Source organism: Clostridiaceae bacterium, from assembly GCA_012840395.1.
Taxonomy (GTDB): domain Bacteria; phylum Bacillota; class Clostridia; order Acetivibrionales; family DULL01; genus DULL01.
Genome location: DULL01000028.1, coordinates 1 through 44998 on the forward strand (window position 1 = coordinate 1; position 44998 = coordinate 44998).

General features: G+C 35.3%; 45 protein-coding genes and 1 other annotated feature. Of the genes, 4 read left to right on the forward strand and 41 right to left on the reverse strand.

Going from position 1 to position 44998, the window contains the following annotated elements; genetic code table 11:
• The 32 genes from GXX20_03150 to GXX20_03305 all read right to left on the reverse strand — a co-directional run.
• Nucleotides 1-406, reverse strand: a 406-nt coding sequence (locus GXX20_03150) for a hypothetical protein (GenBank protein HHW30662.1), incomplete at its 3' end; no start/stop codon positions are given.
• A 432-nt stretch (nt 407-838) separates the two neighbouring features.
• Nucleotides 839-1894, reverse strand: coding sequence for a hypothetical protein (locus tag GXX20_03155; GenBank protein ID HHW30663.1), 1056 nt, complete (start codon nt 1892-1894; stop codon nt 839-841).
• 804 nt (nt 1895-2698) lie between these two features.
• Nucleotides 2699-3250, reverse strand: coding sequence for a hypothetical protein (locus GXX20_03160; GenBank protein ID HHW30664.1), 552 nt, complete (start codon nt 3248-3250; stop codon nt 2699-2701).
• A 253-nt stretch (nt 3251-3503) separates the two neighbouring features.
• On the reverse strand, nt 3504-3734 hold the full coding sequence (locus tag GXX20_03165) for a hypothetical protein (GenBank protein ID HHW30665.1): 231 nt from the start codon (nt 3732-3734) through the stop codon (nt 3504-3506).
• A 116-nt stretch (nt 3735-3850) separates the two neighbouring features.
• Nucleotides 3851-4672, reverse strand: coding sequence for a DUF3626 domain-containing protein (locus GXX20_03170; GenBank protein HHW30666.1), 822 nt, complete (start codon nt 4670-4672; stop codon nt 3851-3853).
• Between the two features lie 92 nt (nt 4673-4764).
• Nucleotides 4765-4998 (reverse strand): GNAT family N-acetyltransferase, encoded by a 234-nt coding sequence (locus GXX20_03175; GenBank protein HHW30667.1) that lies wholly within the window; start codon nt 4996-4998, stop codon nt 4765-4767.
• Nucleotides 4999-5274: 276 nt separating this feature from the next.
• Nucleotides 5275-5739 (reverse strand): hypothetical protein, encoded by a 465-nt coding sequence (locus tag GXX20_03180; protein ID HHW30668.1) that lies wholly within the window; start codon nt 5737-5739, stop codon nt 5275-5277.
• Nucleotides 5675-5920 (reverse strand): hypothetical protein, encoded by a 246-nt coding sequence (locus GXX20_03185; protein ID HHW30669.1) that lies wholly within the window; start codon nt 5918-5920, stop codon nt 5675-5677. The genes GXX20_03180 and GXX20_03185 overlap by 65 nt, the downstream gene beginning before the upstream one ends.
• A 464-nt stretch (nt 5921-6384) precedes the next feature.
• Nucleotides 6385-6858 (reverse strand): GNAT family N-acetyltransferase, encoded by a 474-nt coding sequence (locus tag GXX20_03190; GenBank protein ID HHW30670.1) that lies wholly within the window; start codon nt 6856-6858, stop codon nt 6385-6387.
• 122 nt (nt 6859-6980) lie between these two features.
• Nucleotides 6981-7124, reverse strand: coding sequence for a hypothetical protein (locus GXX20_03195; GenBank protein HHW30671.1), 144 nt, complete (start codon nt 7122-7124; stop codon nt 6981-6983).
• A gap of 40 nt (nt 7125-7164) precedes the next feature.
• Complete coding sequence (locus GXX20_03200; protein HHW30672.1) at nt 7165-7311, reverse strand: hypothetical protein; 147 nt, start codon at nt 7309-7311, stop codon at nt 7165-7167.
• A 238-nt stretch (nt 7312-7549) separates the two neighbouring features.
• Nucleotides 7550-8653, reverse strand: coding sequence for an RtcB family protein (locus GXX20_03205; GenBank protein ID HHW30673.1), 1104 nt, complete (start codon nt 8651-8653; stop codon nt 7550-7552).
• Between the two features lie 122 nt (nt 8654-8775).
• Nucleotides 8776-9330 (reverse strand): NUDIX hydrolase, encoded by a 555-nt coding sequence (locus GXX20_03210; GenBank protein ID HHW30674.1) that lies wholly within the window; start codon nt 9328-9330, stop codon nt 8776-8778.
• Nucleotides 9331-9520: 190 nt separating this feature from the next.
• Entirely contained in the window at nt 9521-10174 is a 654-nt protein-coding gene (locus GXX20_03215; protein ID HHW30675.1) for a CBS domain-containing protein, read from the reverse strand.
• Nucleotides 10175-10178: 4 nt separating this feature from the next.
• Nucleotides 10179-10883, reverse strand: coding sequence for an ABC transporter ATP-binding protein (locus GXX20_03220; protein HHW30676.1), 705 nt, complete (start codon nt 10881-10883; stop codon nt 10179-10181).
• A complete protein-coding gene (locus tag GXX20_03225; GenBank protein HHW30677.1) occupies nt 10876-11664 on the reverse strand; it encodes an ABC transporter ATP-binding protein in 789 nt (262 codons plus the stop codon). The genes GXX20_03220 and GXX20_03225 overlap by 8 nt, the downstream gene beginning before the upstream one ends.
• A 3-nt stretch (nt 11665-11667) precedes the next feature.
• Nucleotides 11668-12636, reverse strand: a complete 969-nt coding sequence (locus tag GXX20_03230) for a branched-chain amino acid ABC transporter permease (protein ID HHW30678.1) — start codon at nt 12634-12636, stop codon at nt 11668-11670.
• A gap of 3 nt (nt 12637-12639) precedes the next feature.
• Nucleotides 12640-13524 carry a branched-chain amino acid ABC transporter permease gene (locus GXX20_03235; GenBank protein HHW30679.1) on the reverse strand — a complete coding sequence of 295 codons (885 nt, stop codon included), beginning with the start codon at nt 13522-13524 and terminating at the stop codon, nt 12640-12642.
• A 570-nt stretch (nt 13525-14094) separates the two neighbouring features.
• Nucleotides 14095-15252 (reverse strand): ABC transporter substrate-binding protein, encoded by a 1158-nt coding sequence (locus tag GXX20_03240; GenBank protein ID HHW30680.1) that lies wholly within the window; start codon nt 15250-15252, stop codon nt 14095-14097.
• 210 nt (nt 15253-15462) lie between these two features.
• Nucleotides 15463-15726, reverse strand: a binding site (T-box leader).
• Nucleotides 15727-15957: 231 nt separating this feature from the next.
• Nucleotides 15958-17265: an MFS transporter gene (locus GXX20_03245; GenBank protein ID HHW30681.1), complete on the reverse strand. Its 1308-nt coding sequence runs from the start codon at nt 17263-17265 to the stop codon at nt 15958-15960.
• A 356-nt stretch (nt 17266-17621) separates the two neighbouring features.
• Nucleotides 17622-18581, reverse strand: a complete 960-nt coding sequence (locus GXX20_03250; GenBank protein ID HHW30682.1) for a hypothetical protein — start codon at nt 18579-18581, stop codon at nt 17622-17624.
• A 73-nt stretch (nt 18582-18654) separates the two neighbouring features.
• Entirely contained in the window at nt 18655-19806 is a 1152-nt protein-coding gene (locus tag GXX20_03255) for an amidohydrolase family protein (GenBank protein ID HHW30683.1), read from the reverse strand.
• 44 nt (nt 19807-19850) lie between these two features.
• A complete protein-coding gene (locus GXX20_03260; protein ID HHW30684.1) occupies nt 19851-20837 on the reverse strand; it encodes a sugar ABC transporter substrate-binding protein in 987 nt (328 codons plus the stop codon).
• A gap of 42 nt (nt 20838-20879) precedes the next feature.
• Complete coding sequence (locus tag GXX20_03265) at nt 20880-22358, reverse strand: sugar ABC transporter ATP-binding protein (GenBank protein HHW30685.1); 1479 nt, start codon at nt 22356-22358, stop codon at nt 20880-20882.
• A gap of 12 nt (nt 22359-22370) precedes the next feature.
• Complete coding sequence (locus GXX20_03270) at nt 22371-23363, reverse strand: ABC transporter permease (GenBank protein ID HHW30686.1); 993 nt, start codon at nt 23361-23363, stop codon at nt 22371-22373.
• Between the two features lie 157 nt (nt 23364-23520).
• Nucleotides 23521-24747 carry an ROK family protein gene (locus tag GXX20_03275; protein HHW30687.1) on the reverse strand — a complete coding sequence of 409 codons (1227 nt, stop codon included), beginning with the start codon at nt 24745-24747 and terminating at the stop codon, nt 23521-23523.
• Nucleotides 24748-24920: 173 nt separating this feature from the next.
• Nucleotides 24921-26360: a hypothetical protein gene (locus GXX20_03280; GenBank protein HHW30688.1), complete on the reverse strand. Its 1440-nt coding sequence runs from the start codon at nt 26358-26360 to the stop codon at nt 24921-24923.
• Between the two features lie 48 nt (nt 26361-26408).
• On the reverse strand, nt 26409-27506 hold the full coding sequence (locus GXX20_03285) for a hypothetical protein (protein ID HHW30689.1): 1098 nt from the start codon (nt 27504-27506) through the stop codon (nt 26409-26411).
• A gap of 180 nt (nt 27507-27686) precedes the next feature.
• The gene (locus GXX20_03290; GenBank protein HHW30690.1) at nt 27687-27836 is read right to left on the reverse strand and encodes a FeoB-associated Cys-rich membrane protein; all 150 of its coding nucleotides are present in this window, start codon (nt 27834-27836) and stop codon (nt 27687-27689) included.
• Between the two features lie 99 nt (nt 27837-27935).
• On the reverse strand, nt 27936-29975 hold the full coding sequence (feoB, locus tag GXX20_03295; GenBank protein ID HHW30691.1) for a ferrous iron transport protein B: 2040 nt from the start codon (nt 29973-29975) through the stop codon (nt 27936-27938).
• A gap of 46 nt (nt 29976-30021) precedes the next feature.
• Entirely contained in the window at nt 30022-30267 is a 246-nt protein-coding gene (locus tag GXX20_03300; GenBank protein ID HHW30692.1) for a hypothetical protein, read from the reverse strand.
• A 200-nt stretch (nt 30268-30467) separates the two neighbouring features.
• Entirely contained in the window at nt 30468-30863 is a 396-nt protein-coding gene (locus tag GXX20_03305; GenBank protein ID HHW30693.1) for a metal-dependent transcriptional regulator, read from the reverse strand.
• A 227-nt stretch (nt 30864-31090) separates the two neighbouring features.
• Here GXX20_03305 and GXX20_03310 point away from each other — a divergent pair, with 227 nt between their 5' ends.
• Nucleotides 31091-31654 (forward strand): acetylglutamate kinase, encoded by a 564-nt coding sequence (locus GXX20_03310; GenBank protein ID HHW30694.1) that lies wholly within the window; start codon nt 31091-31093, stop codon nt 31652-31654.
• Between the two features lie 74 nt (nt 31655-31728).
• On the opposite strand, the gene GXX20_03315 is transcribed toward GXX20_03310, so the two are convergent.
• From GXX20_03315 to GXX20_03330, 4 genes are all read right to left on the reverse strand, one after another.
• Nucleotides 31729-32469: a hypothetical protein gene (locus GXX20_03315; GenBank protein HHW30695.1), complete on the reverse strand. Its 741-nt coding sequence runs from the start codon at nt 32467-32469 to the stop codon at nt 31729-31731.
• 286 nt (nt 32470-32755) lie between these two features.
• Nucleotides 32756-33934, reverse strand: a complete 1179-nt coding sequence (locus GXX20_03320; GenBank protein ID HHW30696.1) for an iron-containing alcohol dehydrogenase — start codon at nt 33932-33934, stop codon at nt 32756-32758.
• A 110-nt stretch (nt 33935-34044) separates the two neighbouring features.
• Complete coding sequence (locus tag GXX20_03325) at nt 34045-34545, reverse strand: nitroreductase family protein (protein ID HHW30697.1); 501 nt, start codon at nt 34543-34545, stop codon at nt 34045-34047.
• Between the two features lie 225 nt (nt 34546-34770).
• A complete protein-coding gene (locus GXX20_03330; GenBank protein HHW30698.1) occupies nt 34771-35754 on the reverse strand; it encodes a DUF4846 domain-containing protein in 984 nt (327 codons plus the stop codon).
• Between the two features lie 309 nt (nt 35755-36063).
• Here GXX20_03330 and GXX20_03335 point away from each other — a divergent pair, with 309 nt between their 5' ends.
• The 3 genes from GXX20_03335 to cadA all read left to right on the forward strand — a co-directional run bounded on the left by GXX20_03335 (nt 36064) and on the right by cadA (nt 38706).
• The gene (locus tag GXX20_03335; GenBank protein HHW30699.1) at nt 36064-36435 is read left to right on the forward strand and encodes a helix-turn-helix transcriptional regulator; all 372 of its coding nucleotides are present in this window, start codon (nt 36064-36066) and stop codon (nt 36433-36435) included.
• Nucleotides 36436-36516: 81 nt separating this feature from the next.
• Entirely contained in the window at nt 36517-36738 is a 222-nt protein-coding gene (locus GXX20_03340; protein ID HHW30700.1) for a heavy metal transporter, read from the forward strand.
• Between the two features lie 90 nt (nt 36739-36828).
• Nucleotides 36829-38706, forward strand: coding sequence for a cadmium-translocating P-type ATPase (gene cadA / locus GXX20_03345; protein ID HHW30701.1), 1878 nt, complete (start codon nt 36829-36831; stop codon nt 38704-38706).
• Nucleotides 38707-38801: 95 nt separating this feature from the next.
• Here the strand turns inward: cadA and GXX20_03350 are convergent, their stop codons facing one another.
• The 5 genes from GXX20_03350 to GXX20_03370 form a co-directional block, all read right to left on the reverse strand.
• Entirely contained in the window at nt 38802-39242 is a 441-nt protein-coding gene (locus GXX20_03350) for a hypothetical protein (GenBank protein HHW30702.1), read from the reverse strand.
• A gap of 216 nt (nt 39243-39458) precedes the next feature.
• On the reverse strand, nt 39459-43970 hold the full coding sequence (locus tag GXX20_03355; protein ID HHW30703.1) for a hypothetical protein: 4512 nt from the start codon (nt 43968-43970) through the stop codon (nt 39459-39461).
• A gap of 162 nt (nt 43971-44132) precedes the next feature.
• Nucleotides 44133-44441 carry a type II toxin-antitoxin system RelE/ParE family toxin gene (locus GXX20_03360; GenBank protein HHW30704.1) on the reverse strand — a complete coding sequence of 103 codons (309 nt, stop codon included), beginning with the start codon at nt 44439-44441 and terminating at the stop codon, nt 44133-44135.
• On the reverse strand, nt 44431-44718 hold the full coding sequence (locus tag GXX20_03365; protein ID HHW30705.1) for a type II toxin-antitoxin system Phd/YefM family antitoxin: 288 nt from the start codon (nt 44716-44718) through the stop codon (nt 44431-44433). Before GXX20_03365 ends, GXX20_03360 begins: the two co-directional genes overlap by 11 nt.
• A gap of 74 nt (nt 44719-44792) precedes the next feature.
• Nucleotides 44793-44998: helix-turn-helix domain-containing protein (locus GXX20_03370; GenBank protein HHW30706.1), on the reverse strand; the 206-nt coding region annotated here is incomplete at its 5' end.

The window sequence follows — 44998 nt, forward strand, 5'->3', positions numbered from 1 at the left end:
AATCTTTAACCGATTTCTTTACATCTGGATTTTTCCCATTCTTCTTCAAAGAATCTTCTATTAATGAATCATAGTTGGTTGTCCAATAAGTTTTTATAGGAAGTTTTGCTAAAATCTCATGATTCTCGTTAATATTATTACATGATACGAAATTATTTCTTATTAGTTCTGCCATAGGTTGTTTTGAACCATCTTTATTATAAATATACTGTGCTAAAGCCACTAAATCTGTTTCTTTATTAACATCCAATCCAATTCTTTTTGCAGGATTTCTTAATAATTCCTTCCAATCAACATACCCTGATGCGACCGATAACCCAGCACCAGCAAAAATAGCAGCACAACCTTCTTTTATACATTTAATATAATCATCAATAAAAGAATCTATTTCCAATGAAAACTCCATTAAACCACCCCAACCTTATAACTTAAAAATATTTTGATTTTAAGTAACATAACTCAAGTTCTAATAGTATTTAAAGTAACTATATAAATTATCTTACTCTGCTTATTTATAAAATTACAACTCTACTTATAATGGTATACCATTTTTTACAAGTGTCAACCTTTTTTAAATAGTTTATAGTTTTATCTCTAAATTCTTTATTTTATTGGGGTCAAGCCTAATTTCTTGCTCCTTAACCTTTAAGACTTTATAAACAAAAACATTGTACCAATGTAATCCTTATATCTTTTCTCTAGGGTTATCTAAAAGTTCTTTAATTGTATTATAATAAATTTCAAAATAACAGGAGTTTATCAGAGTAAAATAGATATATAGAAAAGAATAACAACAAAGGAGTAAATAGAATCTATTTGATATGATTCTTACAAAAAATTAGTATCTTAATGGAACTTTAGACTTTTTTATATATATTTTACCTTGTTTTTTATTAGAATCATCAAATGTTGTATTGTATCCTTGACTGTCTAAAAATAGTTTAAGTCCATTTCTAGCAATATCAATATTATTTTTCGGTCCAATTGTTATTCCATCAATTGGCAAACCTTTTTCATCTTTCTCTAACTCGCTTTCAAATCTAACTTCTATATATGGAATAAATGCGCCATTCGACGTTCGATATTTTATCACGTCTAATTTGCTATTTACATTAAATATAATTCTATACTCCTCATCTTGAAAAAAAATTGGATTTTTAAATAATTGTACCTGCGTTGATAAAACGTTTATAGCCGTTGAGATTATTGAATAAAAAGTATATTCTAACTTCTTATAATTTTTCTCTGTCTTATCTATATTCACACACTTGCCTAGATAATCATAATATTTATTATATGTATTTTCAATAAAGTCTAATATGTCTACAAGAATATTTTCTTGCTCTTTCTTTTCATATATTACTTTTCCAGGTAACATAATTACTGTTTTGTACTGGTCTTTCCTTGTAATCATATATTTAATAGTCTGTGAATTTTTATCTTTTTTATTACCAATAACGAACACTTTTTCATCCCACATCCTTTTGGGTATTTTTTCTAAATTAAAATCTATATTATATCCATCAAATTTAGAATAATTCCCCCATAAATTTACAGAATCTTTATTTAAAGATGAACTAAATATGAAACTTCTTTCTATAAATGATTTCAATACCTTCATAATTGTTTTCAATTTTTCTTGACTCAAATATTTATAATTACGTCTATTGGAAATCTCTTTTATTAAACTTATAGCATATACGAATTCTGTTCTATCATTTAAAAAGTCACTTTTAGTAACCCATAAAGTATTACTTTTGATTATATTTTCTAGCGATTTAATATCCGTATAGTGATAAATATTTCCTTTCATATAATTATCTAAATCAATATATTTTAGTCTCCATTTTTCACAATTTACACTCATATTAAGGCTTAGTTCTTCAGCATCCATTTTTTAATATCCTCCTTGTATATGTTATTAATACACAATTCGCCATAATACAGGAGTTTCCTTCATATTGTTAAAATAATATCTATATTCCTTTACCAGTAGAAGTTTTTATCTCTTATGCCTTCACTTTCCCCTTATCCCTTATTCCTGTCTTCTGTGTAAACATCAAATAAACTCTTTCCATTGCAAATAAAGTCGTTCCGCTGAAAATAAAGATGTTCCTTCGGAACAGGTTCAAGGGGCAAGGTATAAGGAATTAAGTTATGTATCCTTTTTATAAATCAATCCTTTGTAATCCACTTATCATGCAGATTACAAAGGATTTTATCTTTCTCTCCTTATCCCTTTTCCCTTACCCCTTCTCCCCACCACGGAACATCTTTATTTACTTTTTTCTCTTCCATTTTTCCCATTTAATTCTATTCAACTATCCATTTTAAGGAACATCTTTATTTTCATCCATTTTATCCCATCCATCAACCATGCGGGTTTGCGGACTTGGCCAGGGAATGAGTTTATTTTATAATCACATCATGTGTAAACATCAAATAAACTCTTTCCATTGCAAATAAAGTCATTCCCTAACTTCATCGTACTGTAAACCTTGAAACATAAGGATTACATGGCTGTATATGATATCAGGAATTATCCTACATCTACTGCGGAATATAGTGTTCTAAAATAGTTTGCCGCATTTGAACGTTCTTATAACGCTCACTGAAATATTCTGAAGAATATCTGCCGTATATATGTAGTTATAGTTGACTGTACTAACACCTATTTTATCCGGTAACCTTGTCTCTTTTATGAATGGTAGTCATATGTTTGTTTTATTAACCTTACTGCTTCATCTACCTGTGAACTATCATAAATGATTATTTCTATCCACTCTTTTCCATTGTAGTGGTGGTTGGGAAGTTTTTTAATATTAAGGATTGAAGATGATAGCAATAACCCATCAGTTCTTATATGTATTCTGATTTTCTGCTCTTTTACTAATAAAGTAATTAAGCAGAAATTCACTTTATTCGCAAGCCTATAATCGGGCATATTTGTGGCAAAATGTTCTAAACAAAACTGGGCACACTTCTTTATAAGCGTTTGAAGCAGTAGTTTATTATTTTCATTTAGTTTCAAATATTTCTCTTGGACTTTCGGTGCTGTAAATGTCCCTAAGTTATAAACTTGAGATTTTTTATAATATTCAGTAACAGTATGTGCATTATGTGAATCAAAATTAAACTTAGAAATATCGCTTTTTAGTGTATTTGGAAATAGAAAATGGAAATAATTGGGTATCATAGGTAATAAAACAATAATAAATCCCTTCCATGAAAAACCAAAAGAATATTCCATGTTAGTCCTCACCTCTCAAAATAGGGTCAGTTAAGTCAAATGAAAATTGAAAGCCTCGGACTCATGGCTATCAAAAGTATCAATGCAAACTATGTAAGCGGCAATTTGCACCTTCATCTCCCACAACCCCTAGAAAGTTAAAAGAATATCCCAAATGTCCTAAGCAGGTATTTTGCATGGATATGTTTGGAGTATAATTTAAATTGTTTATATCGCATTATATAAAGAATACGAACAAAATAAATATATGATATTATTCTGATACTTTCCCATCGCCATAATCTATAATAATTTTTTTGCAATCATCACAACAGTATGCTTCAACACTTGAACCGTTTAAAAAAGAAAACTCAGACAGAATAATCGCTTCTTTACTAAATTGAGCAGTTACAAAAAACTTTCCTTTTTTAGGTTTCCAACTAATTTCATGTTGACTCTGAATTACTCCATATCTCATCTCTTTACCACAATAAGGACATATCATAAAGTTCATCTCCTAGATATAATATTTTTGTTCACTTAATTCCACTAATGTACATAAAATCATTATATATAAATTGCGAATCAAGCAAACCTCACATATATTCATAATAAACTTCTTTAACCAAAATAAGCAACAGTATGCCATATCTGCTTTATGTACTGAAAAAGTTGTTCTTTATTACCTAGATTAGCCCATTTTTCAGGATATAGGTCAATATCACGAGATGCTTGACCAATAAGAAACGCATTAACAACACCTTGGCCATTTCCAAAAATACTATCTATTCTTTGCGCTAACAGCTGTATTTTTGGTCCTCTGAAAAGTTCACCAATGGAATGAATGTTTAACCGTCTTTCGGGAATCCAGTTTAGTTCTATATTATATTTTTGACACATAATTTCTGCCTGAGTTGCAAAGGATGTGTCCTGGAAAGATTGATCCATGTAAAAGCAGTCAACATCATCTTTTAGAAAAATATCACCATGTATGTGAACCTCAATACAATAATCTAAATTTCTTCCTATATATTTCGGTTTACTACAAGGATTTAGTAAAACTGCTAATGCTTCCTGTTCTGAAGCAATACCCTGATTTAACATTCGACAATTACTTTTTACATCTTTAAATAGATTTGCTAAAACAGCAGCAAAAGTATCGCATGTGCAAAGTGTATCAGGATTAGTTGAACTATCCCCATAGGCAAAGGTACAATGATGGATTAAGTCTTGTTTCAAAGTAAAAAAACATGAACCGAAACGTGCTGAAGCGCCATCAATATATTGGAAAATATTTAAGGCACCATATTTAGGACGGTCTATTGATTCGGGAGGGTAAGCGTCAAAAAATATTCGTTGTTCCCATAAAAATCTATCTCCACCGATAAATGCAGATTTCCCGCCAAATAAAAGATTAATAAGGTTAACAAATCCATATGTAATGTATTTCTTCGTTCATTCTTTCAACTTTTCCATTGTTATTAAGGAACCACTTTTATTGATTGGTATTGTCGTTTCTAATTGTAAATAATACTTTATAATTTCCTAATTAATTTCACATACTTACCATACTCATCTTCTCCTTCAAAGATTACATTTGCGAAACCTTTTTTCTCATACAGATGCCTTGCAATCAGGTTGTCTATGTCAACTCCGATGGACATTTCTTCGTAGTTAAGCCGCTTCGCGTAATCAATTAAATAATCTATAATAATGCCACCTATAAAATTCAAATACTTTTTCATCTGCAGATTTTTCATACAAATCATCAGCTATAAGTTAAAAACTTTACGCGATAAACGGGTTGGGTTATTATATATAAAAACCCCCCGGAATCTCTCGCAAAAGTGACTCCGAAGGGTTATAACCATTCGTGTAGGACTTCTATGATCCCTATGCTGCTCACACATAAGTGCTTAAGCATACTCACTTTTCAGATATTTTTACGTATACTTTCCATACTGTCAACACTTGTTTGATTCTTACTTAATCCATTTATGTCCTTTAGGGTATACTATTTTCATAGCAATTATAAATTACGTATATTACCTGGATAATTTATATATGTACATAATTATTTCTGAACCACCTGGAGTATCACTATATTTAGCAATCCACACGCTATCTGAAGAAACATATAGTCTCCACATTGTTTTGTTCTCATATTCATTATAAATGGTATACTGATATTCAACATCTTTACCAAGGAAACTGTAAACATCCGAAAATAATGTTGATTCTTCAGGAATTTCTTCTTTTACATATTTAGGAGAACTGTATTCAACGGTATACCCCGTGGATTCAATTTTGAACAAATTCTCCTTGATAGTATATTTTGAACCTTTCATTTGCTTATTCACAGAGTCTTTTGTTGCAGATGATAATGGCGATAGATAACTTACCTCTTTAAATGTATATAAACCAAAAAAGTCCTGCTCATTCACTCTACTGCAGCCTGATAGAAAAACCAACAAAAACAGTACGGTTGTTAACATCAATATTTTTCTCATAAACACGTCTCCCCATTACTCCACATAATTCTGTCAATCCGTACTTTTTAACTGTATATTTTACAGTTAATGTTGCATAATAATTGGTTCTTTTCAGAGGTACTCTTACCGATCTTTTTTTCAAAGCCAGTTTAGGTATTATCGACTGACAAATTGGCTGATTGTTCCAGAAAACAATCAATATTTCATCTGGAAATGCACTATAGTCGAATATTAACTTTTTCCATATTTAAATTTAATAAGTTGATATAATACAAATGGTACTAATCCTAAGAGAAACGCATAGTTCTTATCAATAAAACTGCTTGCAATAAACTTTTTTTCACTATCACTAAAAGTCCATTTAATAGGTACTTTTTCCGGTAAAATAGGTGTTAGAAAAAGCATTATAATTAATGGTATTACTAAAATTAATATTTCCATAAAAAATCTTTTATTGAACTTCATTTTTAAATCCTTTCCCTTATTAATTCATAATGTTCTACCTATTCATGCCATACACTCTTATTTTACAACATATTATCTATGAAAGTACATTCATTCTTAAGCCATACTATTTTCAAACACCCTGGAATTAGGTTAAAAAATTCTCAAACTTTACATAGCAAAGTTTATTAATGATAAGAAACTATAAACTTATTAATGCTATCCCAACTTTTTAAGTTTTTTTCTCATTTTGTAATTAGTTAATAATTGTCCTTTTCGCTCTACAATTTGCTTTCTAATAACCTCATAACCTTTCTTTTCAAAAAAAGGTTTAGCTGTAATCGACACATTCACAGTTAACTCAATAATACCGGATAAAACCGCTTCATTTTCAATAATGCCGGTTAATGCGCTAGCAATGCCATGCCTTTGATAGTCCTTATGAACATAAAGCATATCATAATATCCTTCATATGCCAATGATGCAAAACCTATGATAGTCCCATCTTGTTCAGCTACAATTGTAAAATTTTCTGATAATCTATGATTCCATGCTGCTTTATCGATATTTTGTGGTGCCCATGCATCAACTTCCGCAGGGGAGTAATCTCTCAAGTTAATAGTATGAACAGTATTATAGAACAATTCAATAATTTCAGAAATATCATTTGGTAAATACTTTCGAATATACATTCTTTACTCCTTTTTTTCTAAAAAATGACAAGCAATTATTCCAGGTCCTGAATATTCATTTTATCCAATTCATTGTTTCTTTTCATTTTTCCCCCGCATAGCCATAATACATATGTGCTATTTTAGATATTCCATGGGTCTATATGGGCTAAGTCATAATGTCTTGAGTAATTAAGTGCAGAAAACTTACACCTGTCTCTGAAATCCTTTACTCCATCAACATCAATTGACATCAATATATCTTTTTCACCCCACCTACCAATCACTAACCCCTGTTCCTTAAAATGCAGGATCAGTTGGTGGATATTAAATTATTCTTAATGCAGCTCTTCCACATTCAAGCATATTAATATAAATTAATGATTCATCTGCTATCAATTCTGCCTGTGAAACAACTTTATACTTTTTATATTTTTCAATTTCACTTCTTAACATTTCATCCGGGAAAATCATATCTTCTACTTTCTATCGTTATCATTTTAATCAAATTCTTTCTCTAGTATAATAGCCAATTCATGAGCCCTATTAATTCAACTCTCTGCCCAATAATTACTTTGTGAAGGTTTTATGTTATTATCTTATGTTATTATCTATAGAAGAAACTAATAATGATTAGTATTGTAACCCTAAACAAATCTAAGACAAAAAATAAAGGTATTTAAAGTATTCATAAGAATTTATGATAAAATCCCTACTCAGCGGCTTTAAAATTATAAAGCGGCTTTATTATATCAACTATTTCAACAGTATCTTGAATATTATTAATGATTTCATCCATAGGTTTGTAGGCGAGAGCACATTCATCTAAAGTTGACCTGTTAACAGTGGTTGTATAAATACCTTCCATGGTTTTTCTAAATTCTTCAAGGCTGATGGTTTCTTTAGCTTTTCTCCTGCTCATCAGCCTTCCTGCTCCGTGGGGAGCAGAGTAATTCCAGTCTTTGTTTCCCTTTCCAATGCAAATGAGGCTTCCATCCCTCATGTTTATGGGTATTAATACTCTTTCGCCCTTTCGGGCAGAAATAGCACCTTTCCTCAAAATCATGCTGTCCAAATCAATATAGTTGTGTATTGTTGTAAATTGTTCTTCAATTTCAAGTTCCATTCTGTTTATAATCTCCTCAACAATTGCTTTACGATTAAATACAGCATACTGCTGGATTATTTTCATATCATGCAGGTAGTTGTTATAACTTTTTCCCTGTACATAGGCTAATTGTTTACTGATTTTAACTGTACCCGCTAGTTCCTTATAAGCCAGTTCCTGATAATATTCTGCAGCCTGCTTTCCTAAATGCCTGCTACCGGAATGGACAACAAGATATAATGTGCCGTCATTGCTCTTGTTGACTTCTATAAAATGATTTCCGCCTCCCAGAGTACCAACACTCAGTCTTGCTCTTTCAAGATTTACATATTTTTTACAGGCCAGACTTTCAAAATCTATATTCTCAGTATATTTATGCTGTTTTTTTCTAATATCAAATCCTGAAGGAATATTATTATAGATAACTTTATCCAGTTTTTCAAAATTAATATCTTTCTGCTTCAGCTTTATTGTTTCCATGCCACAGCCTATATCTACACCAACCAGATTAGGCACAATCTTATCAGATATTGTCATAGTTGTGCCGATGGTACATCCTGCTCCGGCATGGGCATCAGGCATTATCCTGATAACACTATCCTCAACAAACTCCTGATTGCATAATTCCATAATTTGGGCCATAGCTTCACTCTCAAGATTATCGGTGAATACTTTGGCTGTATTATATTTCCCTTTTACCTCAATCATATTTTCACCTAATTCTGTTTATTTCAAGTATTTCCGGTTTTCATGGCAGTTTGGAAGGATAGAGTATGCAGAAATTAGCATTGATTTCTTTCTGAAAATGATTAATATTCATATGGCCATACCTATCCAATATTTATTTTTCCGTTCTCAATCATTTCTTTTACCGCAAACACTGCAGCAATGGTCTTGCTGTCCCTAATCTTACCTTCAAAAATCATATCTATTATTTCCCTTATAGAAAACTTCTTTATCTCAACATATTCATCTTCGTCCAGATTTTGTTTGCCTGATTCCAGTCCAACTGCCGCATAGATCCGGATGGCTTCATCACTGAATCCCACCGCGCTATATATTTTACATACAGGAATCAGTTTTTTTGCTTTATAGCCTGTCTCTTCCTCCAATTCCCTGGCAGCACATACCATTGGATCCTCTCCTTTTTCAAGCTTGCCCGCAGGTATCTCCAATATATTCCCATCCTCAATGCATCTATATTGTTCCACCAAAATAATATTGCCTTCGTTATCTATAGGCACTACTGCGGTCGCACCGCTATGAAGCAATACATCCCATTTTGCTTCTTTACCGTTAGGAAACCTTATAGTATCTTCAGCTACAGTAAAAATTTTACCCTCATAAATAATTCTTCTATCAATTCTTTTTGCTGTTTGGTTCATTATTCTATTCTCCTTTAATGCTGATATATAAACACAAAAAAACATTACACATAAAATTCGACTCTCTAGAAAGGAAGAGAGCCGTAGAATAGGAATTAATTACATGCTTTCATAATATTAATTATTCATTCAATTTAAATTTTATGTTCTAGTTAATGAATATTTCATGTTTTGTTTAGTTGATTTCGATTTATATTTTCTTATTATTATTCTGTAATTTATATATTATCTTAAAGCCCTGTTCTTCAATGGATTTCTCAATTTCCTGAGTATTTAAGGAATTAATTCCTACTACAATCGCGCTCTTGCCGCTGGCTCCCCTATAAACTGCTACATTGGTAATATTGGCACCGAACTTTCCGATAATACTGGTTAGGTTGGACATAATACCCGGTTCATCAACCGCTTCAATTGTCAGCCTGGTACCTGGTTCACGAAAACCAAGTAGTTCAATAAATGAATCAAAAATGTCACTTTCTGTAATAATACCTACCAGTTTATCATTTTCAACCACCGGTAAAAAGCCAACGCCATTATCCCTCATCAAAATGGCTGCTTCTTCCAATAGGGCATTTGGTGATATTGTGATAGGATTCTTTGTCATTATCATGCTTATTTTTGTTTTTGATAACAAATAGGTAATCTCACCCATGCTGAATGAAGTAGCCTGTGAAGGTGAGGCCTTTAAAATATCCTCCTTTGATACTACACCAACGAGTTTCCCCTTCTTCATTACGGGCAGACGTTTAACCCCATGTTCTTTCATGATTTCATGGGCATCAAGTATAGTCTGATCAGGAGAGATGGTGAATGGATTTGTAGTCATCTTATACTTTACAAACATAATCCTAACCCCCTAAATATGCTTTTTTGATTTCTTCACTTTTAATAAGGTCTTCTCCTTTTCCGGAAAGCACTATTGAACCGGTTTCCAGAACATACGCACGATGAGCAATTTGCAATGCCATACTTGCATTTTGTTCAACCAATAGAATTGTAGTTCCTGCCTGGTTTATATCTTTTATTATATTAAAAATTTCATGAACCAGCAATGGTGCCAGTCCCATAGATGGCTCATCCAGAAAAAGAATTTTAGGGCGGCTCATAAGGGCTCTTCCTATAGCAAGCATCTGCTGTTCTCCACCGGACAATGTCCCTGCTGCCTGTTTTTTTCTCTCAGCAAGAATAGGGAACCATTCATAAACCTTCTTCAAGTCCCTGGCTATACCTTCTTTGTCACGTCTGAGATATGCTCCTAATTCAAGATTTTCAAGTACTGTCATTGAAGAAAAAACACGCCGTCCTTCCGGAGCATGGGATATACCCATCTTTACTCTTTCCTGTGCAGATGTATTAGTAATATCAGCACCATCCAGCAAAATTTCTCCGCTTGTAGGTTTTTTAAGCCCTGATATGGTGCGGAGAGTTGTTGTTTTGCCAGCGCCGTTTGCACCGATTAAGGTAACAATTTCTCCGTCATTTACCGTAAGAGAAATACCTTTGAGGGCGTGAATAACTCCAAAATGCACATTAATATTTCTTATCTCAAGCATTGTTAATTTCCTCCCCCAAATAAGCTTCTATTACACGTTTATTTGTTTTTATCTCCTCTGGAGTCCCGCTGGCAATCAGCATGCCATAATCCAGAACATATATCCTTTCGCAAATTTTCATAACAAGCGACATATCATGCTCTATAAGAAGTATTGTCAGTTTAAATTCACTTCGGATCCATTCAATAAGTTCTGTCAAGCTGGCGGTTTCCGCCGGATTCATTCCTGCTGCCGGTTCATCCAACAACAGAATGCTGGGATTAGTTGCAAGAGCACGGGCTATTTCAAGCTGCCGTTGCTCACCATAAGGAAGGTTCTTAGCATACTCATCCTTTTTATCCTGAAGTTTTAATATTCTAAGAAGTTCCATACATTTCTCGAACAGTTCCTTTTCTTCCTTATTATAGGAAGATGTGTGTATTATACTTGGCATAAAACCGTATTTAACATTCTTATGCATAGCAATTCGTACGTTATCAAGAACCGTCAAATCCCTAAACAGGCGTATATTCTGAAAAGTCCTGGCAATTCCGGCTTTACAAATTGTATATGGTTTTAATCCTTGTATCTCCCTCTCATTTCCATTTATATTGAGAGTAATAGTGCCGGAAGTTGGAGCATAAATTCCGGTCAAAAGGTTAAATACAGTTGTCTTCCCAGCTCCGTTCGGACCGATTAACCCAACCAGTTCTCCATGCTGCAATTCAAAACTTACATTAGAAACAGCAGTTAAGCCTCCAAAGGATTTAGTTAATTTTTTTACACTTAAAATACTATTCATATCCTAAGCCCTCCGTTCCTTTGTCCCAAAATATTTACCCAATTTACTGAACATAGCAGCGGAAATCTCCTTAGATCCCATTAAGCCTTGAGGGCGGAAAATCATAATTATAATTAAAAGTACAGAATACAAAATCATACGTATTTCAGGAAATGACTGCAGGTAAGTTGAAATAATGGCAAGAACTATTGACGCCAATATGGAACCTGATATGCTTCCCAAACCTCCAAACACAACTATAACCAATACATCGATAGATTTAAGGAATCCAAATAAATCAGGTTTCAGGAAGTAAAAATATGAAGCGTAAAGCGCTCCAGCAATTCCTGCGCAAAAAGCTCCAAATGTAAAAGCTAATACTTTATATTTTGTTGAGTTAATTCCCATTGCTTCTGCTGCAATCTCATCCTCACGAATAGAGATACAAGCTCTGCCATGAGAAGATTTCAGGAAATTAGAGATAGCAAGAATTGTTCCTGCAGTAAAAACAAACAGCCATGGCCAGTTCACCATTCGAGGAACACCATTTAATCCTGCAGCCCCATTGGTTATTTTCAGATTAAGAAATACTATACGTATTATTTCTGACATACCTATAGTCGCTATAGCCAGATAATCTCCTCTTAAACGCAATGTGGGCAAACCTACTACGCAACCTAAAATAGCTGCTGCAACTGCGCCTGCAAACAAACCTATAATAAATCCGGTAATAGTTGGCATCCTCAAGGTAATAATAGCACAAGTATATGCTCCAACGGACATGAAACCTGCATGTCCCAGTGAAAACTGACCGGTAAAACCGGTAATCAGGTTAAGGCTGACAGATAGGATGATATTTATACAAATCATAGTAAGAGTATTTTGTAAATAAGCATTAATTATATTAGTTGAAATCAGAATTTGGACAATAACGAAAGTTAGTGCAAGGGAAAGCAGCCTTTTTACTCCTTGTTTTTCTAAAATCTTTTTCACTCTTTACACCTTCTCTCTAGTATTTTTGCCAAGTAAACCAGTGGGTTTAACAATTAGTACAAGAATAAGAATTGCAAATACTACTGCATCTCTGATCATAGATTGTCCATAACCCGAAACAAACACTTCTACCGCACCAATAAAGAATCCGCCGATCATAGCTCCGGGAATTATTCCTATACCTCCAAAAACTGCTGCAATAAATGCCTTTAGTCCTGGGAGAATACCCATCAATGGATTAATTGAATTGTAATATACACCCACCAGCACACCTGCAGCACCAGCCAGAGCTGATCCCAGTGCAAAAGTAAATGAAATGGTGGTATCAACATTAATACCCATTAATTCTGCCGCATCCCTATCCAGTGAAACGGCACGCATTGCTTTCCCTAACCTCGTTTTTTTAACGATAAACTGCAGAAGTCCCATAAGAATGAGAGTTACTACCACTATGAGAATTTGCTGCATTGTAATGATAATATCTCCAAACTTAAAGGTTTTAGTCAATATACCTGTCATTGGCGGGTAGGAACGTACTTGCGCTTTAACGAAAAACATAGTTCCGTACTCCAAAAACATTGAAACTCCTATTGCTGTAATAAGTGCTGCTATCCTTGTTGCATTTCTTAAAGGCTTATAGGCTATCTTTTCAATTGCTACACCCAGCAATGTACATATAACCATGGCAATCAGCAGAGATGGTAAAAATCCGAGATGAAAATAAGTCATGCAAAAATAACCAATATATGCCCCTATCATATATATGTCACAATGGGCAAAATTTATAAGCTTTATTATTCCATATACCATGGTATATCCTAAAGCAATAAGAGCATAGATACTGCCTAAAGATATGCCATTAATGATTTGTTGTAACAGCTGTTCCAAGTGCCTCCCCCTCTTTCAATCGCCAGTTTAATTTTGATAATATATAAAGCAATAAATAACCAGATAATATTAATAAGACAATATTATACAATAGCTATTATTATTAAATAAGTAGCTGCTTATGTCAACTTACATTTATCTATTCTACATAATTTCTATATAATAATCTATATTTAATACCGATAACTCTTACTAAATATATTATATATTATACATTAAACTTGTCTCATTAGTTTGATGATTTTTCTGTAAATTTTTAGTAAGTACAAAATTTAAACATACGACAAGCAAACTCGCTTCGCCCGGGGATTCAGTGAAGGTCTTACAACCCCCCCACTGAACAAGGTTGCTATTATTATTAGCATCAATTAAGCTCCCGCTTATAGAAGCGAGAGACTTCTTGATACCTGCTTGATTTCTGCATAAATATATAATAAGTAGGGACTAAAAACCGCCCCTACTTATAATGCCGGCATTCCAGCATATCCATTCTCCATGTTTACTTTATTAGAGGTTAAAAATTTATAACACAACTGTAGGAAAATTATCTTAATTAACAGTTAAACTAAATTAATCTCCTGCTCTTATAGTTGAAACCTGAACACCGTCTTTTAATTCAATAACAACTAATTTCTTAACAGCATTGTGCTTTTCATCTATGCTGAAGGAACCTGTAACACCTGAGAAATTAGTAGTTGCTTCAAAAGCTTTCTTTAATGCTTCACCGGTTAATGCCTCAGCACGGCGGATACCATCAGCAACAAACATTGCTGCATCATAACCCAGAGCGTTGAAAGCATCAGGCTCTTTATTATATTTAGCTTTAAAATCTTGAATAAACTTTTCTACAGCAGGATCCTTGTCAAGTGAAGAATAGTGGTTGGAGAAATAAACATTATTTAATGCCTGTGCTCCGGCAAGCTCAAGCAATACGGGTGAATCAAAGCCGTCAGCACCAAGTATGGGAACGTTAATACCCTGTTGACGCGCCTGTTTGATTATCAATCCGGCTTCATTATAGTATCCGGGAATGAAAATAACATCAAAATCCTGGCCTTTAATCTTTGTAAGAATTGCATTGAAGTCAGTATCCTTGGCAACATATGCTTCCTTTGCTACAATTGTACCACCGCCGGCTTCAAAAGTTTCCTGGAAATTTTCAGCCAAACCTTTACCGTAGTCACTGGAACTGTCCATGATAATAACTGCTTTTTTGGCAGAAAGGTTATTAAGAGCAAAATTAGCCATTGCAGTTCCCTGGTAGGAATCACTGAAGCAGATACGGAATGCGTATTCCTTAAGTCCTGAAGCATCATAAGTAACATCGTCAGCTGTTGCGGATCCTGATACTACAGGGATTTTATATTGATTTGCCACCGGTATGGTAGCCTTAAAAGCACCTGTTGTTGCAGGCCCGATACAAGCAATAACTTTGTCCTGGGTCATTAATTTTGTGGCAAGAGTTGTTGCTTCAGCAGGTTCTGATTTGTTGTCGTACTCAACAAGTTCAATTTTTTTGCCATTAATGCCACCCTGGGCATTAATTTGTTCAACTGCCAGTTTAATGCCTTCTACAGAGCCCTGGCCATAAGTCGCATTATCACCTGAAAGCTCATAGTTAACGCCTATCTTAATTACATTCGCATCAGATCCTTTACTCTGTGAGCAACCGGCGAAAATTGCGACAGTTAAAAAAACCATCAGTGCAATACTTATAATTTTCTTCATTTCGACCACTCCTTAAATAATTATTTAATATAGTATATATATGGTATTCCAGAAATGCTGGAATTTTTTATACCTTAAACCTTTAAAGAGTTACTAAAATATAGTTTAAACATAATTACATATTTAAATGTAATTTAAATGTATTTAAATAGAGTTTTAAATATATTCACAAATTTATATACGTATAAAATAAAAAAGCCTTGTCTCCAATAAAGAGGCAAAACTACATCGTTTCACGGTACCACTCTTGTTTGCTGCCAAAAGACAGCCTCATGCGACATCTCCGAGCTTGCGCTCTTTTAATGTCTAACGCTATATCGGTCGTCAACCGGTCAAAGCCTACACAAACATATTTGTTCTTCAGCCGACTGCTCATAGGCGAGTTCACATATACAATAATCACTTATTTCTCAGCATACAATAAGCTCTCTGAAGATATTGATATACGCTACTTTTCCCAATCATCGCTATATAGTATTTTTTGAATATATTATAACTTTCTATTGCATTTGTCAATTGATTTTTTAACTATTTGATAAATTTATAAATCGCAAACCCGCCAAAATCAATCAAATTCCTGCTATATCCCATTATAGCTTTTTGATTTTCTCACAGAATTGCATTCAACCCATCCATTCTAATATAGTCAGGAAATACTCACCCAAAAAATTATTGTCTGTAAGCTTAGTTTTATATAATTTAATGCTACCGGGTTATAAAGTAATCTTTCTTATCTCTCTGTGAACATCTCATTATATACAAAAGCAAAGCCAATATTACTGTAGACAGAATTACATAAATAAGGAGAATTCCTTGATAGCTTCCTGTCAAGTCATAACTAAAATTTACTGTTGGATTACCTAGTGATATACCTATTGTAGACATTGCCAGGAAATTTCCTATAACAGCGCGATAGGTCCTTGATCCAAAAAGTTCAAGTACCATAAGTGGTATTGTAACGGTTTCCATGGACACTGAAAAGCCAAAAATTACAGCATACAGTATTGCCATTACTTTATTCTGAACCAGGGCCAAAATCAAAATACCGCAAATATGACTGCAGAAACAGACTATAAGTGTAATTTTTAATCCAAAACGGTCAAAAATAATTCCCAGGACAACCTTTGCAATTGCAAGTGAAAAGAAAAACACACTGGTTGCAAAAGCGGCAAATTTAGGATCCAGACCTCTGTCTATCATGTGAGAAGGAGCTAATGCATAAACCGGGCTATTTAAAAATCCTGTGAAAAACACGCAAATAGCTGTTAGATAAAAATATGGCTTTCTTAAAGACTCATCCAGGGTAAAACCTTCCCAGCCGGTTCTTTTCATGTTATCAGGTTGTTCTTTCCCGCTGCCAAAAGGTAAAAGTCCCATATCTGCAGGATAATTGCGGATGGCTAAAATAAGAGGTATTGAGCAGATCATGTAGCACACCGAAGTAAAAAAATAAGACTGCCGCCAGCCAAAATTCTGAATCCAGTCTGCAACAATCATGCTGAAGAGGCTTCCTCCAAGCCCACTACCCGCCAATATAACACCCATAATAGTACCTTTACGTTCTACAAACCAGCGCTCCACAATAATGGACACAACCGCTGTAGTACAAAAAGCAGAGCCAGCTCCATAAAGAGCTCCACATATGTAAAATACTGCCAGGCTCTGTGCTCTTGAGAAAATAAAAAAAGCAGTAGTAAGTAGCCCATAACCTATTCCAACCATTTTTCTCACTTCAAGTTTACGTACAAAAAAACCAATTAGAAAATTAAAAGCTGCGGTAAATAGAAACCGGAAAGTAAAAACAACTGAAAATGCACCTCTACTAAAACCCATTTCTTTTGTTACTGGCGTAATATAAAGGCCACTGGGAGAATTTCCTAATCCCAGGCCTACAAACACCATAATAAAGCAAGCTCCGGCAACAATCCATCCATAAAAGAATCTTTGCCTATTAACAGCAATTTTTTCATTTAGATTTGTGTTTTCTAAGTTAGTATTTTGTGAAACCTTCATATCATTAATTCCTTCCAAAATATTTATGTTGATAGAAGCAGTATTAAGTATTATTAATTTGATTCTTTGTACAAGATACATGATTTTTTAAGCCATGTAATTACTAAATAACATAAGTTTCGTTATTTAATACATTAATTCATTATATCATGAAATTTTAAACTTGAAAAAATTTATAAAAAAATGATTATAAAATAATCCTGCACATATAAGTGTTTTACTTACATATGCAGGATTCATCTGGATTATCCCAAGAATAATGAAATCTTCCTCTTCCAGAAGGAGGCTGAATTAAGGCAAATCACGTTTGCACCGGTATGATTCCGGGCTCTAAACCCCTGGCAAAGCGGGTTTGCTTAATATGCTACTGTTTCCCAGAAGTCAAAAGGAGCTGCAAGTTCCTGACTTACATAAACCTGTGTATCAAGAAGCTGTAGTATTGAACTTGGCACAAGAGGAGTAACAGGTCCATGCAGAATCAATCTTGATACCATTCTCTGCCAGGATGTAAATGTACCATTTGTGAGCAGTGCATGAAGTTCGATTCTTTCCCTGGATCTGACAACATCTGCCGGTCCTATTGTTGCTGCCTTGGGAGGTACTGCAGTAATATACCCTGACTGTCCGAAAATACCATGCAAGGAATTTTGAGCAATTGTCAATGGATGCAGAGTTACAATTTTTGCATCCTGTTTAAGGTATTCATTTATATCCTCCGTCAAGAACTCGTCAACAGGATCAACAAAGGCAATATGCCCGGCCCATCCGGGACTTGAATAGCAGACATCCGCTCCTCCCTCACCAACTTCTGTTATGAGTTTGGAATAGTCTTTAAAGTTTTCGTTTGTAGGATAATAAACATTTTCTAAAGGCATGCGGAGTTCCGGATCAATTTTGTATACAAAATATTTGAGCATTGAACGGGCAAAACCTGCGCGATATGTTATGGGAGCAATATTGCCATCTTCATCTGCCCACTCGTCCATAGCAAATATATATACATTTCTGCAATTGATCCTATGATAATTTATCAGCTCAGCAACAGGCCAGTATGTCTCAGGCTCAGGATTCCCAAGAATCAGAGTAATCTTTTTATCTTTTTCGTCTGATTCTTTAATTCTGGTGAAAATGTCTCCAATAATTATTGGATGCGGATTTAGCACAACCTTAATTTTGAAATTTGGATTAGGATGTTTCTCAAGGTCCGTCCCACTGATTTTTCTTAATCTTTCACAGACTTCCTTGTCTTTAAAAGGAACAAAATCTGCCGGTGTAAATTTAAAATCAGTAGCTGGGTCAAGAATAATCTCTTTCATTTCTTCTACCCCCATTTCAATAGTTTTATTATAGTTTAATGGTCTTTTAATGGTTCTAAATCAGGATGATAAACTAAATAATAATCTCCCCTGATAAAATAACTTTCTTTACGTTCATAAGATGGTCCACAATAATCAGGTCAGCCTTATTCCCTGCTGCTATCTCCCCATATCCGGACATATTTAGTAATTTTGCGGGATTATATGATGCAAACCTGAAAACATCGCAAAGGCTTGATCCTGTATGCTTGAACATATTGCGGCAGGCAATATTCAGTGTTAATTTTGAACCTGCAATTTCACCTGCAAAATCAAAATTAATATCATCAACATCTTCATATCCTTCAGGAACAGGCCCCTCTGAAACAAAGGCGTCAGAAATAAGTATTATTCTGTCCTTTCCTTTTATTTTCAGGACAAGCCTCAGCATATATGGGTCAACATGGATACCTCTGCTGTCACAAATTAATTCTGCATAAATATCATCATTGAAATTTACAGTTTCATCTACGCAAACGCCTCTGCATTCCGGATATTTGGGAAGATCACCGGTAGCATTTGTATGATGAGTGGCCAGCTTCAAACCGAATGGTATGAACCGCTCAATTTGTAAGGGAGATGCTTCACTGTGGGCTACTGAAAAAACTATTCCGGGAATGGCTTTTTTTACATCTGCGACAAACTCTTCTATTCCCTCAAGTTCGGGTGCTATACACCATACCTTTGCGAAGTCTCCCACCTCTTCTATCAGTAATTCATATTCCTCACGCTTAATACCCTGTGTCCATTTGTTGTTTTCTGCCTCGCATCCAAATTTGGGATTTAAATAGGGGCCTTCCATATATAATCCTTTTATTATCCTTCCGCTGCCTGTTTTTGAAGCATTCTTCATCATGGATATTCCATCAAGGAACTGCTCTCTGCTTAAATTATAATATAGCGCGGGGAGTATACTGGTAGTTCCATGTCTCAAATGATGTTCAGCAGCTCTTTGAGGATCTTCAGTGAAAAAAGCATTGCCACCTGCGTGGGTATGAATATCTATCAACCCGGGGCCGGTATAATTGCCATTAGCATCTATTATTTGGGCATTTCCGGGGATATCAGTCTTATTCATCTCACCAAGGTTTACTATTCTATCCCCTTCAGTAATTATTACTCCATTTAAGATTAAATGGTCTTTTAAGACAATATGCGTATTAGTTATAGCAATTATTGAAATCACCCCCCTTGCTATCTCATGTAGTTATGGTAATTTAAAAGCTTAAATCAGGGTTCAAGACTTTTATAATTGTTCTTGTCTGCTATTTCGAAATTACAGTCAACTCTTTTGGGAATTTCAGAGGCTTTTCCTTCAAAATATTTGACGGCGATATCCATTAGAGACTTAACCAACTCAGCTGGCGGGATGACAACTACTGCCTCATAATATGGATTTTGATCTTTCAGAAGGTTATATGTTTTCTCGCCATAACCACCACAGGAAAATACCTTGATATCCTTACTTGCTCCCATAGCCTCCAGAGCGGCAACTGCGCCGAAAGCTCCCGGATCGGTAACAGTAAATACTATATCAAAAGGCTCTTTAATATTTGTTATCATGTTGCTTGCCTTTTCTTCATTATTTTCCGGATCCTGTTCTGCTATTATTTTTATATTGCTACCCATATCACCAAGGCCTTCTTTAAATCCTTCTGCACGGGACATGCACAGAGGAGACTGGGCAAGATTGAAAATAACTATATTTGCTTTTCCACCTTTTTTCTCGTCAATGTATTTACGTACATATTTACCCATTTCCACACCGGTTTTATAGTTATCCCATGCAACGAAGCTTACGAGGTCATCCCAAACGGGAGGTTCATCAAAACCTACTATTGGAATATTCTTTCCTGCAATACTGTCCAGAGTAGTTCCGATTCCTTCCGGGTCAACTGCGCAGAACATTATCATGTCACATTGCTGGGTTACGAAGTTTTCCAACTGTGCTTGCTGTGTTTCAGGGCTTGCGTTGGCATCCTGTATTATCATTTCTGCGCCTAATGCAGCACCCTGTTCTTTAAATTCCTTATCCATATTCACATACCATTCGTCACCTTTATAATACAGGCTGACTCCGATCTTTTTCCCGGAAAGAGGTTTATCACTGGTGGAAGTTTTTGCGGTGCCCGAACTACTCTCAGTACAAGCTGTAAACAAAGATGTGAGAATCATTAAGCATAATACAAGAGATAATACTTTTATTATCTTTCTCACAATTATTCCTCCCTTTTCTTTTTAATTTATTATTAATAGCTGTTACACACACAAATTAATAATGGACTCCTGGGTTGCCTCTTCACGGGTAAGCATACCTGCAATTCTCCCCTCATGCATTACCAGTATTCTGTCGCACATTCCCAATATCTCTGGAAGCTCGGAAGATATCATAATAACCGTTTTCCCTTCTGAAGCCATCTTGCTGATTAATTTGTAGATTTCTGCCTTAGCACCTACGTCAATACCCCGGGTTGGCTCATCAAGAAAAATAATCTGACTGTTTTCCATTAGCCATTTTGCGATTACGACTTTTTGTTGATTCCCTCCTGAAAGATTTTCCACTGCAGTATCAATGGAAGGAGTATGAATCTTTAATCTGTCAACATATTGTTCTGCATAATGATTTTCAAGTTTTTTGTTCAGAACACCTCCTTTTAGTATTTTTTTAATGCTAACTAAAGTTACGTTTTCTTTTACCGCAAAAGGTAGAATTAATCCCTGAGCCTTTCTATCCTCGGGAACAAGCCCAAGGGAGTTTTTAATGGCATACTTAAATTTTTTAAACCTTACAGGGTTTCCATTAATAGTAATTTCACCGGAGCTAATCTTGTCGATTCCAAGTATCGCCCTGGCAAGCTCTGTTCTTCCTGAACCCACTAAACCAGCTATTCCTAATATTTCTCCTTTTCGAACTTCAAAGTTTATATTTTTAAGACCTTTTTGGTTGTTGAGGTTTTTGACTTTCAAAACAACTTCTCCGATTTTAACCTCTTCTTTTGGATATTCCTTTTCCAGAGTTCTTCCCACCATCATAGAGATAAGCTTATTTCTGTCAACTTCTGAAACAGGAACTGTACCAATATGCCTTCCATCCCGTAAAACTGTCAGATTGTCAGCAATTCTAAAGACTTCTTCAAGCCTGTGGGAAATATAAATTATTGAAATGCCTTGCTTTTTCAGTTTATTAATTATTTGATATAAAATATCAATTTCTTTATCAGTTAAGGTTGCAGAGGGTTCATCCATAATTATTAATCTACATTGATGATTTATTGCTTTACAAATTTCAACTATTTGTTTTTTTGCAACTGTAAGGTTGGCAACAATATCATCCGGTTCAATGTTTACTCCTAATTCACCAATCATGTTAGCGGCTTTTTCTCTCATGGTTTTCCAGTCTACAAGCTTTTTCTTATATATATAATTCCCAAGAAAAATATTCTCCGTAACCGTTAATGTTTCCGCAAGCTTGAACTCCTGGTGTACAACACTAATCCCAGCCTTCAGGGACTCATAAGGGGTTCTGAAGTGCATTTTTGTGCCATCAAATATGAATTCACCTGAATCAGGCTGATATATACCTGCCAATATTTTTATTAGAGTTGACTTACCGGCACCATTTTCGCCCAGGAGCGCATGAACAGTTCCTCTTTCCATATCAAAAGAAACATCATCCAGGGCTTTTACACCGGGGAAACTTTTTGATATGTTTCTTATGGATAAAATAATATCTTTCATGGTTGTTCCCCCTTATATGCCATAACTTTTTCTATTTCTGAGAACATCAATTGCAATAGCTACGATCAAAACAATACCTTTTAAAACATCCTGGTAAAAAGGATCAACATTTAACATAGTCATTCCATTGAAAAACATTATGAGGAAAATGGAACCAAATAACGCCCCAATAACCTTCCCCTTACCGCCTGCAAGGCTCAAACCGCCTATAACTGAAGCTATTATGGCATCAAATTCATACAGATTTCCATTTGTTATAAATGCTGAATCAAGTCTTGACATCAGGATTATTCCACCTACTGAAGCCATAAAACCTGCTATGATAAAGGTTATGGTTTTATAAAATTTAACATCAATACCTGCAAAGTAGGCTGCTTCTTTATTTCCTCCTATAGAATATACATAACGTCCGAATTTGGTTTTTGTAGAAATAAATGTAAATATTATATATACAAATATCATGATAATTACGCTATAGGGTATAAAGCCCAAACTTCCGCGGCCAATAAAATGTATTGATTTAGGAAGTTTTGCAATAGGAGCCGCATTTGTTATAACCTTTGCAAGTCCTTTTGCTACATTCTGTACCCCCAGGGTAGCTATAAATGCAGGTATTCTGATATAAGCAACCATTACACCGTTGCAGAGGCCAATGAGAGCACCCAGCAAAAGCGCAGTAGTTATTGCGACAAAGGGAGGTATATTCATAAATTTCATCATGTACGCTGCGATACAGCTGGTTATACATGCATTCTGACCTATTGAAAGGTCAAATTCGCCTGTAAGTATTACCATAGCCTGGCCTACCGCCACAACTGCAATAGTAGACGCCTGAAGCAAAATATTTTTTAAATTCTCTCCTGTGAAAAAGTATTTTGATGATACTGTAAATAATAGACCTAGTGCAACTATAGCAATAATTACTGCATAATCCTTGGAGAAATCAGAAAAGAATTTACCAGGCTGCAAAAAATATCTCTTTTCGACTTTGGGGCTTCCGTTCATAATAAACATCTCCTTTTAAAGAATGGAAAAAAGTATTTATTTTGAAAAATTGAATTCCAAACTCGCTCAATAATCGACATTTTCCACTTATTATTGTATATAATAGATTACTTCTATTAATATGCTATAAAACTTGTTTTAAACAGTTCCAATAGTTCTATTCGTAATGTTTCTTCAGGCACAATGTTGCTGCTCCTATTGCTGAAGCAGTGCTTCCTAGTTTTGATGTTGTAATTATGGAATCTTTATATAATTCAGGTATGGTTTGAAGTTTTACATTTTCAATAATTGATTCTAGTAATATATTGTTATCCTTGATTAATCTTCCTCCAATTATTACTTTTGAGGGATTGATAAGACTTATTGAGTTTGCTATACCAATAGCAATACACTTTCCCGCGTTTACCAGCAGGTCATAGCATTCTTTATCACCTAATTCTGCTGCTAAAACAATATCCTTGGTTGACGGGGTTTCATAGGCATTCTTTGTTACCTCTGCCAGCAGCCCGTTAGGATATTTTTCGGCTAGCATTTTGGCCTGTTTTGAAAGAGCCCATCCAGAAGCTAAAGATTCTATACATCCCCTCCTGCCGCAAGTACATTCAGGCCCATCCACTTTAACAATTGTGTGGCCTACTTCTCCTGATTTTCCTTTAGAGCCCGCATAAATCTGTCCGTTTATTACCATTCCGCAGCCAATACCGAGGCCGAGATCAAAAACAATAAAATTGTCACTATACCTCCCTTCCCCATGCCATAACTCGGCAAGAGTCATAAGTCTGGAACAGTCATCCATCAGGATTTCTTTTTTGTATTTTTCCTTTAAAGCAGTTCTAAACATAACACTGTTCCAATTGGGTACATTTTCTGATAGTATGGCTTCTCCTGTTTCCACATCTATATGGCCTTGAAAGGCAACACCAATTTCTGAAATATCATCTATTGATAATTCAGCTTTCTTTAACAACTGGCTAATAATTAAATCACAGAGTTGAATAAGGATATCAGTTTCAACGTTATTGTGTATATCTATGCTATGTGAAGCAAGTATGTTTCCGGTAAAATCAATTATTACTCCTGTAATGTGAGTTCCTCCAAGATCAATTCCTATACATCTGCTGAATTCTCCGTTTAATGAAAGTATTTCTTTTGGTCTTCCTAAACCCGTACTTTCAGTTGCTAATACTCTTACCTGATTGTTGGCAAACATGTCATTTACAATATTGGTAACTGTCTTTTTATCCAGGTTTGATACTTCAGCAAGCTCCACTCGGGACATCGGTCCTCTTTCCCTGAGTATATTGAGTAACTTTTTGGTATTAAAATCCCTGAGAAAACTCTGATCACTTTTTGAATATTTAGATTTTGCATCTTTTATATGCATATAGAATCATCCTTGATCGTTAAATATACTGCAGTTAATCTTCAGCAATAAGAAACAAGTTTTATATGGATAGTTATTTCAAATAAATTATATTAGATTACTTCTATAAAGTCAATATATTAGTGGAAATTTTCCTTAAAGTATGTAAAAACAAATAAACAATAGCGCTTGCTTTATTTTCTTCTCTTTCTTATCACCGCAACAGTTAATATGGCAACAATTATTATGGTAAATATTTTACCAAAGCCCATTAATAATGGTGCAAAATAACGCAAATTCCTCCATACTTTTCCTAAGGACTTATCAATTTTTGAAACTTTCTCATTAGAATATAAAGTGAAGAAAAGATCATCCTCGGGCAAAGATTCCAAAAATGCTACATAAGTGTTGTCGCTTGTCTTTTCCAGTTGGATGCTGCTTTCAACAATATAAGGGGCTTCCTTGGGAGTGATAATTTTAATGTTAAGGTTTTTAAAATCGCTCCATTTTTTTGCAGGATTCAAAATATAATCAAAGTAATAAAGAGGTTTTGAAGTTTTCCTCATATCCATGGTTCCGGTTATATTGTAATTTACAGTTACTTCTTTTTCACTATTTTCAGGAAATTCAACAGTATAGACAAAAGCAATTATTCTTCTTAAACGCCACTGATCTGTGAGAACCGAGTCTGAACTAAATCCCATACCTTGTTCAAGGTATTTATCTAAAGTCTTTGCATACATATTATAGAGTTGTACCTCAGAAAGTATTTTTGTATTTTGCTGTTTGACAGAAGCCATTTCATTTTCATTGCTGCCCATATCGTTGTCTTCAGTGGCCATTTTCATAAGATATGATTTAACTTCCATTTCCTGAGAGGCAATATGGTGTGTAAATAAGTCGGTTTTTTCCTTAAGTTCTCCGTCTGAAAATGCACTTATCTTTATATCTATGTCTTCTCCCAGGACATAAACTTCCAAGGTTTCTGGTTCATAACACCAGGCAGCAATTCTTACTTTATCACTGCTGCGTTCATACCGATTAAAACCTTTAGTAAACACTTTTGTTTTATTATAATCAAATCTGAAATCTACTACGAAATTAACTCTCTGTTCGGTTGTTGGCTTTACATTTATAGTATACAATTTTCCTTTTTCGTCTATTTCAAAGTTTTCAGCCTGATAATATTTATCTGATATTGTTCCAACAATGTTTTCAAAATCAAAGGCTTTCTTTTTGTTTTCTTCAGAGTTATTTCTATAGTTCTCAACAACATCTCCTATATATATTTCATAAGGCAGACTGCTGCCGTCAGCTGTAATTTCAACATCACTAGCCTTAAAACTCGCAAGTTCTGCCACAACAGGAAATGCCATTTGTACTGATTGAGCCTGATCTGTAGAGTTTACCATATGATAAGTTGCAGTAACCTTCCCATCAATTGTATAGGAGCGCCCTTCATAATCAGAAAAATCAAAAGTGAGATCTTCATTTTTAACAATTATAGGAGAATTTTCTTTTACCAGCATTACTTCAGAAGCAGGGTATCCTTGCCAGTATGTTGGTCCTGAGTTGGCAAGGACATTAGAGGGTAACAGGCCAGCCAAGCCCGTTAGAACAATACTTATAGCAATGCCTACTGCAAACTTTCTCATGAAGTAACCCCTTGTTTTTTCCATTTATTAATATTTATCAATAAATTCCCTTACCAGCTTAATTCTGTGTTCCAGTCCGTCAGGAGGTACTTGATCAGCCACTCCCATAACAAATCTTGTATCATCTTTAAAAACATCAATAACATTTTGCAGATGGCTTATAAAGGCGTCCTCAGAGTAACTGGGAGAGAATAGTGCTCCTGGCAGGCCGCCCCATATTACTATATTATCTCCTGCTGTTTTTCTTAAGTCTTCAAGTTTTATGTCACCTACAGGGTATGGTGTAACGGCTTCAGCTACATCAAATCCGCAGGGTTCCAGCAAAGGCAAACAGGCACCGAGAGTTCCGTCTATATGTATGCCTATATATTTACCTGCTTTATGCAGTTGCTCAATTCTCTTTTTGTAATAAGGCATATTGTATTTCTCAAATAAAGTCTTACCTGTTATTTCACTGGAAAGATTTTCTGCAAACTCCACATAAACAGCAGGAGAGGCGCATAATATATCAAAAACCTCGTCTTCTGAATCCTGAATCATACAAATTATTTCTTCAAATTCTTCAGTTTCATCCAAGTACAATTCTATTGTTTTTTCAACTCCTGCCCATCTTGCCAGAAGCTTTTGTAAAGGAGCTACAGATATAGGTGCAATAGCAGTTGCTATTCCATGTTCACCCCAAAGTTCGTCTATTCTGCTAAACTCCTTATAGTTTTCAGAATATCTTGTATTCTTAAAAATGTAGAGCATTACTCTTAAGTCATTGATATCCTTGACAAAATGTTCCTGATAAGCCCAGGAGTAAGTTGCCGGTGAGTACTTCTGAACCGATCTTATATTCCCTACAGGAGTATTATATTCACATATGTGAAGGTCTTCAGTTTTTTTCTCGCTGTAAGATATACTCTTATCAAGATGTGTGTTCCATACAAAAGGAGGATAAAAACAAATACCTGCTCCTAAATCTTTATAAAAATTCAGGTATCCGGTCTCACCTTTATACTTATCCTGCAGGATTCCCCTGATTGTCATGCTATCATATAAATAGGATAAATCCGCGTACCAGGGCATCCTGTCCGGTTTTTGTCCTTTTAGTACACTTAATAGTCTTTCTCTCTCAGTCACAATACGTCCTCCATTATATAAGAATATTATTTATTGTTAGATATAAATAAATATAGTATCATTTAACCTGATGTGAATAGTTATTTCATGTTTTAGTTATTGTTATTCTAGCATACTATTTACCGTTTGTCTAACTGGACAGTCAAGAGTATTCCACCTATTTCCATGTTTTAACAGTTTTCACTGTTTGCCACACTTTGCCGCATTACTGCAGCATGCGCTGCAGGAACTGCAGCCCTGTCCCCTGTACATTTTTCTAACATTCTTTACAATGATCCAAATTGCTGCCAGGCAAAATATTGCTATAGCAATAATCTCAATAATCTTCATACAATCACCATCCTTTTCGGCCTACTGTCTTCATAGTCTCAAACACTACCTTTAATCTTGTTCTATTACACTTTTCCATTTCATTTTTTACAAATTCACTTATTCAAATCCCAACATTAATCCTATCTGGTATGTCAGTACAGATAATATCCATGCACAGACCAAGCCATATAAGATAGCTATAACTGTCCATTTTACCGATTTGGTCTCGCTTTTTATGCATCCTATGGTTGCAATACAAGGTGAATAAAGGAGTGCCATAAGCATGAAGGAATATGCGGATAAAGGAGTAAAGTGCTGCATAAGTATTGAATCCAATCCATACTCTCCTGCTTTATATACTACTCCAAATGTACTTACAACTACTTCTTTTGCCAGTACTCCAAATATCAGGGCAATTGTCGCCTGCCATGTTCCAAATCCTGCAGGTTTAAATATTGGAGCTATAAAAGAACTTATTTTCCCTATTAAGCTTTCATCGCTGGCATATTCCACACCTGCAGGCAGGCTGGAAAGTAGCCATATTATAACTACTGCTGCCAGAATTATAGTAGTTACTCTCTTTACAAAATCACTTACCTTGTCCCACATATGAATTAATACTCCTCTTAAAGTGGGAATCCTATATGGAGGAAGTTCTATTATAAAAGAGGAATCTTCACTTTCAGGAATCAGTTTACCGAACAATTTAGTTGTAGCTATTGCCATTACTATTCCTATCAGGTATAGGGATGCAACTACCAATGCCTGATTTTTTGAAAAAAATGCACCTGCAAACAAAACATACACAGGAAGACGGGCACTGCATGAAATAAAGGGATTAGCCATAATAGTAATTAGCCTGTCCCGTTTGCTTTCCAAAGTCCTTGTAGCCATTACAGCAGGCACATTACATCCGAATCCCAGTATGAAAGGTATAAATGCTTTGCCGTTGAGACCTACCGTTCTCATAGGTTTGTCCATTATATATGCTACTCTGGCCATATATCCGCTGTCCTCAAGTACGGCAATTGCCATAAAAAGCATAAATAAAACAGGAACTATGCTCAATACTGACCCAACTCCACCTATAATACCATCTATAATGAATGATGTGAAAATTTCAGAGGCACCAATAACAGCCAGGCCGTTTCCTGCCAGTTCGCTCAAACCCTCTACGCCCATCTCCATAAGTCCTACTAAGGGCTCACTAAATTTAAATGTAAACACGAAAACCAGGTACATTACTGCTATAAAGAACGGCAACCCCCAAATTCTATGAGTAAGTACACTGTCAATTTTATCTGTTAAAGTATTAGTTTCTATCTTGGGAGTGCTGACACATTGTTTAACAATTTTATTAATTAACTCATATCTTTTAGAAATTATATATGAGTCAAGTCCGGTCCCCAGCTGATTTTCCAGATTCTTTCTTTCAATCCTAATATAATCTAATAAATCTTTACCATTTTTCATAGCGGAAATCTGGGTATTTAATTTTTCATCATCTTCCAGCAGTTTAATGGAAAGCCACCTTGAAGGGTATTTTTTAGATAATTCACTTATACCATCAATCATTTTGCTGATTTGGAGAATTTTTTCTTCTACCACCGGACCATAATCAACTTTGAACTGTCCTTTTTTCTTTTGAGTTCCCTTTTCTTCCAATTTATGTTTTGTCAATATAATTTCATTGATTTCATCTATACCTAACCTTTTGGTAGCTATGGTCGGTACTATATTTGTACCAAAATATTGAGACAATTTCTCCAAATTAATGTCTATACCTAATTTTTTTGTCTCATCCATCATATTAAGTGCAATAATAACATCCGCATCCATCTCCAGCAGCTGTACCGTAAGATATAAATTCCTGTTAAGGTTGGTAGAATCAACAACATTAACTATTACATCAGGTTTTTCATTTAATATATATTCTCTGGCAACAACCTCATCTTCAGAATAAGCTCCCATACTATATATTCCTGGGAGGTCAACTACCTTTATCAGCTCTCCTCTATATATTATCTCTCCTTCTCTTTTTTCCACAGTAACACCAGGCCAATTACCTACATGCTGTCTTGCACCTGTTATATTGTTAAACAGGCTTGTTTTGCCTGTATTTGGATTACCTGCCAGAGCAACTGTAATACTTCCCATAATTTACCCCCTCTTTTGTTAGACACAACTAACATCCTGGCATAAATTAAACAACAGCAATCTTTTGAGCCATTCCATGCCCTAAAGCAAACCTGCTGTTTCCAACCATTACTATTAAAGGCCCGCCGCTATTGGATAAAACTCTTATTGGTGTTCCTTCAAGAATTCCAATTTCCATTAATTTATTACGGCAATTTCTTCCTCCCATGATTTCTTTAACTTTTACAATTTCACCGGAGTTAATATCATTTAATAAAGTAGGTTTATATTCTTTTATAATATGATTTTTCATTAACAGCACCTCCCCAAAACATTATTATCCGAATCTGCTTTTATCTATATCTATTTTTACTTCTATACTATTCTCTTTAGTTATCATAAATCTATTTTGTCAATTTACTTTTCGATTTATCTTCTTAATATTTCTTATTTTCTTAAATTGTCTTTATTTATTCTTTTTCTATATTGTCTTTAAATTTGTTACCTGTTAGTCTATACATCTTCTTTAGTGTAATTGTCCATAAAATCTATTAACTTATCCAATGAAGTAGAACTTATTGAATGTTCAATCAAACAAGCATCCCTGTGGGAAATCTCTTTACTTACTCCTAAAACCTCCTCAAAAAACCTTACCAAAATATCATGTTTTTCTTTCACTTTCAAGGCTATCTGTTCACCCTTTTCTGTGAGAACCAAAGGACCATATTTTTCATGAGCAACCAGCCCAGCCTTTTTTAGCTGTGAGACTGCCTGATGTACACTGGATTTTGCAACCTCAAGCTCTTCAGCCAGATCTGTTACACGAACCTTTTCATTTTGTTGGCTTATGTTCAATATAGCCTCAAGATAATCCTGCAACGAGGGTGAAACACTAATTTTATTTGTCACATTTTCACATCCAAATTTATTAGTCTTACCTAACATTTATTTTACACTTTACCTCCATAAAAATCAATAATAGGGAAAATTTTTTTTAATATTTATAGACTCCCTCAATCGGACACACTTATACATAACCCTACATATTATGTAGTAGGAATTATTAGTGTAAGATGTGTATAAATATGTTTATATTCCCAATGGGTATAAATCCCCTACTAAATCAGAACTTATGCATACGGCCAGGCTATTTATATTTAAACAACCTCTTTCGCTCGCTTTGGGAGCAACATGCTGATTTGACAAGGCTGGCCATTATAAGTATAGTTTTCGATCTACCTATTAAAGACCACGTTATAAAGCGTCTCCTAAGAAATCCTGAAGACTTTAAATCAGCTTTAGAACCCTACTATGGAAATAAAACTGCCTCTCAATTTGCCAATTTGCTTGCAGAACATCTGACTTTGGCAGCACAGCTTGTTGAGGCAAATAAATCCGGTGATAAGAAGTCAGCAAAGATTTACGAAAAAAAATGGTATGAAAATGCAAGCAATATTGCCTCTTTCCTTAGTTGTATAAATCCCTGCTGGAGCCGTGAAGAATGGGAAAAAATGCTTTTTACCCATTTGGATTTTGTTAAGGCACAGGCAACAAATATGCTCACAAAAGATTATGCCAAAGCTATAGCCATATTTGATCCCTATGAAAGACAGGTTCTGGAAATGGCTGATATTATGTCCATGGGTATAATAAGGCAATTCCCATATAAATTTGTCTATAGCCCGCCCCTTAATCACTAGTTCTAAGGGGCTGACTTTTATATATCAGAGCAGGGAACAATTTCTGTCCTTTAACTGTTAAGCCGCAAGAGAATCTAGAAAATTGCAGCTAATAGCCCAATAAGAATGATTATCGGGGATATGCACCAGGATATACGCTGCATGGTAATATAAAAATCTGAGGGTTCAGGGTTTTCTACACTAAGGGAGTGCCTTAACCGGAAGAAAAATAACGGATACTTTATATCAATTACAGTTATAATAATCAAGAATATGGAAATAACTAAAAGTCTTACATCTCCCCGTATTTGTTCACCTTCCCCAGATGCAAAACTCACAACACTTTTTAGATATATTTTATAATCTGATTTATAAGGATTTTGGTCATTAATAATAATATGCCCGATTCCTTCAATAAATGGTTCTTCGTTTTTATCGAATAAAAATATATCTCCTTCCCTATATCTGCCTTCAAAAATAATATTATTGTTTATATCCTTTATTACTACTTTTTCACGAAAATCCTCATTATTCTTTTCAAAACCTACTTCATATTTCTCAACTATATTATTGGGCAGCCTATAAATAACTTCAATGTTATCATGGATACCTTTTATGCCTTTTACAGTAATGTGTATTTGGCCCCACCGGCCTTTGCCTATATAGTGAGTATCTGCCCCGATAACCTCTTTCTTCAGAAACACCTCATCATATACAACGCCCTTAGTGAAAAAAACAAGAAAATACATCCAGGACAAAGTAATAACTAATAGGGTTAAAGCTATTATAAATATTTTACTTTCTTTAGCTAATCTCTTTATATTTTCAATAACCATAAATATATCCTCACATTTAATTTCACTTTACTGCTTTCTTTATTCTCGAGCAATTTCTTTTATAGCTTAATACTATTCTATAGTACTATTATTAATAATCATATAATTGATATGGTTAACAGTGTTATTGATATATTATCACAAATTGACAGTACTATATCACTTTGTCAGAAAAAATATATGCTTTTTCTGTTATAATAATATTCTTTTGAATAAATAAAACCCATCTCTTAGTTTTGATATAAGAGACGGGTTTATGCTTTTATATATTTTTTAGCTAGTCATTTTATTTTGCCAAAGCTAATTTATAAATTTTTTCAATATCTTCATTATATAATGGCACAAACCTTCCTAAGCATTCTCCTTCCTTCAGGCCAAGATTCTTTACTAATACCGGAATATCCTCTTCTTTTGCACCTAGCTCTTCAAAGTTGGAAGGTAATCCAAGAGATTTCCAGAAGACCTGAAGCCTGTTTATACCTTCAAGAGCTGTAGCTTCAGGATTTGCAAAGTCCATACTGCATCCCCAGACACGTACTGCTATCTGGGCAAATCTGTCGATATCATGCTTCATAACATATTTCATCCATGCTGGGAATACTACTGCCAGACCAGCTCCATGGGGGACATCATACAGCGCTGATAACTCATGTTCAAGAATATGGCTGCTCCAGTCCTGTTGGCGGCCAACACCACAAACATTATTATGGGCTATCATTCCTGCCCACATAATATTTGCTCTGGCTTCATAGTCTCTGGGGTTTTTCATAACTCTTGGAGCTTCTCTAATCATAGTAAGCAATACGGCCTCACAAAGCCGATCTGTTATTTCTACTCCTTTTGTGTTGGTAAAATAACGTTCAAATACATGAGCCATTATATCTGCAACACCGTTTGCAGTCTGATCAGGAGGTAAAGTATAGGTGAGTTCAGGATTCAGGATGGAAAATGTGGGACGCAAATACTCGCTGCCTGCTCCTTTCTTTTTCATATATTTTTCATGAGTGATAACTGTATCAGGTGAACCTTCGCTTCCTGCAGCTGCAATTGTTAATACAGTGCCAACCGGCAGTGCTTCCTTAATTTGTGCCTTGCCGCTAAAAAAGTCCCAAAAATCTCCATCATATTTCACGCCCGCAGCTATGGCTTTTGCTGAATCTATAACACTTCCACCACCAACAGCAAGAATAAAATCAACACCTTCTCTGCGGCATAGATCAATACCCTCATAAACAAGGCCACTTCTGGGATTAGGTACCACACCGCCCAGTTCTATGTAGTCAATTCCCTCTGCTCTCAGAGATTCTTCAACCCTGTCCAAAAGTCCTGACCTTTTAACCGATCCCCCTCCAAAATGGACCAGTACTTTACTTCCTCCAAAACGTCTTACCAAAGATCCTGCTTCTTTTTCTGTGTCTTTCCCGAACATAAAATAGGTGGGACTATAAAAGGTAAAGTTATTCATGGCATCCTCCTTAATTTAATATTATTTTCCATAGTATTGTTTCCGTATATTAATTAGTATAAAGTAACTATAAAAAATCCCTGGTTTCAGGCAATCAACAGACTTACATCTTACCACTTATTATAGTGGACTTTTTCAACATCATATCTGTCTATGGGATCCTTTAATTCATCCGGATAACCTATTGCGATAATGCTAAGAGGCACAACTTCTTCGGGGATTTGCAAAAGTTTTTTGAGAGCATTTACTCTCTCTTCATTGGGATACAGTCCAAGCCACACTGAACCCAGGCCAAGTTCCGTGGCCATCAAAAGAATGTTCTGAGTTGCAGCGGAACAATCCTGTATCCAAAAGTCTCTGACTCTTTCCGATGAAAGGTCTCCGCAGACAATAATCCCATGGCTGGCTTCGCTCAGCATTTTGGAATGGGGGTGAAACTTAGGTATTTCGTTCAGTATATTCCTGTCATTAATAACAATGAAATGCCATGGTTGTGCATTACGTGCCGAAGGTGCCGCAAAACCTGCCCTCAATAACTTCTCAATTGCTTCATCAGGCACCACTTTATTTTTATATTTTCTGATACTTCTTCTTTGAAAAATTATGCTCATCCTATCCCTCCTCAAACTTTGAAAGTTATATTTATATTTATTTTTAAATCTTTAAATAAATAATTCTACATATATAATTCTATCTGCAGAAATCTTATAGCTTAATATATTATTACCACTATTTTTAATCATGTATCAAGAAGTCTCTCGCCTCTATAAGCGGGAGCTGAATTAATCCTAATTAAATTTACAACTAAGATATTACTTGCCAGAAAATTGTCCTGTTTAACTGTCAAACCTAAAAAGCTGGTCTCTCGTGAAATTCCATTCAGGTGTGTTAAGCACATCTCCAAAATTAACAGGATACCAGGGATTGTCTTCAGGATTATCGTAATTCTTTAGAATATGTATATCCTGGGCAGGCATATAACTTTGTGCTATTATAAATATCTTTTCCTTGGTTTCTTCATGTTCTGCCATGTCAAGTATAATAACACAGTGGCCGGGAAGTTCTCCCTTTAAGAATACATCACCCGGTTGCATTTCTTCTAAAGGTATCTTCTTCATTTCCTGAGATAGGGACAATGTCCCGGCATAGGCAAATACCATGTCCATATAATCTCTGAATACTTTATACTCCTCTGAATATTCCCCCTGTTTCACCCAATAGGCATTATTTCCTTCTACTCTTATTCTGTTTCCCTTCATCCAGGTACTATAATCAGCTCTGAAACCATTGGTAAAATTAAAATGTATCCTGTCGTACTCGCCCCTACTAAAGAGATATTCTGCCCATAATCTCATAACTGCATCAGCGCACTGCTGCAAATCCCTGTCACCTACATCAATATCCAGGACAGCCACATGAACGTCTTTACTCTTAATGCTGCCGTCGTAATACTTTACTTTTGATCCATGAGGCTTTAGAGGTAAATTCCTTAAATACTCACCAAAAGAACCCTTTTCTACATCCACCCGTTTGTAACCCTCAGGGACCATTATTCTCTCCTGAACAGTAATTCCCTCTTCATTAATAAGTGAAGTTTTACTTTGCTGTTCAACTATATTTTTTATAACAGTATTATTCTCTGAACTGTTTGAAATGTCATTTAAACTTTTTCCGCTGTTGGTCTGAATATTTTCTGTCTCTCCATTTTGCTCCCCTGATCTAATACCACTGTCAGAACCCGTATAATTGTTTATGGAACATGAAGAAAGAAATACAAGAACTACTAAGATGAATGACAATATTACAATTATTCTCCTCATGATAAACTATGCTCCTGTTGGCATTTCTTTTGTATGTGATTATATTGTAGCTGTTTATGGAAAACTATTCAACTTATTTATCCTGCATTATGTAACGTATTCTCTAACAATATGCTCTTTTTTTATTTTTCAAATTTTGAGATCAAACCACATTAATACTGATATACACCACATTGTTAATATAAATTTCATAAAGAAATTCATTCTATATGTATTGACATAATATCTGTCCATTAATATAATAAAATAGAACATATGAATATACGTTCAATTGTTCAAATGAATTAGTATGAACAGGCAGGTGGTGTTATGTCCAATAATTACGGACAAATTGAAAAATGTGACAGTGATGTAATCCATGAAGAAGTTGTTAATAGAGTAAAGGAAAAAATGCCTCCGGAAGAATCATTGTATGATTTGGCAGAACTATTTAAAGTATTTGGAGATACCACACGGATTAAAATTCTTTGGGCATTGGAAGAAGCTGAAATGTGTGTATGCGATATTGCCGCCCTGTTGAATATGACACAATCAGCAATATCTCACCAGCTAAGGGTGTTAAAGCAAGCTAAACTAGTTAAAAGCAGGAGAGATGGCAAAATAGTATACTACTTACTGGACGACGATCATGTAAGGCAGATATTTGATCAAGGTTTAATCCATATTAATGAAGGCAGGTAAGCCTTTGAACTTTAATTTCATCTTAGATATAAATAGTCCGGAGGGACATGTCATAAAAACTGTATTCAGGAGGTCACTATAATGAAAAAGAAATTCATACTGGAAGGTTTGGGTTGCGCAAACTGTGCTGCGAAGATGGAGAAAGCCATTAATAAGATTGATGGGGTCAAAGAAGCCACCATTAACTTCATGACCACAAAACTTGTCATAGAAGGCGAAGACGAAAAAATGCCGTCAATTATAGAAGCTGCGGAAAAGATAATTAAAAGCATTGAACATGATGTTGTTATGAAAAAAGCTTAGAAATGCTGAAATAGAAATATTGTTACAGAAATATTTGAACAGAAATCCCGGATCTCGTCTAAGTTAAATCGCACAGAGAGGAAAATTTTTATGAGAAAGCATCTTTATAGAATAATCACCGGTGCGGTGGCTTTTATTGCTGCAGTAGCCGTTAATATATATGTTGATACAAATAATGAATGGCTTAAGATTCTTTTATTTTTAACCAGCTATGTGATAGTCGGCGGAGATGTAGTGAAAAAAGCTGTAATAAATATTTTTAGAGGAAAAATTTTTGATGAAAACTTTTTAATGACTATAGCCACAATTGGGGCTTTTTTAATAGGTGAACACCCCGAGGGAGTCGCAGTTATGCTGTTCTACCAGGTTGGGGAACTATTTCAGAGCTATGCTGTTGATAAATCCAGAAAGTCTATAGCAAGCCTTATGAACATACGGCCTGATTTTGCCAATGTTAAAAGAGGAGACGATCTTGTAAGAGTTGATCCTGATGAGGTGCAGATTGGGGATATTATTGTAATTAAAGCCGGAGAAAAAATACCCCTTGACGGAATAGTCATTGAAGGAAATTCAATGGTTGATACTTCTGCTCTTACAGGTGAATCCGTTCCCCGTGAAATAGGACCGGGAAGTGATATTCTTAGCGGGTGTATAAATATTAATGGTGTTATCACAGTAGAAGTTACCAAGGAATATGATGAATCCACAGTAAGCAAAATTCTTGATTTGGTTGAAAATGCAAGCAGCAAAAAATCCAAACCAGAACAATTTATAACAAGATTCGCGGGGTACTACACACCCGTTGTTGTAATTATTGCCGTTTTACTTGCTATTGTGCCTCCACTTGTAATAAAGAGTACCTCATTCAGCAGCTGGCTTTACAGAGCACTGTCTTTTCTTGTGGTTTCCTGTCCCTGTGCTCTTGTTATTTCAATACCTCTAAGTTTTTTCGGCGGAATTGGGGGAGCATCAAGAAATGGTGTTCTGGTTAAAGGAAGCAACTATCTGGAAGCACTGGCTAAAACTGAGGTAATTGTTTTTGATAAAACAGGAACGCTTACCAGAGGAGTATTCAGCGCCCAGGAAATTCATCCGGTAAATATTTCGAAAGAAGAACTATTGGAATTTGCTGCATATGCAGAGAGTTATTCAAATCATCCTATATCCCTTTCATTAAAAAGTGCTTACGGAAAAGAGATCGATAACAAGCGGATTTCTGACATGGAAGAAATTCCCGGTCATGGCGTCAGTGTATCAATTGACGGGAAAAAGGTTTTAGCCGGCAATGACAAACTTATGAAAAAAATGAATATTACTTATACTGAGAAAGAGTCTGCCGGAACAATTGTTCATGTCGCAATAGATAATATGTATGCGGGATACATAGTTATTTCAGATGAAATAAAGCCTGATTCGGCACAAACCATCAAGAAGCTTAAAGAAGCCAATATTAAGCAGACGGTCATGCTTACCGGAGATAATAGAAATGTGGGGTTGAAGGTTGCCAAAGAGCTTGGACTTGATAAAGTTTATACTGATCTTCTTCCTGGAGATAAAGTTGAAAAACTGGAAGAACTATTTCTTCAAAAGTCTGCTAAAGGCAAGCTTGCATTTGTGGGTGACGGAATTAATGACGCTCCTGTTCTCGCCCGTGCTGATATAGGAATAGCTATGGGAGGATTAGGTTCTGACGCGGCTATTGAAGCAGCAGATGTAGTAATTATGACTGATGAGCCTTCTAAGATTGTTACTGCTATGAAAATCTCCATCAGAACTTTGAATATTGCATATCAAAATATTGCATTCGCAATAGGAGTAAAGGTTGCTGTGCTTATTCTGAGTGCTTTAGGATTAGCTCATATGTGGGCTGCAATATTTGCGGATGTAGGAGTAACTATAATAGCAGTGCTAAACGCTTTCAGGGCTTTGAATATAAGGGACGGTTCTCCTGCTCCCAAAAATGGATAAGGAGACAAGTCCCTTGACCCAGAATAAACATAGCTTATCATGACAAGAGAATGTAACATCATAAAATTCATTCGTATATTTATTTATTATTAAACTTATTTATTAAATATTTGATTATATAATTTAAGAACAATATTTACCGGAAATAGACGCTGTTCAAATAAAATAGCCATGGATAAGGCAGCCATAACCAGACCTATTAGGAAATATAAAACATGGGGAAAAGCAACCGTATTTAGCATTATACACTGAACTACAATCCAAATTACTAACGCCCAGCTGAAAACACTGCTTATATATCCTTGAAACCTTGATTTAAAGCGGAACATTAGTGCACTTATGATGTTTCCAATACCAAGTACAACAAATAAAATAATTCCAGGTATCAAATAATTACTAAAAGGTGAATTCTTTAGTGCTTCATTTGGTATTCCCAGTGGATTATGAGGATTAATTATAGCAGCCAGTCCTCCAAACACAGCTCCTATTCCTACAAATAAGTGTAAAACAAACAACGTTCGATACAGTCTCCTCATTCCTAACCTATCCCTCTTTTTAATAAAAAAGCTTTCTATGATAATAATATTTTATCATAGAAAGCTCTTTTCTGGAGGATTTTTTCACAACTTCCAATTAATAAAAATATGGGTGGGACAGAGAATCTGTCTCCGTGGCTCTCCCCGTAGCTCATCCCAAGCCCAGGCATCACCGAAGCAGGAAACGGGAGCAGAAGAACCGTCCCCGTGCTTCGCTTATGTTAAAAGCTTAATACACCTCATCATAACTGCAGCACATTCTGCACGGGTAGCATTTTTCAATGGCATTAAATTTCCCTCACTTCCTACTATCAAGCCAAGAGCTGTGACCTTTTGCACTGCAGCAATTGCCCAATCAGATATTTCAGCTTTATCTTTAAAATCAATTCTGCCTGCATTTAAGTCCAGTCCCAGATATTCCAAACAGTTGTTGAGGATTACCATCATTTCCTGTCTGGTGATTTCTTTATCAGGTTTAAAGCTGCCATCTCCGGTACCGCTTACTATGCCTTTTTCTATAGCAAAACCTACATAAGGCGCAAACCAATCTGATGTTTTTACGTCCTCAGGCAGTGTTCCTGAAATTTCAGGAGGTGTACCTGCTATAATACCTGTAGCGGATAAAATCATTTTCAGGAACTCCGCCCTTGAACAATTCCTTTCAGGTGCAAAGTCATTACTACCTATTCCGTTAACTAGACCTCTTGCTGCAACATATGAAATTATATCCTTTGCCCAGCTGTTTTCTGTGTCATTAAATGTGAAGCTTCTTTCTTCTATAGAATAATCACCGTTTCCATCTAATTTAAAAATCATATTGCCAGAAGTTTCATCATAGTAAGAATATGTTATTACTTTTCCATCCTTTAATGCTGCCATGTTATATGCATTTGGTTTCGAATCTGAATTTGCATCTTCATCATCATTTTGAGGAAGCCTTACTTTAATAATACCTCCGACTTTTCCCGTATTTCCAATTTTAACCGAAATGTTCCTGCCGTCCTGGATTACTGAAATACTTACGCTGTCGCTATTTGGATTGTTCTTAATTTCATCCCTAAGGGCATTTACGGTATCGTTATCTAAAATCAGCTCCACATTCTTGAAGTTTATCTTTAGCCTGTCGGTTTCCATATCAAGTATGTCTTTACCCAAGTCTATAGTATCTTTGTCCTCCTTTGCTGTCAGAACCAGCATCTCACTATCATATTTATAAGTTACATCTTCTTCATACACCATATAAACCGGGCTTATATCATAGGACCGCTTCCATACTGTTACACTGATCAGGGCATAAAGGTCATTAGGATTTATAACATTATCCTCTCTTATTATAGCACCTTTTAGATTATAGGTTGTTGCAACATCAGGGTTATATGCACCCGGATCCCAAATAACAGGATACTCAACCTCTTCCCCTGTATTCAAAGTTACTTTTACTGTTTCAGGTAAATCCAGATTGTCAAAGGATGTTCCACTGTAGACAGTTTTACTGTCTATGGCATCCATCGATACAATACTTTTGACAAAATTAAGAGTAAATTCCTTCGTTATCGGGGTTCCAATATCTTCGTAAACACCGTCCAGGACATGTTTACCCTGTGCTGTAACTGAAATTGTAACTGAGGGCTTATCCATTGCCTTTTTCAGTATAAGCTGGTTTGCCATAAGTTCAAAATACTCGTTGTCGGCAATGGTATAATCATATATAACACCTATGGGAGCCCCCTGTATGGAAAAACGTGCAACAGGTGAGCCTATTTCTGAAGTTGTAACACCAGTTGTTGAAATCCTTATATCTACATTCCCATAGGGCTGCTTAACTGTAACATTTATTGTTGATTCCAGGCTGTAATAATCAGTAATATAGTATTCACAATGAATAACCGCTTCTCCGGAATAATAGGCGTTTATAACACCATTTTCATCAACAGATACTATATCACTGCCATATATCACACTATATGATACATTGTTATCAAGCTTAAATTCTTTGCCGCTTTCAGAAACGCCAAATACATTAATCTTAGCCGTATCACCCTGGTTAAGTTCAATCCCTTCAATATTGACATTATTCTCATCCTTAATTAATAGCGACTTAAGACTTGATAACTCTGAAGGTATTACTTCCACATACATTGCTGTTTCATTACCCGCAGGATCAACTGCAGTAACCTTTAATTCATCCCGGGTATTTACCTGTGTTCCAATGTATGTGAAGCTTCCACCCAATACAGGTACAGCTGTCCTGTTGTTTCCGGTTACTCCGCTATCCTGATTGTCTGAGCTGTTTTCAATGTATACCCGCGCATTAGGCTCGCTTGTTCCAACAATCTCATATCTCCCATTGCTGCTTAAAACGCTTGATGAATTGAGAAGAAGTTCAGGCTTCACCGTATCCAGGGTTATAACCAGTTTTGATGAAGTGTAATCATTATTTTCATTAACAGCCAAAAAGTCTATAACACTGCCTCCATCATCAAGTTCTACAGGAATTTCAAGAGAAGTGTCGGCATTAACTGTATATATTTCACCATTGGTTATCCCGTCTACCCAGTAAGAAACCTCCACATTCTGGTCTGGAATATATTTTACAACCGGATTGCTCTGATTGGTGGTTACACCAACAGTATTTTCATTTTTACCATCTGCCTTTGTTGCAGTTGTGTCATTGACTTTCAGTGTAACCTTTGCAGGATTCGGCACAGGCAGGTAAATTGGATCCGAAATATATTCTTCACTGGTGTAAGTAATATAATTTTTCTCATTATATGAGTAAACCTTGATTCTGTATGATTTTCCAGGAACAATTCCCGAGTTTTTAAAGCCGGTAGGATTGCCGTTTTCATCATAACCTATAGCAACAGTGGACTGATTGCCAATGTAAACCATTGTTTTATCGGTTGTTATACCCTCAAAACCTTCTATCTGATTGCCATTTTCATCAAGAATAGTTACAACATATCCCTGTGCATTTGCAACATCGTCATAGGTTACCTTAAACTGTCCGTCTCCCCCTGGTAAAACCCTTATATTCTGAGGCATATCAGGTACATTGGGATTTACATAAGTAAATATTTCATCTGACAGTTCACTGGAATAGACTTCATTTTCATGTCTTAACACAACTCTTACCTGGTAGTTTCCACTTGTCAATCTTTCAGGTATATCAACAAGTGCCTCCTTATTCTTTGCAGGGATCCCTTGTGCAGCTCTAATACCCGGATCGTATCCTTCTGCCATTTTTTTATTGTATTCTTCTTCATTGCCTTCATAATCCTCCAGATCAACTGTTTTCTGGATTTCAGAAAGATGTATGTCAACAGTATAGCTGTCATCGATATTTAAAGCATCCCAATTTACTATAAGCTGTTCATTGGAAACCTGCTGGAAGGACACATTCTTAATTTCAGGAAGTGCCATAACATCCATTGCCCTGCAGTCAACTGCCTTGTCAGTTGTAATCGTCCAGATTCCGTTCTCGGGATCTTCTACGGAAATATACACCAGTTGCTCGGTAATTCCGCTTTTACTTTCATTTTCATTTATAGTCTGAATACGGTAGTTTTCATTTTCTTTAAGTATATATTCACTGCCGTCAGGCCTGGTTACGCTTATGGACGGCATATCACCTGTATACTGAAGTTCAAACAATGCATAATCCTGATCCTTAACCTCTATTTCATGTTTTGTGTCATATGCCATAAGCCTTGCGTCATTGCTTCTTTTTGATGAGTATGTTTCCCTCATGTTTCCACCGAAAAGAATAATGCCGCTGCTGTTGCTTTGTTCATTGTCTACATATTGATACCCAATTGCATTTTCTATTTCTTCGATTGGAATGTTTAATTCCTGTGAAATATATGCAAAGTCGTCGTTAAATCTAACCTTTTTATCAGCCCAGTAATAACTTACAGAAACAGGAATTCCGATTACCCTAATTCCGCAAAAAGCCCGGTAGGTACTAAGTTCCGCCATTATTGCAGCAAGCTCAATGCCTCCTATAAGCGGAATATATTTTGGAATAAATAATCCAACATAAGCTTTGCCTCCGAGAGATACATTACCAAAAATGCTGTCGATTCTAGGATCCGCTACAAGCCAGATTGATGCCTCGCCCTTAATTATATCAAGAATATTCATGGAAATGCCTGCCCCAATATCAACACAAGGGTACATTACACCGTTATATTCAGTAAAATAAACCAGGAACTTTGCATAGGCTCCGTCAATCATCTTAAGCCCTACGATTTTGCCTTCTTCAGCTGTGAACTGAAAACCGTTTAAACCAAATTCCAACGCAATTGTTTCAAGCTGGAAGGAATAAAGTGTAGGATCGGCATATCCTGAAATCAGTTTTAAGGTAAGTGGTGGTATTACATTATAATACCCCTTAATAGTATTATATAAATTATATACGCCTCCGCCCATTTTGGTTAAGTATCCAACATTTGCCGGACCCGCGCCAAGTGGAATTCTTAACGTATCACCGCCTAACACAAGCTCCACGCTGTCAGGTATGCAGCCTCCCCCTGTTTCAAAGACAAGTGCAACTGTCCCTTCACATTCAAAGGCATCACCAACTTTAAAACCTGCATTTATTGCCGCATACATGCCGTCATAGTTTATTGAGTCAAGCGCAAAGGCAGCATGAGCTCCTCCTGCCTTAAGTTTGGGTATTGAACCATCATCAATCTGGACGCTTCCGTTAGCAATTATTCCCACCATGTGTTTAAGACTTTTTCTTTATTTTCTACCATTGATTTTACTGCATTTCATGCCATTATTATTTCTATTTTCATTAAAAAATTATCGCTTCAAAAAATTTTAGTACGTTTTTAGTACGGTCATTTTCATTCATTGTTTTTATTTTCTATAGTGTCAATACTATCATTTTATGACCTTGCTTAAATCCATTTTAGCATATATAACCCTGTGAATCTCAACAACCTGTTCTTTAACCACATAGAACACTAAATAGTTTTTTACAGGTAATACTCTATATTCATTTTCAAGGGATTTTTCAGGATAATATATCCTGCATGAATACGGAAACTGTGCAAGCCTTGATATAGAAGTATCCAATGCATCAATTAAATCCATTGCTGCCTTTGGTGCTTTTAACTCATCTGCAATATAAGACACAATATTATATAAATCTTTACTTGCCAAAGGCAGGTATCTAATTTCATACTTCATCAGATTCCACCTTATCCGTTAACCTTGCCCTTAATTCATTAAATACTTCTTTATGGGAATAACGTTTATCAGTTGATTTTGCTTCCAGTTCCGCTTCCTTCAACTTAAAGTAAATTTCACTTTCAAACAGTTTGCGTTCATAAGCTTCCATACTCATAACAACCATATCACCATAACCATTCTTGGTCAAAAATACTGGTTCTTGAGTTTCATGGATAATCCTTGATATATCAGCAAAATTATTTCTTAAATCTGATACTGGTCTAATATGTGGCATACAATTATCACCCCTTTATTAGTTTAGCATAATTTTATCATAATTATGCTAAAACATCAATAAAACTATAAAAGTTATTTTTCCTCATTAAGTTGTTCTAATGGTTTTATATTAAATGGGTCAGTTAAATCCTTGCCTTCAAACTTTTCCAAGAATTCCAATAATGCAGTTCTTCTTACCTTCATGCTTCCAAGTTTTATAGCTGGTAGTAAACCTGCCTTAATTAAACTGTAAATGTAAGCTGAATTACATTTAACCAGTTCAGCAACTTCACTTACAG

Bases quoted from the DNA above. Each gene is read 5' to 3' on its own strand.
- GXX20_03315 (HHW30695.1), bottom strand. From the start codon at position 32,469: ATGGTTATTGAAAATATAAAGAGATTAGCTAAAGAAAGTAAAATATTT.
- GXX20_03180 (HHW30668.1), bottom strand. From the start codon at position 5,739: ATGAGAAAAATATTGATGTTAACAACCGTACTGTTTTTGTTGGTTTTT.
- GXX20_03265 (HHW30685.1), bottom strand. From the start codon at position 22,358: ATGAAAGATATTATTTTATCCATAAGAAACATATCAAAAAGTTTCCCC.
- GXX20_03240 (HHW30680.1), bottom strand. From the start codon at position 15,252: ATGAAGAAAATTATAAGTATTGCACTGATGGTTTTTTTAACTGTCGCA.
- feoB (HHW30691.1), bottom strand. From the start codon at position 29,975: ATGGGAAGTATTACAGTTGCTCTGGCAGGTAATCCAAATACAGGCAAA.
- GXX20_03325 (HHW30697.1), bottom strand. From the start codon at position 34,545: ATGAGCATAATTTTTCAAAGAAGAAGTATCAGAAAATATAAAAATAAA.
- GXX20_03245 (HHW30681.1), bottom strand. From the start codon at position 17,265: ATGAAGGTTTCACAAAATACTAACTTAGAAAACACAAATCTAAATGAA.
- GXX20_03340 (HHW30700.1), top strand. From the start codon at position 36,517: ATGAAAAAGAAATTCATACTGGAAGGTTTGGGTTGCGCAAACTGTGCT.
- GXX20_03250 (HHW30682.1), bottom strand. From the start codon at position 18,581: ATGAAAGAGATTATTCTTGACCCAGCTACTGATTTTAAATTTACACCG.
- GXX20_03160 (HHW30664.1), bottom strand. From the start codon at position 3,250: ATGGAATATTCTTTTGGTTTTTCATGGAAGGGATTTATTATTGTTTTA.
- GXX20_03190 (HHW30670.1), bottom strand. From the start codon at position 6,858: ATGTATATTCGAAAGTATTTACCAAATGATATTTCTGAAATTATTGAA.
- GXX20_03300 (HHW30692.1), bottom strand. From the start codon at position 30,267: ATGAAAAATCATATTATAAAAGAATATAAACCTACTTTATTAAATGAT.
- GXX20_03290 (HHW30690.1), bottom strand. From the start codon at position 27,836: ATGAAGATTATTGAGATTATTGCTATAGCAATATTTTGCCTGGCAGCA.
- GXX20_03175 (HHW30667.1), bottom strand. From the start codon at position 4,998: ATGATTTGTATGAAAAATCTGCAGATGAAAAAGTATTTGAATTTTATA.
- GXX20_03220 (HHW30676.1), bottom strand. From the start codon at position 10,883: ATGCTTGAGATAAGAAATATTAATGTGCATTTTGGAGTTATTCACGCC.
- GXX20_03225 (HHW30677.1), bottom strand. From the start codon at position 11,664: ATGAATAGTATTTTAAGTGTAAAAAAATTAACTAAATCCTTTGGAGGC.
- GXX20_03365 (HHW30705.1), bottom strand. From the start codon at position 44,718: ATGCCACATATTAGACCAGTATCAGATTTAAGAAATAATTTTGCTGAT.
- GXX20_03275 (HHW30687.1), bottom strand. From the start codon at position 24,747: ATGCATATAAAAGATGCAAAATCTAAATATTCAAAAAGTGATCAGAGT.
- GXX20_03355 (HHW30703.1), bottom strand. From the start codon at position 43,970: ATGGTGGGAATAATTGCTAACGGAAGCGTCCAGATTGATGATGGTTCA.
- GXX20_03205 (HHW30673.1), bottom strand. From the start codon at position 8,653: ATGATTGAGGTAAAAGGGAAATATAATACAGCCAAAGTATTCACCGAT.
- GXX20_03360 (HHW30704.1), bottom strand. From the start codon at position 44,441: ATGAAGTATGAAATTAGATACCTGCCTTTGGCAAGTAAAGATTTATAT.
- cadA (HHW30701.1), top strand. From the start codon at position 36,829: ATGAGAAAGCATCTTTATAGAATAATCACCGGTGCGGTGGCTTTTATT.
- GXX20_03330 (HHW30698.1), bottom strand. From the start codon at position 35,754: ATGAGGAGAATAATTGTAATATTGTCATTCATCTTAGTAGTTCTTGTA.
- GXX20_03215 (HHW30675.1), bottom strand. From the start codon at position 10,174: ATGTTTGTAAAGTATAAGATGACTACAAATCCATTCACCATCTCTCCT.
- GXX20_03155 (HHW30663.1), bottom strand. From the start codon at position 1,894: ATGGATGCTGAAGAACTAAGCCTTAATATGAGTGTAAATTGTGAAAAA.
- GXX20_03200 (HHW30672.1), bottom strand. From the start codon at position 7,311: ATGATTTTCCCGGATGAAATGTTAAGAAGTGAAATTGAAAAATATAAA.
- GXX20_03210 (HHW30674.1), bottom strand. From the start codon at position 9,330: ATGAACCAAACAGCAAAAAGAATTGATAGAAGAATTATTTATGAGGGT.
- GXX20_03165 (HHW30665.1), bottom strand. From the start codon at position 3,734: ATGATATGTCCTTATTGTGGTAAAGAGATGAGATATGGAGTAATTCAG.
- GXX20_03270 (HHW30686.1), bottom strand. From the start codon at position 23,363: ATGAACGGAAGCCCCAAAGTCGAAAAGAGATATTTTTTGCAGCCTGGT.
- GXX20_03320 (HHW30696.1), bottom strand. From the start codon at position 33,934: ATGAATAACTTTACCTTTTATAGTCCCACCTATTTTATGTTCGGGAAA.
- GXX20_03350 (HHW30702.1), bottom strand. From the start codon at position 39,242: ATGAGGAGACTGTATCGAACGTTGTTTGTTTTACACTTATTTGTAGGA.
- GXX20_03335 (HHW30699.1), top strand. From the start codon at position 36,064: ATGTCCAATAATTACGGACAAATTGAAAAATGTGACAGTGATGTAATC.